This is a genomic window from uncultured Thiodictyon sp. (genome assembly GCA_903837595.1).
In the GTDB taxonomy this organism is placed as follows: domain Bacteria; phylum Pseudomonadota; class Gammaproteobacteria; order Chromatiales; family Chromatiaceae; genus Thiodictyon.
The window spans coordinates 1-57671 of the sequence record CAILVI010000505.1; the positions used below are offsets into that span (position 1 = coordinate 1).

At 65.4% G+C, this 57671-nt stretch carries 45 protein-coding genes (1 of these 45 running past the window's edge); 28 read left to right on the top strand and 17 right to left on the bottom strand.

Features of this window, described 5'->3' with window-relative positions:
* Nucleotides 1-1547 (top strand): protein BatD (locus tag QZY44_RS30340; RefSeq protein WP_295456506.1); only part of this gene is annotated, 1547 nt, incomplete at its 5' end.
* Between the two features lie 204 nt (nucleotides 1548-1751).
* On the opposite strand, the gene ruvA is transcribed toward QZY44_RS30340, so the two are convergent.
* From ruvA to QZY44_RS30370, 6 genes are all read right to left on the bottom strand, one after another.
* On the bottom strand, nucleotides 1752-2372 hold the full coding sequence (ruvA, locus tag QZY44_RS30345; protein ID WP_295456508.1) for a Holliday junction branch migration protein RuvA: 621 nt from the start codon (nucleotides 2370-2372) through the stop codon (nucleotides 1752-1754).
* The gene (gene ruvC / locus QZY44_RS30350; RefSeq protein WP_295456511.1) at nucleotides 2369-2911 is read right to left on the bottom strand and encodes a crossover junction endodeoxyribonuclease RuvC; all 543 of its coding nucleotides are present in this window, start codon (nucleotides 2909-2911) and stop codon (nucleotides 2369-2371) included. Before ruvC ends, ruvA begins: the two co-directional genes overlap by 4 nt.
* Before the next feature lie 29 nt (nucleotides 2912-2940).
* A complete protein-coding gene (locus QZY44_RS30355) occupies nucleotides 2941-3690 on the bottom strand; it encodes a YebC/PmpR family DNA-binding transcriptional regulator (protein WP_295456513.1) in 750 nt (249 codons plus the stop codon).
* A 918-nt stretch (nucleotides 3691-4608) separates the two neighbouring features.
* Complete coding sequence (gene tsaA, locus QZY44_RS30360; protein ID WP_295456515.1) at nucleotides 4609-5334, bottom strand: tRNA (N6-threonylcarbamoyladenosine(37)-N6)-methyltransferase TrmO; 726 nt, start codon at nucleotides 5332-5334, stop codon at nucleotides 4609-4611.
* A gap of 19 nt (nucleotides 5335-5353) precedes the next feature.
* The gene (locus QZY44_RS30365) at nucleotides 5354-8710 is read right to left on the bottom strand and encodes a glycosyl transferase (RefSeq protein ID WP_295456516.1); all 3357 of its coding nucleotides are present in this window, start codon (nucleotides 8708-8710) and stop codon (nucleotides 5354-5356) included.
* A 142-nt stretch (nucleotides 8711-8852) separates the two neighbouring features.
* A complete protein-coding gene (locus tag QZY44_RS30370; protein ID WP_295456517.1) occupies nucleotides 8853-11972 on the bottom strand; it encodes a discoidin domain-containing protein in 3120 nt (1039 codons plus the stop codon).
* Nucleotides 11973-12250: 278 nt separating this feature from the next.
* Here QZY44_RS30370 and QZY44_RS30375 point away from each other — a divergent pair, with 278 nt between their 5' ends.
* Nucleotides 12251-14026: an ABC transporter transmembrane domain-containing protein gene (locus QZY44_RS30375; protein ID WP_295456519.1), complete on the top strand. Its 1776-nt coding sequence runs from the start codon at nucleotides 12251-12253 to the stop codon at nucleotides 14024-14026.
* Nucleotides 14027-14087: 61 nt separating this feature from the next.
* On the top strand, nucleotides 14088-15443 hold the full coding sequence (locus tag QZY44_RS30380) for a GH1 family beta-glucosidase (protein ID WP_295456520.1): 1356 nt from the start codon (nucleotides 14088-14090) through the stop codon (nucleotides 15441-15443).
* A gap of 191 nt (nucleotides 15444-15634) precedes the next feature.
* Here QZY44_RS30380 and QZY44_RS30385 read toward each other — a convergent pair whose 3' ends face one another.
* A complete protein-coding gene (locus tag QZY44_RS30385; RefSeq protein WP_295456521.1) occupies nucleotides 15635-15802 on the bottom strand; it encodes a hypothetical protein in 168 nt (55 codons plus the stop codon).
* A gap of 149 nt (nucleotides 15803-15951) precedes the next feature.
* Here QZY44_RS30385 and QZY44_RS30390 point away from each other — a divergent pair, with 149 nt between their 5' ends.
* The 12 genes from QZY44_RS30390 to QZY44_RS30445 all read left to right on the top strand — a co-directional run bounded on the left by QZY44_RS30390 (nucleotide 15952) and on the right by QZY44_RS30445 (nucleotide 31870).
* Entirely contained in the window at nucleotides 15952-19056 is a 3105-nt protein-coding gene (locus QZY44_RS30390; RefSeq protein ID WP_295456523.1) for a multidrug efflux RND transporter permease subunit, read from the top strand.
* A gap of 158 nt (nucleotides 19057-19214) precedes the next feature.
* Nucleotides 19215-20681, top strand: a complete 1467-nt coding sequence (locus QZY44_RS30395; RefSeq protein ID WP_295456524.1) for an efflux transporter outer membrane subunit — start codon at nucleotides 19215-19217, stop codon at nucleotides 20679-20681.
* Between the two features lie 213 nt (nucleotides 20682-20894).
* Nucleotides 20895-21329 carry a hypothetical protein gene (locus QZY44_RS30400; protein ID WP_295456526.1) on the top strand — a complete coding sequence of 145 codons (435 nt, stop codon included), beginning with the start codon at nucleotides 20895-20897 and terminating at the stop codon, nucleotides 21327-21329.
* 5 nt (nucleotides 21330-21334) lie between these two features.
* The gene (locus tag QZY44_RS30405) at nucleotides 21335-21628 is read left to right on the top strand and encodes a type II toxin-antitoxin system RelE/ParE family toxin (RefSeq protein ID WP_295456527.1); all 294 of its coding nucleotides are present in this window, start codon (nucleotides 21335-21337) and stop codon (nucleotides 21626-21628) included.
* Between the two features lie 157 nt (nucleotides 21629-21785).
* Nucleotides 21786-25469 carry a hypothetical protein gene (locus QZY44_RS30410; RefSeq protein WP_295456529.1) on the top strand — a complete coding sequence of 1228 codons (3684 nt, stop codon included), beginning with the start codon at nucleotides 21786-21788 and terminating at the stop codon, nucleotides 25467-25469.
* 289 nt (nucleotides 25470-25758) lie between these two features.
* Nucleotides 25759-26955: a succinyldiaminopimelate transaminase gene (dapC, locus tag QZY44_RS30415; RefSeq protein WP_295456602.1), complete on the top strand. Its 1197-nt coding sequence runs from the start codon at nucleotides 25759-25761 to the stop codon at nucleotides 26953-26955.
* A 75-nt stretch (nucleotides 26956-27030) separates the two neighbouring features.
* A complete protein-coding gene (gene dapD, locus QZY44_RS30420) occupies nucleotides 27031-27852 on the top strand; it encodes a 2,3,4,5-tetrahydropyridine-2,6-dicarboxylate N-succinyltransferase (RefSeq protein WP_295456530.1) in 822 nt (273 codons plus the stop codon).
* A gap of 268 nt (nucleotides 27853-28120) precedes the next feature.
* Complete coding sequence (locus tag QZY44_RS30425; protein ID WP_295456532.1) at nucleotides 28121-28465, top strand: ArsC family reductase; 345 nt, start codon at nucleotides 28121-28123, stop codon at nucleotides 28463-28465.
* Nucleotides 28465-29595: a succinyl-diaminopimelate desuccinylase gene (gene dapE / locus QZY44_RS30430; RefSeq protein ID WP_295456534.1), complete on the top strand. Its 1131-nt coding sequence runs from the start codon at nucleotides 28465-28467 to the stop codon at nucleotides 29593-29595. The genes QZY44_RS30425 and dapE overlap by 1 nt, the downstream gene beginning before the upstream one ends.
* 45 nt (nucleotides 29596-29640) lie before the next feature.
* The gene (locus tag QZY44_RS30435; protein WP_295456536.1) at nucleotides 29641-29895 is read left to right on the top strand and encodes a UPF0175 family protein; all 255 of its coding nucleotides are present in this window, start codon (nucleotides 29641-29643) and stop codon (nucleotides 29893-29895) included.
* Nucleotides 29892-30962, top strand: a complete 1071-nt coding sequence (locus QZY44_RS30440; protein WP_295456538.1) for a hypothetical protein — start codon at nucleotides 29892-29894, stop codon at nucleotides 30960-30962. The genes QZY44_RS30435 and QZY44_RS30440 overlap by 4 nt, the downstream gene beginning before the upstream one ends.
* The gene (locus tag QZY44_RS30445) at nucleotides 30959-31870 is read left to right on the top strand and encodes a hypothetical protein (RefSeq protein WP_295456539.1); all 912 of its coding nucleotides are present in this window, start codon (nucleotides 30959-30961) and stop codon (nucleotides 31868-31870) included. Before QZY44_RS30440 ends, QZY44_RS30445 begins: the two co-directional genes overlap by 4 nt.
* 203 nt (nucleotides 31871-32073) lie before the next feature.
* On the opposite strand, the gene QZY44_RS30450 is transcribed toward QZY44_RS30445, so the two are convergent.
* From QZY44_RS30450 to QZY44_RS30465, 4 genes are all read right to left on the bottom strand, one after another.
* Complete coding sequence (locus tag QZY44_RS30450; protein ID WP_295456540.1) at nucleotides 32074-33651, bottom strand: AAA-like domain-containing protein; 1578 nt, start codon at nucleotides 33649-33651, stop codon at nucleotides 32074-32076.
* Nucleotides 33635-34924 (bottom strand): hypothetical protein, encoded by a 1290-nt coding sequence (locus QZY44_RS30455; RefSeq protein ID WP_295456541.1) that lies wholly within the window; start codon nucleotides 34922-34924, stop codon nucleotides 33635-33637. The genes QZY44_RS30450 and QZY44_RS30455 overlap by 17 nt, the downstream gene beginning before the upstream one ends.
* Nucleotides 34921-37080: an AAA family ATPase gene (locus tag QZY44_RS30460; RefSeq protein ID WP_295456543.1), complete on the bottom strand. Its 2160-nt coding sequence runs from the start codon at nucleotides 37078-37080 to the stop codon at nucleotides 34921-34923. The genes QZY44_RS30455 and QZY44_RS30460 overlap by 4 nt, the downstream gene beginning before the upstream one ends.
* Before the next feature lie 106 nt (nucleotides 37081-37186).
* Nucleotides 37187-38764: an ATP-binding protein gene (locus QZY44_RS30465; protein ID WP_295456544.1), complete on the bottom strand. Its 1578-nt coding sequence runs from the start codon at nucleotides 38762-38764 to the stop codon at nucleotides 37187-37189.
* 96 nt (nucleotides 38765-38860) lie between these two features.
* Between QZY44_RS30465 and QZY44_RS30470 the strand changes: the two genes are divergently transcribed.
* Both QZY44_RS30470 and QZY44_RS30475 read left to right on the top strand, forming a co-directional pair.
* Entirely contained in the window at nucleotides 38861-39280 is a 420-nt protein-coding gene (locus tag QZY44_RS30470; RefSeq protein WP_295456546.1) for a CidA/LrgA family protein, read from the top strand.
* The gene (locus tag QZY44_RS30475) at nucleotides 39273-40004 is read left to right on the top strand and encodes an LrgB family protein (RefSeq protein ID WP_295456547.1); all 732 of its coding nucleotides are present in this window, start codon (nucleotides 39273-39275) and stop codon (nucleotides 40002-40004) included. Before QZY44_RS30470 ends, QZY44_RS30475 begins: the two co-directional genes overlap by 8 nt.
* 9 nt (nucleotides 40005-40013) lie before the next feature.
* Here the strand turns inward: QZY44_RS30475 and QZY44_RS30480 are convergent, their stop codons facing one another.
* On the bottom strand, nucleotides 40014-40268 hold the full coding sequence (locus QZY44_RS30480) for a DUF433 domain-containing protein (protein WP_295456549.1): 255 nt from the start codon (nucleotides 40266-40268) through the stop codon (nucleotides 40014-40016).
* 80 nt (nucleotides 40269-40348) lie between these two features.
* Nucleotides 40349-40567, bottom strand: a complete 219-nt coding sequence (locus QZY44_RS30485; protein ID WP_295456550.1) for a hypothetical protein — start codon at nucleotides 40565-40567, stop codon at nucleotides 40349-40351.
* Between the two features lie 610 nt (nucleotides 40568-41177).
* Here QZY44_RS30485 and QZY44_RS30490 point away from each other — a divergent pair.
* Complete coding sequence (locus QZY44_RS30490) at nucleotides 41178-41510, top strand: lysozyme inhibitor LprI family protein (protein ID WP_295456552.1); 333 nt, start codon at nucleotides 41178-41180, stop codon at nucleotides 41508-41510.
* 86 nt (nucleotides 41511-41596) lie between these two features.
* Here the strand turns inward: QZY44_RS30490 and QZY44_RS30495 are convergent, their stop codons facing one another.
* Both QZY44_RS30495 and QZY44_RS30500 read right to left on the bottom strand, forming a co-directional pair.
* Nucleotides 41597-42241, bottom strand: a complete 645-nt coding sequence (locus QZY44_RS30495; RefSeq protein WP_295456554.1) for a hypothetical protein — start codon at nucleotides 42239-42241, stop codon at nucleotides 41597-41599.
* 74 nt (nucleotides 42242-42315) lie between these two features.
* Nucleotides 42316-43170 carry a class I SAM-dependent methyltransferase gene (locus tag QZY44_RS30500; RefSeq protein ID WP_295456556.1) on the bottom strand — a complete coding sequence of 285 codons (855 nt, stop codon included), beginning with the start codon at nucleotides 43168-43170 and terminating at the stop codon, nucleotides 42316-42318.
* Nucleotides 43171-43554: 384 nt separating this feature from the next.
* Between QZY44_RS30500 and hemW the strand changes: the two genes are divergently transcribed.
* Nucleotides 43555-44781, top strand: coding sequence for a radical SAM family heme chaperone HemW (hemW, locus tag QZY44_RS30505; RefSeq protein ID WP_295456557.1), 1227 nt, complete (start codon nucleotides 43555-43557; stop codon nucleotides 44779-44781).
* Between the two features lie 58 nt (nucleotides 44782-44839).
* Complete coding sequence (gene rpmE / locus QZY44_RS30510; RefSeq protein WP_295456558.1) at nucleotides 44840-45040, top strand: 50S ribosomal protein L31; 201 nt, start codon at nucleotides 44840-44842, stop codon at nucleotides 45038-45040.
* Between the two features lie 227 nt (nucleotides 45041-45267).
* Here the strand turns inward: rpmE and QZY44_RS30515 are convergent, their stop codons facing one another.
* Nucleotides 45268-46254 (bottom strand): malate dehydrogenase, encoded by a 987-nt coding sequence (locus tag QZY44_RS30515; protein WP_295456560.1) that lies wholly within the window; start codon nucleotides 46252-46254, stop codon nucleotides 45268-45270.
* Nucleotides 46255-46418: 164 nt separating this feature from the next.
* Complete coding sequence (locus QZY44_RS30520; protein WP_295456562.1) at nucleotides 46419-47033, bottom strand: hypothetical protein; 615 nt, start codon at nucleotides 47031-47033, stop codon at nucleotides 46419-46421.
* Nucleotides 47034-47416: 383 nt separating this feature from the next.
* Here QZY44_RS30520 and QZY44_RS30525 point away from each other — a divergent pair, with 383 nt between their 5' ends.
* From QZY44_RS30525 to QZY44_RS30560, 8 genes are all read left to right on the top strand, one after another.
* Complete coding sequence (locus tag QZY44_RS30525; RefSeq protein ID WP_295456564.1) at nucleotides 47417-48490, top strand: pilus assembly protein PilM; 1074 nt, start codon at nucleotides 47417-47419, stop codon at nucleotides 48488-48490.
* Nucleotides 48490-49062, top strand: a complete 573-nt coding sequence (locus tag QZY44_RS30530; protein ID WP_295456567.1) for a PilN domain-containing protein — start codon at nucleotides 48490-48492, stop codon at nucleotides 49060-49062. The genes QZY44_RS30525 and QZY44_RS30530 overlap by 1 nt, the downstream gene beginning before the upstream one ends.
* 57 nt (nucleotides 49063-49119) lie before the next feature.
* Nucleotides 49120-49725, top strand: a complete 606-nt coding sequence (locus tag QZY44_RS30535) for a type 4a pilus biogenesis protein PilO (RefSeq protein WP_295456569.1) — start codon at nucleotides 49120-49122, stop codon at nucleotides 49723-49725.
* A 53-nt stretch (nucleotides 49726-49778) separates the two neighbouring features.
* A complete protein-coding gene (locus tag QZY44_RS30540; protein WP_295456570.1) occupies nucleotides 49779-50279 on the top strand; it encodes a pilus assembly protein PilP in 501 nt (166 codons plus the stop codon).
* A gap of 101 nt (nucleotides 50280-50380) precedes the next feature.
* Nucleotides 50381-52651 carry a type IV pilus secretin PilQ gene (locus QZY44_RS30545; protein WP_295456572.1) on the top strand — a complete coding sequence of 757 codons (2271 nt, stop codon included), beginning with the start codon at nucleotides 50381-50383 and terminating at the stop codon, nucleotides 52649-52651.
* Nucleotides 52652-52702: 51 nt separating this feature from the next.
* Entirely contained in the window at nucleotides 52703-53536 is an 834-nt protein-coding gene (locus tag QZY44_RS30550; RefSeq protein WP_295456574.1) for a YdcF family protein, read from the top strand.
* Nucleotides 53533-54642, top strand: a complete 1110-nt coding sequence (locus QZY44_RS30555) for an HD domain-containing phosphohydrolase (protein ID WP_295456576.1) — start codon at nucleotides 53533-53535, stop codon at nucleotides 54640-54642. Before QZY44_RS30550 ends, QZY44_RS30555 begins: the two co-directional genes overlap by 4 nt.
* A 52-nt stretch (nucleotides 54643-54694) precedes the next feature.
* Nucleotides 54695-57671 carry the 5' portion of a PAS domain S-box protein gene (locus QZY44_RS30560; protein ID WP_295456577.1) on the top strand. The gene runs 779 nt beyond the window's last position, so only the first 2977 of its 3756 coding nucleotides appear in the window; it begins with the start codon at nucleotides 54695-54697; its stop codon lies off the right edge, out of view.

Here is a 57671-nt window from a genome sequence, read left to right on the forward strand (position 1 = left end):
AGGAATGGACCCTGGAACTGGCCCCGCGGCGGGCCGGCAAGCTTGAGAACCCGCCACTCTCCCAAGGCGGCCGGCAGAGCAAGGCGCTGACGGTGGAGGAGGTGTCGGCGGATCAAGCCAACGCGGGCAGTGCGCCCAAGCCGATCTTCGTCGACACCCAAATCGAGACCACCAAGCCCTATGTCCAGCAGTCCTTCACCTATCGGGTGCGGGTGCTGTTTCGGGAGCAGCCGCGACGGGCGGTCCTTGGCGACCCACAGGTGGAGGGGGCCACGCTGGAGCGACAGGGGGAGGACAAGAACTACCAGGAGGAGGTCGACGGGCAGCGCTACAGCGTGGTGGAGCGGCGCTACCTGGTGACGCCGCAGCGCAGCGGCGCGCTCACCATCAGCGGGCCGCGGTTGGAGGCACTGATGCCGGACGCCCGTGCGGGGCGCCGCAGCCCCTTCGGTGACTTCAGTGACTTCGGACCGGGTTTCCCCGACCTGCTGGACCAGAATACCGGGCACCGGGTGATCGAGCGCGGTCCCGATCGCACCATCCAGATCCGGCCCCAGCCGGACATCGGCGCCACCACCTGGCTGCCCGCCGAATCGGTGCAACTCTCCGACGAATGGACACCGTCCCCACCCCGTTTTCGGGTCGGCGAGCCGGTCACCCGAACCCTGGTGATCACCGCCCGGGGCGCCGGCGCGGCCCAGTTGCCGACGCTTGACGCCGGTACGCCGGCCGGCGCCAAGGTCTATCCCGAGCCGCCCAAGACGGAAGACCTCTCGGGCCCGGCCCCGACCGCACTCAAGACGCTGAAGCTCGCCCTGGTCCCGACCCGCGCCGGGGCACTCACACTGCCGGAGATTCGCCTCAACTGGTGGGACACCACCACCGATCAGGCGCGGGTGGCGGTCATCCCCGAACGCACGGTCCAGGTCGCGCCGGACGACAGCGCACCCGCCGCACCAGCCCCGCAGCAGGCCGCGAGCCAGCCGGCCGCGGCCCCCACCGCGGCGCCCGTGCCGGAGCCCGCGCCGCCAGCGGCGAATCCAGCGGCCTTAGGCGGCGGCGAGACCGCGGGCGGCGGGCTTATCGCCCGGCTTGAGGCCCACGCGCCCTGGTCCTGGCTCGCACTGTGCTTCGGCCTCGCCTGGCTGCTGACCCTGGGCTGGGCGGTGCGCCGCAAGCAAGGCGTCGGGGCGGCGCACCCCAGCGTCCCCGCCCCCCAGGTGGAGTCCATCCGCGCCGCCCGGACCCAGGCCCGTCAGGCGTGCGCCGCGGGCGATCTGCGGGCCGCCCGCACCGCGCTGCTCAACTGGGGCCAGGCACGCTGGCCGCGGCACCCTCCGGCCGGTCTGGGCGAACTCGGCGCCCGCCTGGGTGCGGACGCAGCCGGCTGGCTTGAGGCGATCGATCGGGCCATCTACGCCCCGGCCGGGCAGACCTGGGACGGCGCCGCCGCCTGGCAGGTCCTGGAACCCGCCCTGCTGGCGCAGGAACGCGCCGCTGACGGGGCGGCCGCTGGTCCGCTGCCGGACCTCTACCCGGGAAGCTAATGCGACGAAACAGAGTTCCCGACACCACTCCGGCCATGGAACAAGCGGCAGGAAAATGGACAGGATTAACAGGATTAACAGGATTTCTGACTGCGACGTGCGATAACGACATATCCTGTAAATCCTGCAACATCCTGTTAATCCTGTCTATTTTTTCGACTCGTGCCAACGCTCAAATGGTAACGGGATCTGCGCTTCTCTGTATCAGGTAGGATTCACCGCGCGCAGGGCGGCGCGGATGATCTCCTCCGAGGTCTTGGTGCCGTCGTCGGCGGCACGGCCCATGCGGTTGGCATCGGCCGGCTTGTAGCCGAGTGCGATCAGTGCGCTGACGGCGTCGGCCAGGGCGCCGGGGGGACTACCGGGAACCGCGCCGGCGCTGGCGGCGCTGGCGGCAGCCACTGTGGCCAAGCCGGCACCGACCCCGTCGAGGCGGTCGCGCAGTTCCACCACCAGTCGTTGGGCGGTCTTGGTACCGATACCGGGGACGCGGGTGAGTGCGGTGATATCCTCCTGCTCCACGCACGCAACGAAGCGTGCGGCGTCCATGCCGGAGAGGATGGCCAGCCCGATGCGGGCACCGATCCCGCTCACCTTGAGCAGTGCGCGAAAGAGGTCCCGATCACGCACGCGGGCGAAGCCGTAGAGACAGTGGGCGTCCTCGCGCACCACCAGATGGGTCACCAGCGTGACGGTGTCGCCCACCGGGGGTAGTTCGTAGAAGGTGGACATGGGCGCCTCCAACTCGTAGCCGACGCCGTTCACGTCCAGCAGCAGGTGGGGCGGCTGCTTACCGAGGATCTGGCCCTTGAGCCGGCCGATCATGGCCGCCAGTCCCGCCAAGAGGCGGCGGCGCGTTTGCGCGCCGGGATGCCCATCGAATGGGCGTGACAGAGTGCGATGGCCAGGGCGTCCGCCTCGTCCTCACCCGGTTCATCGGGCAGTGTCAGCAGGACCCTCACCATGTGCTGCACCTGGGACTTCTCCGCGGCACCGGTGCCGACCACCGCGAGCTTGACGGTCTTGGGGCTGTATTCATGCACGGTCACGCCACCCTTCAGGCCCGCGCACAGGACGGCGCCGCGCGCCTGGCCGATCTTGAGCGCGGCCGTGGGGTCGCGGGCGAAGATCAGTTGTTCCACCGCCATGTCGTGCGGCCGATGCTCGGTGACGATCTCCGCGACCCGGTCGAAGATGAGCCCCAGCCGCGCCGGCCAGGGCTCGCCACCGACCCGGATACAGCCGCTCACCACGCGGCGGCTGTGGTGACCGTCGGTGTCGATCACGGCGAAGCCGGTGTTGCGCGAGCCGGGGTCGATGCCAAGGATACGGTGCCTTAACGTCACGGCGGGGAGGATGGGCACGCTAGGCTTTGCCCATCCTACGCGGTTCATTACCCATCGATCGCCGCCATGATCTCATCGGAGATATCGGCATTGTGGTAGACCGCCTGTACGTCGTCGCAATCCTCCAGTACGTCCACCATCTTGAGCATCCGCTCGGCCGTGTCCCGGTCCAGTTCGGCGCTGGTGGAGGCGTTGAAGGTGACCTCGCCCACCTCGGTGTCGAGCCCGGCCTTGGTCAGTGCGTCCTTCACGGCGGTGAACTCGTCAGGATCGGTGATGACGTCGATGGAACCGTCGTCGTTGACGACGACGTCCTGCGCGCCGGCCTCCAGTGCCGCCTCCATCACCCGATCTTCACTGGTACCGGGCTGGAAGCTGATCACTCCCTGCTTGGTGAAGAGATAGCCGACCGAACCGTCGGTGCCCAGGTTGCCGCCGTGTTTGGTGAAGGCGTGGCGGACCTCGCCGGCGGTGCGGTTGCGGTTGTCGGTCATGCAGTCGACCATCACCGCCACGCCGCCCGGGCCGTAGCCCTCGTAGCGAATCTCCTCATAGTCCTCACCCTCGGCGGGGCCGCTGCCGCGCTTGATGGCGCGCTCCACCGTGTCCCGCGGCATGTTGGCCTGGAAGGCCTTGTCCACCGCCAGGCGCAGGCGCGGATTGCAGCCGGGGTCCCCCCCGCCGGAGCGCGACGCCACCGTGACCTCCCGGATCAGCTTGGTCCAAACCTTGCCGCGGGTCTTGTCCTGGGCGGACTTGCGATGCTTGATATTGGCCCATTTGCTATGCCCGGCCATCGTTGGGATCTCCTTCACGCTGGTGCACCCGGAGCTGACCGGGCGGTCTTGCCTCGCCACCGGCGCATCGCACCGCGCTACTGGCGGGGATACTTCAAGCCGGCCGCGGCTGGAAAAGCCCGGCATTCTAGCACCTGGCACCCGACCTGGACCAAGTGCGGTGCAGCACGAACCGCACCCGACGCGCTGGGCGCTAGCCTAAAATATGGTGTTTTCGTACCGGTCGCCGATCAACCTGGTGGCCTTGTTGGGATACAAACGGAGTTTTCCGATACGAATACTTTTGATCTTTATCTTATCGGGTATAACATAGGACGTCGTCGCCGCAGAACAATACGAAACAATCGCAAGCTTACGCTCGCGAGGCGCAACCAATACCGGCGTCATTGGCAATCCAAGCCCCATCGGCTGTTGTTCATTAAACCCACAAACCCTCTTCAAATCCCCTGACTTAGTTACTATCTTGAAATTTTCGGGAGTGATCAGGATGCTATGCCTGGATCTATTGTTTATAGCGATTAAAGTATATTTGCGCTCAAAACTTAGATGAATCGTAACACCATTCCTCACATACTTGAGTTCGCCTAGTTTTTCCGCATGTGCATAGGTAGTGCAAATAAGGAAAAATGCACACGTGAATCTTGCTACTGTGTTATGTATCTTGTGCATGCTATTACCCGGCACGGTTCAATCAGGGACGCGCATATGGATTACCTTATCACACAGCCCCCCCCATAGGAATATCCAGCGACCCGTTTCCACTCATCTATCAGGGGCATAGCCCACACTGACGCTGCTGGCGAACCCTTGCGACCGCTGACTTAGGGGGCAAAGTGAGAGATCATGCCTGAGCGAACGGTATCGTCCATGGCCTGGATTGCGGCGTTCGGGCCGAAATGGCACAGTTGTGTTGCTGGTTCAGGACGGCCTGGAGTCTGGCCCCACCGCGGTCACCAGGGCGGTACGGCCCTGCACCTGCCAGTGGACGGTGTGGTCATAGAGCCGCAGGGCGAAGGTCTCCCGATCGGGATAGCGGTCCATGTAGCCCGGGCGGGGATCCTGGGTCAGGACTTGGGTGATGAGCAGACGCAGTTGGCGGCTGCCGTCCGGATCGGCGGCGGCGATTGCCGCCGCCGCGACCGGGCTGAAGGTCACCGTCCAGTCGTCCGCCGCGTCGGCTTTCACCGCAAACCCCGAGCGCGCCGCGGGCAGTGAGTCGGCGTAGGGGACATAGGGCTTCACGTCCAATACCGGGGTCCCGTCCAAAAGGTCCACCCCACACAAACGCAGGCGCAGCCCGGCCGGGGTGCGCTCGAGCCCCTGATGCTCCACAGCGGAGATCCCGATCGGGTTCGGCCGATACGGGGCGCGGCTGGCGAACACCCCCACCCGCTCCCGGCCGCCCAAGCGCGGCGGGCGCACCGTCGGGCGCCAGCCGGCGGTGAGACAGTCGGCGTGGAAGACGAAGATCAGCCAGACGTGGGAGAAGCCCGCGATCCCGGTGAATGCCTCCTCCCGGGCAAAGGCCGGCAACAACTCCAGGTAGGCCTGGGCGGCCGTCACCAGCCCCGGCTGACGGGGGATACCGAACTTGTCGGTGTAGGGCGAGCGGATGACGCCGATGGGGGAGAAGGTGAAGGACATGGAGGCGGCGTGAGCCGAGTTACCCGAGTCGGACCTCCCAGCGGAAGGTGCCACCCGCCTCCGGAAGCGTGACCCGCGCCGCCCCCTCGCTGACCTCGGATGGCTGGCCATTCATGCTGGCGGCGACGACCCGATCACCGGCGGCGCTGTTGTCGACGACGATCTCACAGGCGGTCCGGCCATCGGGCAGCCGGTAATGGATGCGGAACCCCGGCCAGTCAGCGGGGATGCAGGGCTTCAGGACCAGGGTACGCCCGTCCTCTACCCGCAGCCCCAGGACCGCTTCGATGCCGGCCCGATACATCCAGCCGGCCGAACCGGTGTACCAGGACCAGCCGCCGCGCCCGACGTGGGGTTCGGCGCCGTAGATGTCGGCAGCCACCGCGTAAGGCTCCAGCCGATAGGTCGCAACGGCCTCGGCGGTGGCGGTGTGTGAGACCGGGCTCAGCATCGCGAGCAGCCGCGCGGCACGCTCGGTGCGCCCGAGTTCGGCCATGGCCATCACGGCCCAGCAGGCGGCATGGGTGTATTGGCCGCCGTTCTCCCGCACCCCGGCCAGGTAACCCTTGATATAGCCGGGGTCCTGGGGGGTGTCGACGAAGGGCGGGGTCAGGAGTCGGATCAGGCGCTCGTCCTCGCTGACCAACTCTGCCTCCAGTGCATCAAGGGCCTGCTCAGAGCGCGCACGGGGGACGGCACCGGAGATGGCCGCCCAGGACTGGGCTAGGGCGTCGATGCGGCACTCGTCATCCGTGGCACAACCCAGCGGCGTGCCGTCGTCATAGTAGGCACGGCGGTACCAGGCGCCGTCCCAGCCGGACTCCTCCAGGGCCAGGACCAGCACGGCGCGATAGTCGCTATAGCGGGTGACCCGCGCCGCATCGCCGCGCGCCTCGCACAGCGGCAGGAAATCGCCCAGGCAGCGATAGAGGAAAAAGCCCATCCAGACGCTCTCCCCGCGCCCCTCCCGGCCGATGCGGTTCATCCCGTCGTTCCAATCGCCGGTACCCATCAGCGGCAGGCCGTGGACCCCGAGTGTCAACGAGCGGTCGAGGACGCGGCAGCAGTGGTCGTAAAGGTCGCCGGACTCTCCGCTCGGCGTGGGCTTCAGGAAGGTCTCGTCCTCCCCCGGCGCGAGGGCTGGTGCACGCAGATAGGGTGCCGACTCGTCCAGGATCGCCCGATCACCGGTGACCCGGATGTAGTGGCTGGTGACGAAGGGCAACCACAGCAAGTCGTCGGCGAAGCGGGTGCGCAGGCCGCACTCCATGGGGGCGGCGTGCCACCAGTGCAGGACATCGCCCTCGACGAACTGGTGGGCGGCGTGGAGCAGGATCTGGGCGCGCGTGAGATCCGGGCGCAGCATCGCCAGGGCGGCGGAATCCTGGAGTTGGTCGCGATAGCCGAAGGCGCCGCCGGACTGGTAGAAGGCGGAGCGCGCCCAGATGCGGCAGCTCAGGTTCTGGTAGACCAGCCAGCCGTTGAGCATGAGGTCGATGGCCGGAACGGGGGTCTCGACCTGGAGCCGGCCGACCAGATCGACCCAGAACCCTTTGGCCACGGCCAGTGCCTGGTCGATGGCACCGGGCTGGCGGTAGCGCTCGACTAGCCCATCCAGGTCAGCTTGGCTCAGGCTCTCGCCGAGCAGGAAGCTCACCTGCAAGGTCTCGCCAGGGGCGAGCGTCAAGGTCATTTGCTGGGCGAGGCAGGGGTCGAGACCGGCGCCGCAGGTGCCGTCGAGCAAGGCGCTGGTGGGCACTTGATGACGCCGACGCAGGGCAGCGGGATCGGCCAGGTCCCCGTGGCGACCGATGAAGGCAGCGCGGTCACCGGTGTGGCTGGTAGTGTCCACGGCGCCGGTGACGGCAAAGGCGAAGACCATTCCGTCCGCGAAGTCCCCGGCCGCGGGGTTGGTCGCGGTAAGCAGGTCACGGGCGGCATCGTAGGCGGTGTGGATCGGGCTCGGACTGGCCGGCTGGTTGCCCATGACCAGCTGCTGGTAGGAGACGATGGTGAGGCGCCGGGGGCGGTTGCCGTGATTGGTCAACGTGAGACGCAGGACCCGCAGCGGGTCCGAGCGGGGGACAAAAAGGGTCGTCTCCTGGACCAGATCGGCATAGTCACAGCGAAAGACGGAGTAGCCGAAGCCGTGGCGGACGTGGTAGTCACAGGGGGCCGGGCGGGGACCGGGCAGCGGGGACCAGCACTCGCCGGTCTCCTGGTCCAGCAGATAGAGGGCCTCACCGAAGGGGTCGCTCACCGGGTCATTGGACCAGGGGGTCAGACGGTTGGCCTGGCTGTTGCGCGCCCAGGTGTAACCGGCGCCCACCTCGCTCACCAGGCAGCCGACGGTCTCGTTGGCGATGACGTTGATCCAGGGCAGGGGCGGTCGGCGCAAGGTGCCGTCGGACTGGCGGCGCAGCTCGATCACGTATTCACGGCCGTCGGGGGAGAAGGCGCCATAGCCGTTGGGGGGGCCGTCAGGCGCAGACTCGGCAGGCGCTGCCGGTTGGGGAGCAACAGGTGCATCGCTGAGCTGAAGCTCGGCGCTCCCAGCGGGAGGCGGAATCAGCGCCAGGGCGGACGTCCGGTCCGGTGCAGCGCCGGTGAGGAACAGCAGTTCGGCCGAGGCACCGGCGGCCAGTTCCACCCGGGTACGCAGGCTGAAGACCGGGTCCAGTACATTGCCGACGCTACCGGAGAGCGGCGCACGCCCGAGCAGGGCGACAGGGGCTGCAGGGGTCCGCCCGCGCCCGAGGAAGCGCATCCGGTCGGTCTCCCACTGCTGCGTCCGAGCGCCCACCAGGGCATGGACCAACCAGGGCCAGTGCTCGCCCGCGGCGCGCGGACGGCGCCGCGCCAGCAGGGCGCCGGTCGCGGCGTCCCGCTCCGTCGCCACGAAGAGCTTGGCGAAGGCGGGGTGGGCAGCGTCCGCCGCGGGGTGGTGCAAGACCACCTCCAGATAGCTGGTCACCTCCAGGCGCCGCGGCCGGCCGGAACGATTGGTCAGGGTCAGGTGGCGCCGCTCCAGGTCGGCCGCGGCATCCACGCTGACGGTGAGCCGGGCCGCGATCCGGTCATCCTCCCGTTCCAGGATAAAGCAGCCGTCCGCCAACTCGGTGCGATAGACCGGGGTCGGCGTGCGGGTCGGCTGGTAACCCAGTGACCAGAAATGCCCGTCATCCAGGTCACGCAGGTAGAGGACACTGCCGAGACCGTCCTGCACGGCGTCGGCCGGGCCGCGCGTGAGTGCGATCCAATCCCAGTTGGACTGACCGGCCCCGGTGTCGGCGATCTGCACCTCGTAGTGCCCATTGGACAGGCGATGGATCGGTGCCGCGGCGGCCTGGGGGTCAGCGAATTGGTCGGTGCTCATTGACTACGGGTGCTCCGGGAATTGGAAGGGACTGCGCAACGCATTCCACCACTGCGGCGAGTCAGCGCGGGTCGCGAGAGGTCATCCCTGTTCGTAAGTCCCGGCATCCCGGCCGGGACGACGACCTGACGGTCGATCCACGTCAGGCCGGGCGGGTCAGGGTCACGGTCGCCGGCAGGGCGGCCACGACGATCTCGGCCGCAGCGTCGAAGGCCCCAGGTGCGCCGTTGACCAGGACCTGGCAGGCGGGCCCCACCCCGGGCAGGGCGCAGCGGATGCCCCCGGGCGGTAGCCGCAGGTCGCCCCCCAGGACGAGGGTCAGACCGCCGTTCGTGGTGGCGGTAAGCCGGAGATCCAGGCAACCATAGGCGGTCGGCAGGCCAGTGACCGCCACCGGCCCGGCCGCCAGCCAGTGCTCCGGGATACCGGCCCCCACCACCAGTGACTGGTCCGCCCCCCGCTCGTAGGCGAACAGGTCGCGAAACACCAGGGCGTATTCGGCCCCGATCCAGGCATGGGGCAGGTCGCCCTGGTGGCCCGAGGTGCGCGGGTCGCGCCAGGCGATCTCGGGCCACTGGTTCCAGGCCGGCGGGCGGCGCTCCAACAGGTGGAAGTCCAGCAGTTCATGGGCCTGCGCCCGCCAGCCGAGCCGCACCAGGGCACCGATGATGCGGATTTCATAGGGCGTGTAATTGGTCCAGGACGCGCCCCCCCCGTGCATGTCACGGAAGCGCTCCAAGAACCGCTCAAACGTACGCCGCATGGCCGCCGCCGGCAGGGCCGCGAATTCGTCGATCACGGTCAGTGCATTGGCCACCGCGGTCGGGTCCTGGTCCGCCCACTCCACCGAGCCCGGCAAGTAGTCGATGCCCCGCGCGGCCATGGTCAGCGCGATCGAGGCGAGCAGGGTGGCACGGAAGTCGGCCGCCAGGGCGGCGAGCCGCGCCGCTTGCGCCAGTTCGCCCAATGCGGCGGCCAGGGCGGCGGCATCCTTGAGGCCGCGCAGCGCCCAGAAGTCGTCCCAGTAGGAATGGACCGGCTGGGCCAAATAACCCTCGTGGCTCACCGACTCGGGCAGCAGGCCGAACCAGGCCCGATGCTCGCCGTCGCGGTACTCTTCGGTCAGGCGCTCGGCGCGCAAGGCCTCGATGTACCCGACCGCCCGCTGGACCTGGGGCCAGAGGTCCCGCACCAGGCCCAGATCGGCGGTGAACCGGAAACAGTCGGCGACAGCGAAGATGAACTCGCCGTGGCTGTCGTGCTCCGCGAGCCAGTCCACCCCGGTGCGGTCCACGCAGCAGGGGACGTTGCCGTCCGCGCGCTGGAACTGGGCATACCAGCGGATGAAGGCCACCGCCTCGGCCGGGCAGCCCAGGCGCGCCAGGGCGGCGCCCATGACGGCCCCATCACGGATCCAGGAGCGGGTATAACGGCGCGGGCCGGGCTGCAGGGCAGGGCCGTCGCGGTTGATCAGGATATGGGCAATGGCGGTCTTGCAGGCCCGGCCGGCGTCGACGGCCGGCGCCGGCAGGTCGAAGTGGACCCGCCCCAGGACCTGGGACCACTGGGCCACCGCCCGCTCGAATTCCGCTGGCCCGGAGAGGTCCGTCGGCACCCGTCGGTGCAGGGTACCGGGCGCGACCGCACCAAAGGGGGCGACCAGAAACAGCTCGGCCGCACCGCCCGCCGCCAGGTCCAGGTCGAAGCGCAGTGCCCCGGAGGCGAAGCCGAAGCCGTCCGTGATAGCGAGTTCGGTCGGGAGCTCACCGCGGGCCAGGTAGTCGGTGATCGGTCCCTGGTCGAAGGAGGCGAGACCGGCCGCGGCGACCGGCCCCAGCGGGACTAGTGCCTGCTCGCCGTTCACCCACAGGGCACCATCCGCAAAGGCCAGTGAGCGCACCGGGCTGGGGCCGCCCAGCGTCTGGTGGGCCTGCCAGGGAGGCGTAACCTGAAACGGCCGCACCGCGGCAAAGAGGCTTAAGGTCCGCGCGGCTGACCCCTGATGCTCGATGCGGTAGCGAATGAAGAGTCGACGCTCCCCACGCTGCTCGGTGGCAAAGACCGTGGTGGTCAGGGTCAGCTCACCGCACTGCCAGTGTACGGACGGGATCGGCAACTCACCCTGCTCCAGGGTCTGGGTGATGGCGCAATCGGCCCAGGTGAGCAACCGGCCGTCCAGATACAGGAAGGGCTCCAGGCTGCAGCTGCCCGCCTCCAGCTCCACCAGGCCGTCCTCGTTGACCAGCGCGGACAGCGCACCGTCCGGGCAATCGACCGGGGTCCAATAGGTCTGCTCGCGCCCCAGCCAGCGGGGATAGTACCCCCGTGGCGAGCGTTGGGCGATGGTGTGGAACCAATCCGCCAGGGTCCGCGAGGCATCGTAGGGCAGCACCTCAAGCCGATGCAGACCGGGGAGCTGCGCGCCCGCATGGGCGCTGAGATCCAGGCGCAGGAGGCGCGACTCACCCCGCGGCAGGTAGACGAGGCTAGCGGCCCCCGCGGCGTCGCAGGCATCATAGAGGGTCCGCCAATCGGCCGGGTCGCCGGTTGGATCGTCGCCGACGTGGTCGCTGGCCCGGACCGCGAAGGAACACCCCTGGGCGTCGGGCGCCCAGCGCAACGCGAGCCCGCCGTACTCGCGCGGCTCGTGAAAATCGATGGTCAGCTGCGCCGTAGCCGCGCACTGTTGCGGGCACCAATAGGTGTCAGCGCACAGGTCCAGAACGGCCGCCGGCGGGTGGCCCGCCAAGTGGCTTGAGGCACTGACGCGCGGCGGCAGCTCCAGGGTACGATCTACCAGACACAGGTCACTGAGCCACACCGTGCCGCGTCCGCCCACACCGGCGACGATACCAAACTCGATGGCGCCGAGCTCCCGCGGTGCGCCGCCGCCGGCCGGTCCCCAGGCGTAGTCGAACTCACGCCCCTTGATGTCCAGGGTGCGCCGGGTGGGCACGAAGGCACCATTGAGCTCACGGTAACGCCAGACATTGACGTTGGCCGGGTCTGCCAGCTTGAATTCGAAGATATTGGCGGGCGCCTCGGCCCGCAGATCCAGACGGAAGGCGTAGGACTCCGGCAGCGTCAGGGCGAGCTGGCGGCGCGCGACCACAAAACCGCCACCGCCCCGGAAGTCGAAGTCCAGTCGCAGGACCGGACCCTGGGGCCCGGGTTCAGCGGTGATGGTGAGTCGGGCCTCGCCCGCGGCTACCGCCAGCCAACTCGCCGGATCGGCGAGAACATCCAGAACCCGGACCTGCATCGTGACGACTCCTGATCGATTGTTATGATTGATGTGGCTTCGGTGGCGCCTGACCAGGACCGGGGCGAGGCGGTGAGCCGCGGCCCCCACGACGTCGAAGGGGATCTGCGGGCGGTCAGCGGGCCAAACTTTAGGCCAGTCCCAGGCACAAGGGTATACTGGCCCCCGCCGGGTGTCATCGCTGGCCGTTGCCGCGGCCTGCCGAGCGTGAGACCGTGAGCAGATCGGCATGCCCCCCGCCCTAGACGCCCGCCCCACCAGGTAGATTGCACCCAGCGATGAAGCACTTCCAAGTCTCAATCAACAAAAACGCCTGGCCGCGCTTCTGGGGCATGGTCAAGGCCCTCCTCGGATCGGAGGCCGGCCCCAAGGCCCAGCGCTTCGCCGCACTCCTGGTGTTCTTCCTGCTCAGCATCAGCGCACTGAACGTCGTCAACAGCTATGTCGCCCGCGATTTCATGACGGCGATCGAGAGCAAGGAGATGGGCAACTTTATCAAGTATGCCTTACTTTACATCATCGTCTTTGGCATCTCGACCGCGATCGCGGTGTTTCACCGTTACTGTGAGGAGCGGCTCGGCTTGCTGTGGCGCCGGTGGCTGACTGCGCGCGCGATCGACAAATACATGGGCGACCATATTTTCTTCCGGATGAACGCTTACGGCGACCTGAAGAACCCGGATCAGCGGATTGCGGAAGACATCCGCTCGCTGACCGCCACGACCCTGTCGTTCGTCCTGATGATCCTCAACGCCACCATTACGGTGATCGCCTTTGCCGGTGTCATGTGGTCCATCAGCCCCCTGTTGCTGTTGGTCACGGTGCTGTATGCTGCGGCGGGGTCAATTTTTTCATTTTATCTCGGTCGCCCCCTGATCCAGCTCAATTATGACCAATCGGACAAGGAGGCCAACTTCCGGGCGCGCCTGGTTCATGTGCGGGAAAACGCCGAAGCCATCGCCCTGGTACGCCAGGAGGAGCGGCTGCGTCAACGGCTCCAGGACCGCCTGGAGCGATTGACTGCCAATTTCCGCCACATCATCGACGTCAATCGCCGTCTGGGCTTCTTCACCACCGGCTATAACTATATGATCCAGATCATCCCGGCCTTGCTGGTCGCGCCGCTGTTCATCAACGGCCACGCCGATTTCGGGGTCATCAGCCAGTCCGCCATGGCCTTCGGCCACCTGATCGGGGCCTTCTCTCTGATTGTCACCCAGTTTCAATCGATCTCTGCGTACACCGCCGTCATCGCCCGCCTGGGCGCACTGGCCGACGCCACGGAGGCCGCTGCGGAACCGACCTCGCCGGCGATCGCCTATTGTACCGATTGTGGCCTGATTGCCTTCGACCGTCTGACACTGCGGTCGCCTCGCAGCGGGCGCCATTTGGTCAAGGAGTTGACGGTGTCGCTACCCTTACATAGCCATGTGCTGATTCGCGTCGCCGATGACTCCGCCCGCACCGCCCTGTTCCGGGCCACCGCGGGCCTGTGGAACCAAGGTGAGGGCGAGATCACGCGCCCCGAGCCGGACGATCTGCTGTTCCTGCCGGAGCGCCCCTATGTCCCGCCGGGGACCCTGCGGGAGGTCCTGTTGCCGGGCGCAGCGGATCATGGCGTCGTCGCCGACGCGGTGCCGAAAGCCAAGACCAACGGGGGGCGACGCTTCTCGGACGAGGGCATCCTCAACTGCCTGCGGCAACTTCGGCTGGTGGCGGCGATCGAGCGCGCCGGCGGGCTGGACAGCGAGAAGAATTGGAGTGAGCTCCTGTCGCTGGGCGAGCAGCAAACCCTCGCCTTTGCCCGCGTGCTGCTGGCGGAGCCCGCGTTCGTCTTTCTCGACCACCCCAGCCGCTCGCTGAGCGAGGCCCAGATCGATGAACTGCTGTGCCTGTTGCGGGAGCGGGACATCACCTATGTCACCCTAGGCGAGGAGGACGACGACACCGCACTCTACGACCAGCTGCTCACCATCCACCGCGACGGTCACTGGACCCTCGCCGCGCTCCCAGGCATCGCGGCCAAGCCGCAGGACGCGGTGACTCAGGGTTAACCTGGCTTGACCAGTCCAGATGATGGACGAATCCTTTTTCTAATCGTTGCGCGAGGCTCCGATGTCGGCAGACCAGCCCTTCCCCCCCGGCTTCCTGTGGGGTACCGCGACCTCCGCCTATCAAATCGAAGGCTCACCCCTGGCAGACGGTGCTGGTCCGGGTATCTGGCACGGCTTCAGCCACCGGCCCGGGGCGGTGGTCAACGGCGACACCGGAGATCGCGCCTGCGATCATTACCGCCGCTTACCTGCGGACCTGGACCTCATGGCCGAATTGGGCCTCACCGCCTATCGCTTCAGCGTCGCCTGGGGGCGGGTTCTGCCCAATGGGACCGGGCGAGTCAATGCCAAGGGGCTGGACTTCTACCAGCGATTGGTCGACGGCCTGTTGGAGCGCGGCATACAACCGATGCTCACACTCTACCATTGGGACCTGCCGGAGGCTTTGGAGGCGCGTGGCGGCTGGCTGAATCCGGACAGCGCCCGGTGGTTCGCCGACTATGCGGCGATGCTCTATGAAGCACTCGATGACCGGGTTGGTCTCTGGGTGACGCTCAACGAACCCTGGGTCAGTACTGTCTTGGGTTATCTGAGCGGCGAGCACGCCCCCGGACGCCGGAGTCTCGCCGAGCCGCCGCGGGTCGCCCATCACCAACTCTGCGCCCATGGCGAGGCCGTGGCCGCCTATCGGGAACTGGGTCGCCACCAGATCGGCATCAGCCTCAACCTGGAGCCCCAGCACCCGGCCACCGACTCACCGCTGGACTGGGAGGCCGCCAAGCGTCGCCACCACTTTATCAACCGCTGGTTCCTGGACCCCCTGTTGCGCGGCCAATACCCAGACGAGTTGGCGGTGATCTTTGGCTCGAACTGGCCGCGCTTCCCAGTTGAAGACCTGCGGCGTATTGCCGCACCGCTGGACTTTCTGGGGATCAATTACTATTCGCGCGGCCTCATCCGTCACGACCCCACCCAGATTCCCTGCGCCGCCACCCGCATCACGCCGCCCGAGCGGCGCCTCACCGCCATGGACTGGGAGGTCTACCCGGAGGGGCTCACCGAGACGCTGCTCTGGGTCAAACAGCGCTATGGTGACTTACCACTCTACATCACCGAGAACGGCGCAGCCTTCGACGACGCAGCACCAGTCGGCAACCAGGTCCAGGACCCGGACCGCGTCGACTATCTGCGTACCCACTTGGCCGCCGCCCGGGCCGCCCTCGAGCAAGGGGTGGACCTGCGTGGCTATTTCGCCTGGTCCCTGCTCGACAACTTCGAGTGGGCCGAGGGCTATGCCAAGCGCTTCGGACTGGTCCACGTCGACCACGCCACTCAGCGCCGCACCCTCAAAGCCAGCGCGCAATATTACCGGGATTTTATTTTGGAAGGCGAATTAACTGGCGAAAAACGTAAATGAACCATGGCCATGGAACACGCATAGGCAAATGGACCAAGTGCGGAACCTGAAGCTGGGATCGGTTTGCTTTTCGGAATCGTCCAGTGCAGCGGGTAGCTCCCGGCCATGTCTTGGTATGCCACCGCTGGCCTTGATCATAACTCCCGCCGCGGGCCTCGGGGCGCAGAGCGCCCAACACATGCATGACACCGTTAGCGTGGTGTCACCAGGGGTAGGGCGGCCGCACTGCTGATCAAGACCGCGCGGTCGGACGCTCGCCGGGGGTGGAGATTCTCAGTTTTTCCATTTTCCTTGAGGGCTTCCGGCGCTACCGTGTCGACTCGCTTGTCCCCCGCGAGCATCAGGAGGATCGTCGGCATGTTGGCCGTTCCCTTCATGATATTTGCTAACCCTATAATGTCCTGTTAATCCGCTTTATTTTAAACGGGCCAGCATGACCTTCGCGGCTTCGTTCACGGTTGCCAGCCCGTTGGCCTGAGCCAAAGCTTCGCCTCGTGTAAAGAATGACATGCACTTCACCGAGTTGTTCATCCGCCGGCCGGTCGCCACCACCCTGCTGACTCTGGGGCTGGCACTGGCGGGGGCCTTTGCCTTCCCGCTGCTGCCGGTCGCGCCGCTGCCCCAGGTGGATTTCCCGACCATTTCGGTGCACGCCAACCTGCCCGGCGCCAGCCCGACGGTGATGGCGAGCACCGTGGCCACGCCACTGGAGCGGCGGCTCGGGCGCATCGCTGGCGTGACCGAGATGACCTCCTCCAGTTCGCTGGGTAGCACCCGGGTGACCCTTCAGTTCGATCTGGATCGCGACATCGACGGCGCGTCGCGCGACGTCCAGGCGGCCATCAACGCCGCCCGCGCGGACCTGCCGACCGGCATGCCAAGCAATCCGACTTACCACAAGGTCAATCCGGCGGACGCGCCGATCATGATCCTGTCGCTGACCTCCGACACCCTGACCCGGGGCCAGATGTACGATGCCGCCACGACCATCCTGGCCCAGAAGCTCGCCCAGGTGGAGGGCATCGGGGAGGTCCGGATCGGCGGCAGTTCGATGCCCGCCGTGCGGGTGGAACTGAACCCCAATGCGCTCAACAGCTACGGCATCGGCCTGGAAGACGTGCGCACCGCGCTCGGCGCCGCCAATGCCAATCGGCCCAAGGGTGCGCTGGAGGACGCGACGCGGTACTGGCAGATCGAGGCCAACGACCAGGCCAAGACGGCGGAGGCCTTTGCCCCGCTCATCCTCGCCTATCGCAACGGCGCGGCCGTGCGGCTGCGCGATGTGGCCGAGGTGGTCGACTCGGTGGAGGATGTGCGCAACGCGGGCCTGGCCGACTCCCGCCCGGCGGTGCTGCTGATCCTGTCGCGACAGCCCGGGTCCAATATCCTGGCGACCGTCGAGCGGGTGAAGGACCAGTTGCCGCTGCTGCGCGCCTCGCTGCCGGGCACGATCGATCTGGCGGTGGTGATGGACCGCACCCGGACCATCCGCGCCTCACTCGACGATGTCGAGCTGGCGTTAGGGGTCTCGATCACCCTGGTAATCCTGGTGGTGTTCCTGTTCCTGCACAACGTACGGACCACGCTGATCCCCGCCATCGCGGTGCCGGTGTCACTCATCGGCACCTTCAGCGTCATGTATCTGGCCGGCTACAGCATCGACAACCTGTCGCTGACGGCGCTCACCATTGCGACCGGCTTTGTGGTGGACGACGCGATCGTGGTCCTGGAGAACATCTCGCGCCACATCGAGCGCGGCCTGCGGCCACTGGAGGCGGCGTTGCAGGGGGCGCGGGAGGTGGCCTTCACCGTCCTGTCCATGAGCCTGTCACTGATCGCGGTGTTCATCCCGGTATTGCTGATGGGCGGGATCGTCGGCCGGCTGTTTCGCGAATTCGCGGTGGTCCTGTCGGTGGCGGTGCTGATCTCGCTGGTCATCTCGGTGACCACCACCCCTATGCTGTGCGCCCGGCTGCTGCGGCCCCAAGCGGAGTCGCCACCGGGGCGGTTCATGGGCAAACTGGAGCGCGGCTTCGCGTGGCTCCACGGCCACTACCGCGTGAGCCTCGGCTGGGCCTTGCGCCACCCGCGGCTCATCATGCTGATCCTGGGCGCCACCGTGGCGCTGAATGTCCACCTCTATATGATCGTGCCCAAGGGCTTTTTTCCGCAGCAGGATACGGGGCGGCTCAACGGCTCGCTCCAGGCGGATCAGACCATCTCCTTTCAGGCCATGAGTGTGAAGTTTGCCGAGGTGATGCGGATCGTGCGCACCGACCCGGCAGTGGCAAATGTGGTCGGCTTCACCGGCGGCGGGCAGCGCAATACGGCCAATATGTTCGTGACACTCAAACCGCTGGCGGAACGCGGGGTTTCGGCGGACCAAATTATCGGCCGATTGCGCCGCCAGCTCGCCCAGGTTCCGGGCGTCAACCTGTATCTCCAGTCGGTCCAGGACATCCGCATGGGCGGGCGCGCGGGTGCCTCCCAGTATCAATACACGCTCCAGGGGGACGACGCGGCCGAGCTCCAGACCTGGACACGGCGGCTCGAGCGCGCCCTGAGTGAGCGCCCGGAGCTCACCGATGTGAACAGCGACCAGCAGAATAAGGGGTTGCAAACCACCCTGACCATCGATCGGGACACCGCGAGCCGCCTCGGGGTGACGCCCCGGCTCATCGACGCCACCCTCAATGATGCCTTCGGCCAACGCCAGGTATCGACCATCTATGAACCGCTGAACCAATATCACGTCGTGATGGAGGTCGCCGCGCAGTATCGGCAGTCGCCGGCCGCGCTCGCGCTAATTGAGGTGCGCACCCCGGCCGGCACCCAGGTGCCCCTGGCCGCCTTCAGCCGTTATGCGCCCACCACCACCGCGCTGGCGGTCAATCACCAGGGTGAGTTTGTCGCCAGCACCATCACGTTCAATCTGGCGCCGGGCCGGTTCCTGAGCGACGCGGTGCGCGTGGTGGAGGAGACCAGCCGGCAGATCGGCATGCCGGTCGCGATCCACGGCGGCTTCCAGAGTACCGCCCGCGCCTTCCAGGCCTCGCTCGAGTCGCAGCCTTGGTTGGTCCTGCTGGCGATCGTTACCGTCTACATCGTGCTCGGCATCCTCTACGAGAGCTATGTACACCCGCTGACCATCATCTCGACGCTGCCCTCCGCGGGGGTCGGCGCCCTGCTCGCCCTGCTCGCATTCGGACTCGACTTCACCATCATGGCCCTGATCGGGGTCATACTGCTCATCGGTATCGTGAAAAAGAACGCCATCATGATGGTCGACTTCGCACTCTATGCCGAGCGTACCCAGGGCCTGGGACCCGAGGAGGCCATCTATCAGGCCTGCCTGCTGCGCTTTCGGCCCATCATGATGACGACCACGGCCGCCCTGTTTGGCGCCCTGCCGCTCGCCATCGGCGGCGGCGAGGGCGGCGAGCTGCGGATGCCCTTGGGTATCGCCATCGTCGGGGGTCTCACCGTCAGCCAACTCCTGACCCTGTATACCACGCCCGTGGTCTATCTGTATCTGGACCGCTTGCGGCACTGGGCCGGGCGCCGCTGGAGCGCCGGTCGCGGTGCGAGGATCGACGAACAATGCAGCACATGAGCCCAGCCGAGGCAATGAGTCCACGAATAGCGCGAGGGTCTGGAGCAGCCACTCAGCGCGCATTGATCGTCATGCCGGTCACAAGGCGACAGGAGGTCGAGGCTTTAGCCGGTCGACATCGCGTTTCGCGTTCTTCGCGGATTAATTCATTTTCAAGAATGATCCAAAACCTCATCGGCCCCTTGGTATTCGCCCTGGCGGCCACCCTACTCACCGCCTGCACCATGGGACCCGATTATGTGCGCCCGACCGCCGCGGTCCCGGCAGCCTACAAGGAGGACCCCAACTGGAAGCCCGCCACGCCGGCCGATCATCTGCCCCGCGAGGCCTGGTGGGAGGTCTTCGGCGATCCCGGGCTCAATGCGCTGGCGGTCCAGGTCGAGCTCTCAAACCAGACCGTGCAGGCCGCCGCGGCGCGCTACCGGGCGGCCCAAACCCTGGTCGCTCAGGCGCGCGCCGGCTTCTTCCCCAAGGTCACGGGCAGTGCCTCGGTGGTGCGCTCACAGTCCATGATCGGCGCCGGCCAGGTCGCGACCGCGGCGGGCGGCCCCCGGACCACGACCGAGGCGGTCGCGCTCAGCGTCCCCTGGGAGATCGACCTCTGGGGGCGGGTGGCGCGCCAGGTCGAGGCCAATCAGGCGAGTGCCGACGTCAGCGCGGCCGATCTGGAGTCGGCGCGGCTCAGCGCCCAGGCGACCCTGGCCCAGGACTATTTCCTGCTGCGCATAAGCGATGCCCAGAAGGCGCTGATGGATCGTACCGTGGCGGCCTACCAGCGGGCGCTGGACATCACCCGCAACCGCTACGCCGCCGGTGTCGTCCCCCAGTCAGACGTGGTCTTGGCCGAAACCCAGCTCAAGACCAGCGAGGCCCAGTCGATCGACCTGGGGGTGCAGCGCGCCCAGCTCGAGCACGCCATCGCCGTCCTGATCGGCCGCCCGCCCGCCGCCCTGGCGCTGGCCCCCGCCGCGCCGCCCCAGGGCTTCCCGGTGATCCCGGCCGAGGTCCCGTCACAGTTACTGGAGCGCCGCCCCGATATCGCGAGCGCCGAGCGGCTGGCGGCCGCCGCCAACGCGCAGATCGGTGTCGCGCGGGCCGCCTACTTCCCGACCCTGACACTCACGGGGAGCGCCGGCTACCAGGGTGCCAACCTCGGCAAGCTGATCGGCATCGCCAACCCCTACTGGTCGGTCGGGCCGGCCCTGGCCGCCACCCTATTCGATGCGGGCCTGCGCCGCGCCCAGAACGCCCAGGCACTCGCCAACTACGAGGCCGCCGTGGCGACCTACCGTCAGACCGTGCTCGGCGGTTTCAAGGAGGTCGAGGACAACCTGGCGGCCCTGCGCATCCTCAGTGAGGAGGCCGCCGTCCAAGAGGCCGCGCTTCAGGCCGCGCGCCGCTCGGTCGAGCTGACCCTGAATCAATACAAGGCGGGCACCGTCAGCTACCTCAACGTGGTCACCCTCCAGGCCGTGCAACTGTCCAGCGAGCGCACTGCGCTGGACATCCAGGGCCGGCGCCTGACCGCGGGCGTGCTGCTGATCAAGGCGCTGGGCGGTGGTTGGCAGGTCCGCACCCCGAGAGCACCGCACCCCAGTGCGGCCCAGCCAATCCGCAACCCATAAGGCCGCGGTCGTTTGTGAGGTGTCGCCGCACTGGGGTGCGGCGCTCCCAGCGCGTCCGCTGTGCGGACCGGCGACCTCGCGGCTGGCGCGGTGACCGGAGAATGATGACCAACGCCCCCGACCGACGGTGCAAGGTTGCAAGTTTTCCATCAACCGCGCACAATGATCGTCGATTCCTAGCCGTTCCCGATAGAGACTAGACCGATGCAGAGCATGACCTTAGAACAGTTGCGCGCGACGGCCAGCGCCGGCGGCGTGGTCGGCGTGACCTTGAAGGGAGAAGGCAGTGGTTTCTTGCTGGAAATCGCTACCCGTAGCGGGCATGACGCCGTCTTGTCCAAGGCCCGCAGCCTAGAGCCACGCCGCTTCGGTAATCCCGTGTCCGCACTGGTCGTATTGCGCGATCTTGGCATCGCCGTTGCCCAAATTGACGCCACCCACTGGGACCCGACCCAGAAGGACGCGAGCCGCAGCCGGGCCAACCGCGCCCAAGCGATGCGCGAGGCACACGCCGCCGCCGCTTATACCAAGCAGTTGGCAGCCGAAATTCAGGCGGCGATCGACGACCCCCGGCCAAGCATTGCTCATGATGACGTCATGGCCGAGATGGACGCCGACCTTGACGCCTTACCGGCCAGCGTCAGCTAGCGCACATGGCGGCCAAGGGCTATCGCGTTGAATGGCGCCCGCTGGCGCGCGATGACCTGCGTGACATCGTCCGCTACATCGGTCAGGACAATCCCACTCGTGCCAGGCGCTTCGGCCAGGAACTGCGCGACAAAACGAAGCCGTTGGCACAGTATCCCGAACTGGGTCGGCCCGGCCGCCTGCCCGGTATCCGCGAACTGGTCGTGCACCCAAACTACATCGTCTTTTATCGTGAGCTGGTCGAGACCCGGACTGTGCAGATACTAAGAGTGAGGCACGACGCCCAACAAGTGGGGTAATCCAGATCTAGTGCGGCGACGCTATTGCCCGAAAACCGCCGGACGATGCTGTCGCTGCCTATTCCGGCTGAGACGCCTGAATTTCGACCTGAGTTCGAAGAAAGCGCCTGGCGAATCGACGTGGCAACAGTCAAGGAATTATGAATAGAAGAAGTCCATGAACCCAGCAAGAACCGCACTAGCGCTGGCGGGCATCACCGACGAGGGCCTGTTCGAGTGCCTGGCCACGGCGATCTTGCGGGCGGCCAATCCGCGCTTCGACTCGCTGGCTCATACTGGCGTGAACGCCGCGGGCAAGGCAATCAGGTCCCCTCTAGATGGGATCTGCTTCGTGCCGGACGCCGATCCGCCCCACATGATCGCGGTTCACCACACCATCACCGCCCGCGGCGATCTTGAGAAAAAATGGCTGCACGATCCAGCGAAGGTCAAACCTCGCAATGGCAGCCGGCCGACGGCACCACCCGGAGACCTCATCAAGACAGCAGAACTGGCGGCTGAAGAGCGAATACGCACACCGAATCTGCGCGTGACGCTGGTTCTCACGACCAACGAGGAACCGGGTGAGGCGTTGGTTCGGTCCGTCGAGGCCGCCGGGCGTGAGCGCCGTCTGGAGATCGATCTGTGGGGGCGCTCCAGATTAACCCATTTCTTGGACAACCAGCCGACCGGACACTGGCTTCGCCGCGACTTTCTGGGGATCGAGCAGGAGCAACTTTCCAGAGAACTGCTCCGCGAGCTTTGCATCAAGAGTCTTGAGGTTCACAGTCCACCGGATAATCCTGCTGCCTGGGTGCCTCGCGCACTCGATGCCACGCTGAATGCCAGTCATCATCGGAACCTGACATTCCTGGTTGCTGGATCGGGCCTTGGCAAATCGGTGGCATGTTACCGCAGGCTCAAGGCATACGTTGAAAGTGGTGGATTCGGGATTTTTCTACCCCACGAAGTCGTTGACTCGGCAATTACCATTGATCAGGCAGTCACCAGCGCCCTGCGCCAGCTTCATCCGTCGCTGGCGGCAATAGGTGTATCGGCGATATCGCTCTGCTCACCCGAACAGCCACTGCTGCTGGTGGTCGAGGACATCAACCGATCCGGCCAAACAACGCGCTTGCTGGCACGGATCGCCGGTTGGACTCCTGCATCAACCGGGAAAAAGACGAGTGGGCTGTCGTCCTGGCGACTGGTATGTCCCCTGTGGCCGGAAATCATCGCCTCACTGGGAGATCAGGCCCGCAAGCGTATCGACCCCCTGATTGTCGTCGCCGGAACATTTACTGCCAGTGAAGGCCGCGACGCCGTTCTGGCGCGGGCGCAACTTGAGGGGCGCGAGCTGAGCCAACTCAGCGCTACTGACACCGCCAGCGCACTCGGCCATGATCCGCTCTTTATCGCGCTCCATGACCAGGAGACGGCGCCAAACCCGCACCAAGTGATCGGTCAGTTTGTCGAGGGCTGTCTGTCACGTACCGCGGCAGAGGGAAGGGACCACCCGGCCGCAGATTATCGATCCGCGCTACGCCTGCTGGCAGGGGGAATGCTGACCCGTCGTCAAATCGAGGTCGGTTGGCGGGAGATTAGTCGCTGGTCGGCGCTTCAGGGGGAACCTCTGCACTTGCTCAGCCGCCTCGCACATCAGGGCGAATTGCTGCGGTTCGCGGGCTGGTCCGACGACCAGCGCCTCCTATTCCGGCACGACCGAGTGCGTGACTGGCTGCTGGCCGATGCCGCAGCCGAACTCGACCACCGCGATCTCCTGACCAACGATCTCATCAGCGACCCTTTTTTTGCAGAGGTGATGGGCGCTGCCCTCGTCTGGGGACGACCTGGCCCCACCTTCCTTTCCCGCATCGCCACGTTGAACCCGCTCGGGCTCGTTCACGCATTGCGCCTTTTCGGCGAAGCCAGCGGCCTAGAGAAGCAGGCTGTTCTCCAGGCAATCGATCATTGGCTCGACGAACCTGCCACACACGAAAAGTCAAACCAGCACCTGAGATGGGAGGCATTGGACATGTTGTCCGAAACGGACTCCCCCGAGGTGCCCCGGATAGTCCGGAAGTTCCGCGATAAGACCAGCAGTGGCCAGCTTGCACGACTGCGTAACTGCGATATTTCAGGGGGTATAGAGCTTGGTACGGGTTTGATTCCGGGTATACGATATCCGTTGCGAGACGCCCAAATCGAGCATGCGAAGCTACACCACGGCAGGACGCTAGTCGCGCTATTAAATGAGCATTTATGCCGGCCGGATCTTAGCGCTTCAGAAAGAGTCGGGGCGCTACGGCTCACCATACACATTGGCAACCCAAGTTTGGCTTCGGCAATCGAAACCTGCTGGACCGGAGATGGCGCACGCTGCCATCATTTGGCCGATTACCTCTGGAGCTTTTCGGAGTGCTGTGGAGATGATCCCGATCGTTACCTTGGACCAGTTTGCGACGCGTGGGCAGCATTGCCCGACAAATCAGAAAAGGAGCACTCACTCTCTCCGCGTAGCGCGCTCTTAGCTTTCGAGTTTCGCTGGGCACTCGAAAAGACGCCTCCGGTTGCGGCGATCCATTATTTCATCCGCCGCGGGGCACAAGATGAGCTCAGCGGTCCAATTACTGAGATGCTTAGCCACATAGATGATCCGGAGGCTCTTTCTTTTGTTGCGGAACAATCAGCGGCAATTGCTCGTCAACTTGAGGGAACCGACTCAATCTTCCTCTTCCCGATGATTTTGGGCACCCAATGGAAACGCGCTCAAGAGGAACGCGGACGCGGTATGTCGAAGGCGTCGCGAGATCGCTTGCTTACTCTCTGGAACGACGAAGCAAACGACAAGCATTTGCGGGCGCAAGCCTTCGCACTTTGGGCGGCGACGCAGGCTTCGGATGACGTTGATATACTGAGGTCGGCCACACTGTCGAACGATATAGCCGATTTCATTCTCCAAGCGCGATTGAGGCGCAGAGACCAACAAGCAATCCCGGCAATGATCGAGAAGTTGGCGGGCGACGATCGCGGGCGCTGGTGGCAGTACGGCAGGTATATCTGGTCGGCCGAGCTTAACGATACCTTGGACGTCTTTCTTGACAGCCGCAGGACGCTGGTAACCGGTATATGGAACGAATACCATGAGTCCGACTGGATTACCCATGAGTTGATTAGACAACTCCCGAAAGCTGAGGCAGAACGCCTTCTTTTGAAACACTGGGACCATCTCCGACTTACGCACCTTTTCGTGCAGACCGCGCTCTATGTTTCAACTCCGGCCCTTTTAAAGCTGGCAGGCGCCGCGATCAATGATTGCCCAGAGCCGAATAAGCTCATGGAACATCTCGGTTATTCCTTCGGCTTTCACATGAAGGGACATCCCGGTCTTACTGATGAAGCTCAAGTGCGTGCGATCGGTCCATACCTGCATCTATTGACCCGGAACGACCTTTTGGCTCTATGGGACACTTGCAATGATCGTGGCTGGTTTGCGATTCGCCGGGAACTGCTGGATGGGTGGTTGCAGCCAGTATTACTCCGGAACAAATCGGATCATGATCAAGCGGCGACGGAGTTGGACAAAATGATCGGCGAGACGGGGCAGCATAAGATTCGCTATTGGATTGACAATTTTCTAAAGAGGGATGTTTCGTGGAAGACGATCTTGAGTACCATGATCGCATGGCTGGACCAACGCCACTCACTCGAAGCCCTGCAAATCGTCACTGCCGCTATCATGTACCGCGGTACGCGCGAAGACCTAGAGGTACTGCGAACCTTTGAGGGCATGCCCGGTCCCGCAGCAAGAGAGTTGATCGCTGACACCGCATTTGCGGTTCGCCGGCGCAGTCTCCGCTAAAGGTTTGGCCTTGGTGAGGAGGGACCGGCCGGCCGGCTCCAGCCGACGGTGGGCCGCTTCGAGGGGGCAGGGCAAAACGGCCGCAATACTGTCGAGGCGCCGCAGCTCGACTGGGCCGACGAGCGCAGCCTTTGGCAAGACGCCCTCCTCATCAATTAGTTAGGTTTTCGGTGACGACCGGCTGCGCCCCAGCGTGGAGCCGCCCGGGGTCATGCCCTATACTAGCGCCCTTTCGTCCACCGCGGTCGCGCCGTCCTGCGCCGCTGCGCCACGCAGTCACCCGGCCGCCATGAACCCTGCACTTGGGCTGCTCCAGCCCTATCCGTTCGAGAAGCTCAATGCACTCAAGGCCGGCTGCGTGCCGCCGCGCGACCGGCAGCCGATCGCCCTCTACATCGGCGAGCCGAAGCACCCGACCCCGGGGCTGATCACCGAGGCGCTGATCGCCCACCTGCACACCCTGTCCGTCTACCCGAACACCCGCGGTCAGCCGGCCCTGCGCGAGGCCATCGCCCGCTGGCTCACCGGGCGCTTCGCCCTGCCCGCCGGGCTGGTGGACCCGGAGCGCCACATACTCCCGGTCAACGGTACCCGCGAGGCACTGTTCGCACTCGCGCAGGCGGTGGTCGGCCAGGGCCGCTCGCCGCTGGTGCTGATGCCGAACCCCTTCTATCAGATCTATGAGGGCGCGGCCCTGCTCGCCGGAGCACAGCCGCACTTCCTGCCGTGCCGGGCAGAGCACGGTTTCATCCCGGACTTCGACGCGGTGGACGCGGCCACCTGGGGGCGCTGCCAGCTGCTCTACATCTGTTCGCCGGCCAACCCGAGCGGGGCTGTCATGGGCCTGGACCAGCTGACCCGCCTGCTTGAACTCGCCCAAACCCACGATTTTGTGATCGCCTCAGACGAGTGCTACTCGGAGCTCTATCTGGACGAGTCCGCCCCGCCCCCGGGGCTACTCCAGGCGGCGGCGGCCATGGGAAACGACACCTTCGAGCACTGCATCTGCTTTCACAGCCTGTCCAAGCGCTCCAACGCCCCGGGGCTGCGCTCCGGGTTCGTCGCCGGCAACGCCGAGCTGATCGAGGGCTTCTTCAACTACCGCACCTACCACGGCTGTGCCATGGCGCTGCCCACCCAGAGCGCGAGCACCGCCGCCTGGTCGGACGAGGGCCATGTGCGCGCCAATCGCGCGCTGTACCGCGAAAAATTCTCCGCGGTGGTCGATGTCCTGGACCCGGTCCTGCCGGTGACAGCACCGCCGGCCGGTTTCTATCTGTGGCCGCAGACGCCGATTCCGGACACCGAGTTCGTCCGCCGGCTGTTTGCCGAAGAGCATGTGACCCTGTTGCCGGGGAGTTTCCTGTCGCGTACCGTGGATGGCTTCAACCCGGGCGCCGACCGGGTCCGCCTGGCCCTGGTCCCGCCGCTCGATGAGTGTCTCGAGGCCGCCTGGCGCATCCGCCGCCTGGTCGAGCGGCTGTGATGCACCGGCCCTGACCGGCTGCGGTAAACTGTCGTCCCGACCCCTTCAACCCCCTTTGTCCAACCGGAGCCGTCCATGAGCGACACCCAAGACATCATCGTCGAGGCCTTCGAGCGCCGCGCCGAGATCACCCCGCGCAACGTCCAGACCCGGGTGCACGACGCCGTACTGGATGTGATCGAGCGCCTGGACCGGGGCGAGCTGCGCGTCGCGGAAAAGCGCGATGGCGACTGGGTGGTGAACGACTGGATCAAAAAGGCCGTGCTGCTGTCCTTCCGCATCGAGGACAACCTGTTCATGAAGGGCGGCTTCACCAACTATTACGACAAGGTGCCGTCCAAGTATGCCGACACCAACTCGCGTGAGTTCCGCGAATCCGGCGTGCGCGTGGTGCCGCCGGCCGCGGCGCGGCGCGGGGCCTACATCGCCCCTTCCTGTGTACTGATGCCGTCCTATGTGAACATCGGGGCCTATATCGACACCGGCACCATGGTCGACACCTGGGCCACCGTCGGCTCCTGCGCCCAGATCGGCAAGAACGTCCATCTGTCGGGCGGGGTCGGCATCGGCGGCGTGCTGGAGCCGGTCCAGGCCTCGCCCACCATCATTGAGGACAACTGCTTCATCGGTGCCCGCTCTGAGGTCGTCGAGGGGGTCATCGTCGGTGAGGGGGCGGTGCTCTCCATGGGCGTCTTCATCGGCCAGAGCACCAAGATCTATAACCGTGAGACCGGTGAGATCCTCTATGGCCGCGTCCCCCCGGGGGCCGTCGTGGTCCCCGGCAACCTGCCCTCCAAGGACGGCAGCCACAGCCTCTACTGCGCCGTGATCATCAAGCAGGTGGATGAGCGCACGCGGGGCAAAGTGGGGATCAACGAGTTGTTGCGGGACATTTAGCGAGGTTTCACTTCAGCCGGACGAACCAGAGGCCACGAGCTAAACTTCAAAGGCCGTGCCAAATGATGGACAAGGGACAGGATTAACAGGATTTACAGGATGACAAAATCGCGCGTCACGTCATCGACAATCCTGTTAATCCTGCGAAATCCTGTTAATCCTGTCCGCTTATGCTCCGCCCGCTCGAACCTCTCGGCATGCGTCGGGGTTACCCATGAGCAGAGCCGCCGGAAACCTGACTTATTTTAATGGCTGATCGTTGGGCACCATGATTACCCTCTACGGCATCGCCAACTGCGACACCATCAAAAAGGCCCGCCGTTGGCTCGAGGAGCATGGCCGCGAGTACCGCTTCCATGACTATCGCCGCGACGGGCTCTCTGAGCCCCAATTGCGCGCCTGGGTGGCGGAAATGGGCTGGGAAGCACTGCTCAACCGCCGCGGTACGACTTGGCGCAAGGTGCCGGCGGCGGTGCAGGAGGCCATCGACCAAGAGTCCGCCATCCGCCTGATGCTGGAGCAACCCTCTATCATCCGGCGGCCACTGCTCGACACCGGCGACTCGCGCCTGCTCGGCTTTTCCGAATCCAGCTACGCGGAGTTGCTCGGCTGATGTCCGCCACCCTTGATCTCGCCTGCGAACTGATCCGCCGGCCCTCCATCACCCCGCTTGACGTCGGCTGCCAGGAGCTGCTGGCCGGGCGCCTGGCCGCGATCGGATTCCGGATCGAGCGGATGCCCTGCGGCGAGGTGACCAATCTGTGGGCGCGCCGCGGCACCGCCGGCCCACTGTTCTGCTTCGCCGGCCACACCGACGTGGTGCCGAGCGGACCGGTGGCGCACTGGGCCAGCGATCCTTTCACTCCAGAAGTCCGCCACGACCACCTCTATGGCCGTGGCGCCGCGGACATGAAGGGCTCTTTAGCGGCGATGGTCACCGCGGTGGAGGGATTCGTCGCCGCCCACCCGGACCATCGGGGCTCCATCGCCTTTCTGATCACCAGCGACGAGGAGGGCATCGCCACCGAGGGCACCGTCAAGGTGGTGGAGCGGCTCCAGGCCCGCGGCGAGCGGATCGACTGGTGTCTGGTCGGCGAGCCCTCCTGTCCGCAGCGCCTCGGCGACACCATCAAAGTGGGCCGCCGCGGCAGCCTGACCGGGCTGCTGACCGTCCATGGCAAGCAGGGCCATGTGGCCTACCCGCTGCTGGCCAACAACCCCTTCCACGCCGCCGCCCCGGCCCTGGCCGCACTGTGCGCGCAGACCTGGGACGAGGGCAACGCACACTTCCCCCCGACCAGCTTCCAGATGGTCAACCTGAGCCTGGGCACCGGCGCGGACAATGTGATCGCCGGCCACCTGACCGCCCAGTTCAACCTGCGCTTCTCCACCGAACTGACCCCGGAGATCATTGCGGAGCGCGTGCGCCGCATCCTCGACGCGGGCGGCTTCGCCTACGACCTGACCTGGCGACTTTCCGGCCAGCCCTTCCTGACCCCGGCCGGTGAACTGGTGGCCGCCACCCGGGCGGCGATCACCGAGGTGACCGGTATTGAGACCGAGGCCTCCACCACCGGCGGCACCTCGGACGGCCGTTTTATTGCGCCGACCGGCGCGCAAGTGGTCGAGTTCGGGCCTATCAACACCAGCATTCACCAGGTGGACGAGCGGGTCGCGGTGGCGGACCTGGATGCGCTGGCGCAGATTTATCAGGGCATCCTGCGCCGGTTGCTGGGGCGGTAATCGGGGCACGCCATCGTTTGGCCAGAAACCCAAGAGCTTGATCACATGCAGCACGCCATTGCCATTGAGTGTCCGCCCGAATTGCTGCTGGGACTGCACATGAATGCGGAAGGGTTCGCTCATTATCTGAAGCAACAAGCAGCGATCAGCCTCTTCAATGAAGGCAAGATCTCCTCGGGCTCAGCCGCCACTTGGTTGGGAATCGGCCGCGTGGCGTTCCTGCACCTGGCCTTCGATGCCGGCGCGACCCTGCTCGAAGACACCGCTGACGACCTGGCACGCGAAACCGCACTGTTATGATCGAGATCAGACCAGGCACCGACGCCGACCGCCCGCAGATCATCGCCCGGATCGGCGAGGTCTTCGGCCCTGAGCCGGCGGCACGGGCCGATCGCCTGTGGGACTGGCAGTGGCATGAAGACCCGCGCCTGCCGACCCCGGGCTACCGCGGGATCGTCGCCGAGTGGCGCGACCAGGTCATCGCCAACCTGGGCACCATCCCGACCGGGCTGCACATCGGCGGTGAGCCGGTCACTGCCCACTGGTTCGTTGATGTGCTGGTGCATTTTGGCCTGATGCGCCAGGCGCTGCGGGATCACCGCCGCAACCCGCCGGCCGGCGGGCCTGACCTCTCCCACGGCATCGCGGCGGCCCTGTTCGACCATCCGAACGCGGGGCCGATCCAATTCGGCAAGCATATCTCCGATGACATGATGAGCATCATCGAGCGGATCGGCTTTGTACCAACCGCGGGTAGCGGGTCCATGCACCGGCGGGTCTCGCTGAAACACACCCTGGGGCGGTCGATCGGTCGACCGCTGGGCGGCCTGGTCGGCGCGGTGGCAGACCTGGCGCTGCCACTCGCGCGGCCCCGGCTCCCATTGGAGACGCTCACCGGTGCCTTCGACGCCCGTTTCGATCGGCTGTGGGAGGAGGTGCGGGGATGCTACCCGGCCATCTGCCGGCGCGATGCCGCCACACTCGACTGGCGCTACCGTCGGCACCCGGAGGGCGACTATCAGGTCATCACGACCAGCGACGGGGCGCGCCTGCGTGGCTATGTGGTGCTGCTGACCTATGACAAGGGGCGGCGGCGCTGGGCCAAGCTGGTGGATCTGCTGACCGCACCGGGCGATACCGAGGCGGTCCGCGCCCTGGTGAGCGGAGCCCTGCGCAGGTTGCGCGAGCAGCGGGCGGAGCGGGTGGAGACCTTCGCCTGCGGGGGGGGCATCGTGGACTGCCTCCGGTCCCTGGGCTTTACGCCGCGGCTGACCAAGTCCGGCCGGCCGCAGCCGCTCATGGCCCGCGCGCTGCCCAGCGCCGCCGCCGGTATCTATGTCACCCAGGGCGACGGGGACGGCGGGTGAACCCGTTGCGGCGCGTCCATCAGCAGCTGGCCCGCACCCTGCGCAAGCGCAGTGACGAACGCGACGAGCGGGCTGCCTGGCCGCAATGGTTCCTGCTGGCCGGCCTGCGCGAGCGGTCCGCCTGGTGCGACCCGGACCCGGCGGGGCTGACCCCGCTCTTTCCCCCGGCGGACACCTTCTGGGCCGACCCCTTCGCTTGGGCGCAGGACGGGCGGCGCTTCATCTTCATCGAGGAGTACCCCTTTCACCTCTCGCGCGGCCGGATCAGCGTATTGGGGCTAGGGACGGACCTTGAACCCGTCGGCCCCGCCGTGCCGGTGATCGACGAGGACCGTCACCTCTCCTACCCCTTCCTGTTCGCGTTCCAAGACGAGCTCTACATGGTCCCCGAATCGGCCGCCAGCCGCCGCGTGGACCTCTACCGCTGCACCGCCTTCCCCTACGGTTGGACCCGGGCGAGCCCCCTCATCGACGGTATCCAGGCGGCCGACGCCACACTGCTCGAGCACCAGGGCCGCTGGTGGCTCCTGTGCAGCGCCCGCCTGGGTAAGGCGCGGGTCAACGACTCGCTCTTCGCCTTCCATGCCGATTCACCGCTCAGCGACCGGTGGACACCCCACGCCGGCAATCCGCTGGTACGCGACTATGCCGGGGCGCGCCCCGGCGGCCGGGTCTTCCTCGATCACCAGGGCCGACTGCTGCGCCCGGCGCAGGTCTCGGTGCCGCGCTATGGCTATGGCCTCGCACTCAACCAGGTCCTGGAGCTGACCCCGGAGCGCTTTCGCGAACGGCGCATCTGGCAGTCAACCGGCCCGGCGAGCGGCGGTTGGCGCGCTATGCACCATCTGGATTGGCACGACGGGCTGATGGTGATGGATGCGCAACGGCTGGTGCCGCGGCCTGATTGAAGCACCGACTGTGCTGATGCGCTCGTGACACCGCTTCGCGATGTCGCGCGGGCGCTGATCATCGCTCCGACCACTGGGGCGATTCGGTTGGCCCCTAGGCCACCCGGGAGCGCCGCACCCCCAGTGCGGCGAAACCTCGCAAGTCATCGTCGCGTTGGAGTTTACTGCGAGGCCGGGCCGCACTGGGGTGCGGCGCCCCCAAATTACATGCCCCAGACCTCAATGGCAACTCCCTGAAACTGCTCACTGCGGCGAAACATCTTCTCGCCCCAATCCCGTGCGCTGCGGTCGAAGATCAGCAGGTGCGCCTCATCCGCCGCACAGCGGTCCCGATACGCATAGGTCTGCGCCAACCCCGAGGCGATGGTCTGTGCGAGCCCCTTGTGCATGATCTTCAACTCCAGCACGGCCTTCTGAACCTGGCCGGTGCCATAGGGCCACAGGATCAGCAGATCGGTACGCATCCGCCCCAACCCATATTCACGCTCGATGCGCCCGCCGCCGTTGACGATGCGCTGAAGGAAGGCCTGGAGCAGCAATTGGGGGCCGGCCTCCTTGTAGTCGAAGCGCTCGATCCAGTGCTCTGAGTGCTCGCGAAAGAAGACCTGGAAGGCGGCGATGAGCTTGGCCAGTTCCAGCCGGCCGTCGGGGGCGATATACCAGGCCGGCTGCTCGGTGATAGTGAGGCTGGTGGTATAAGTCAATTCCCGGGGGATGACCTCGCGGTAAATCGGATTGGCGATCTCGATCTGACCGTCGGTGGTGATGAGACCGAGATCGCGGACGTATTGCACGTCGTCCACCGGCAACTGTCCCGGCGCGTCCTCCCCGGCCAGGATGGGCGCGATGACGCGGCGTACCCGCGGCTCGCGCAGCTTGTCGGTGAGCTGGTCGAGGTGGGTGTCGCGGCGCGCAATCAGGACCTCCTTGGCCTGCTCGACCAGCGCCGCGGTGATCGTGACCGCGCGGTCGCGGGTCGTCGGATCGCGAAAACAGAGCTGGTAACCCAAGGCATTGACCAGCCAGGGCTGACCGCGCGTCAGGTCCCAGATCAAGGCGATGGCATCCGGCGTGAAGGGCTGCCCGGTTTCGTCGGTGTGCTGGCGGTAGAGGGCGGCGACATCGGCGGCCGTGAAGTTACCCAGGCGGATAGACTCGGCCCTCATGTTGAAGGCGCTGCCGCCGGTGATGATCTCTTGCGAATGGGCCGAGTGGATGCGGTAGTCGCGCACGTCACGCACCCCGCACAGGACCACGGTCTGGGGGAAGGCGGCGGGGCGTTTCGCGTAGCCGGCACGCAACTGGCGCAGCACTGCGATCAGCGTATCGCCGATCAGTGCGTCGATCTCGTCGATCAGGAGCACCAGTGGCCGGTCGCTGTGCACGGCCCAGCGGCTATGGACCTCACCGAAGGCGTCGTAAGCGCCCGCCTCGGCCAGGACGCCGGGCCAGATTTCGCCCGGATAGGTGTCGCCCGCGATGTGTCGTGCCCAACTCGCCAAGCCGCTCAAGATCGCCTGCATGGCCCCAGCCACGTCCTCGCGTGCCGCCTGGGCCGGCTCGACATTGGTGTAGACGCAGCGGTAACGCTCCCCGCTGTTCAGATGGTGTGCCAAGGCCAGCAGTGAAGAGGTCTTGCCGGTCTGGCGCGGGGCATGGAGGATGAAATAGCGTTGCTGGTCGATCAGCGACTCGACCCCGTCCAGATCGATCCGGTGGAGCGGGTCCAGACAGTAATGGTCGGCACAGTTCACCGGACCGGCGTTATTGAAAAATCGCATGAAGCAATCCTCCGATCTGCTGGTTCAGTAGTTGTCCCGCCGCACTCCTGGACGCACCCAGGTCAAAGGCGGCGACCTGGAGCGCGATGTTTGCCCCCGCTGGGGAGCAATAACTAAACCGGGGAAGGGTCCAGTCTTTCATTTCAGGGTGGTGAGGATAGATGAGTGTCAAATGGTTACAACCATAGGTGTAGCCGTAGGCAAGCAACTGGTATAGGTCAGACTGCGCAATCCCGGCCTTGTGTTCGTCCTGGAAGGGTGACAGCCGCTTCCACTTCGTATCCAGGATGGCGATCAAGTCCTCATCCAGCCATAAGCAGAGGTCCGGTATCATCATGAAGCGTCCAGTACCGGACAGATCCGTTACCAGCGGTCTCATCGGTCGCTCGCGCGTCAGGCGTAGACGCGACCCCAGCGGATGCCGTCGGATGGCGGCCTCCAGGGCCATCGAAACGATCTCCTGAAAGAGCCGGTTCATGTCGAAGGTGAGACCCAGGCCCTCCTGCGCGCCGCCATGAACGTCGGGACTCAACAGCCGCAGGAGCCAGGACGCCAGCAGCAGCAGCCGATCATAACGCCGTGTCAGCCGGTGGTGCGGGAGTTGAGCCCTGAGCGCTTCGCCAGGCAGAAGTTGCCCAACATCGGCCAAGGCCAGATCGAGTTGATCGGCCTGGATCGCCAGCCTGGAACTGACCGGAAGTCGAGGTCGGACCAAGGTAAGTGCGGCTCGAACCACCCGGTTGAACCCATTGTCGACCGTCAGTTCGTCGAAAACGCAGTGTAGCTGATGGGCCGCGGCACGTCCGCGCCGCACTTGTTCGCTCAGATTGAGCCGTCCCCGCAAACGGGTGAGCCGGTCTTCCTGATCGACATAGGATTTGATCCAACCCTGCCGTAACTGACGCTGGGCTTCCTCCAAGTAGGCGCGGATGACGACCCTGAGCAGGTCATCGGCCAGATCACTGCTGGCCGTGCCGTCGAGCCAAACCGGGATATCGAAACAGACGGCGAGCATCCTCACCAATGCGCCTCGATCCGGCAGCGGCCCATCAAGGTCGTAAATCTTTGGAAGGATTTCCAAGGTCCAGCGATCGGCCTGGATCAGCCCGCAGTGAGAGCCGGTGCGCAGTCCCTCGTGGACTGGCGTCAGCACGCCACTCGGCAGCATCGGGATGCGGGCGAGAAAGGCCGCGTGGGCCGCGCGCGACAGCGGCCCGTTGGGTGCGAGCCGGATGGTTTGGTGCTCGCGAACGACGAGGTGGTGATCGCTCAAACGAGTAGACCGAGATACATCGCTGGAGTGAACTCCGAGACCAACTGGTGGCGCCGCAAGACCTCGGATCGGCGGGTCGCGTACGCCTCCCAGCCTTTGCCGAATAACTGCCCTGGGTCCAACTCCTCGCTGATGACGAATTCGCTTCGCCCAAGCGTGCGATTGATGAGCACCAGGGCAACTTGGCCCCAATCGTCGTGGAAGTACTCGACGAGCAGCGGCAAAAGGTGTTTCGCAAACACCCGGTCGAGGTCGGCAAGCGTTGCGACGCCCATGAAATAGGCGTGACCAACCCGGTGGTCTCTATCGGCCAACAGTTCGATCCTTTCATTGAGGGTCCTCAGGAGTGCGGTCAAGTCGATCCCTTCGACATCCGTGGACATCAGGTCCGGGTCCGGGTCCGGGCCGATTTCCTCGAACTGAAAGCGGCGGCGTAGCGCCGTGTCCAGCAGCGCGATAGAGCGGTCCGCACTATTCATAGTGGCGTAGAGGTCGAGATTGTCCGGCACGCCGAATGATAGCCGGGAGTAGGGAAGGGTCAGGCGTATACCGCGTTGGCCATCGTCGGCGCGAATCCGCTTATCCGGCTCGATCAGGGTGATCAGCTCGCCCAATACCTTGGCGATATTGGCCCGGTTGATCTCGTCGATGAATAGGGCATAACGCTGCCCCGGGTCCTTTTCGGCCAATTCGCAGATCTCTCGAAAGATACCGGGCTTGACCTCATACCTGAGTTCCTTGGTCGTCTCGTCGCTAATGGGGCGCAACCCTTCAACGAACTCCTCGTAGCTCATGGATGGATGGAAGGTGACGAAGCGATAGCGAGCCCCCTGCGCGTCCCTATACTCGGCCATCAGCTTCTGTAGCCAGTAGGTCTTTCCGCACCCGGGCGGACCATAATAAATGCGATTGACCGGGGTGTCGGTGTTGATCGCGGTCATGACACTGTCCACAGTGGCCAAAGGGGCAGGGCCCAGTTCGCCGGGCGCCTGATTTTCCTCTTGGGCCTTCTTCCGATAGTAGGCTTCCGGTTCGTCCAGCGGCTGCGAGACCCCATTGAATATCCAAGGAATAGGCGTCTGGTCTTGGATGCGCACAATGGCTGCGCGGTAGGTGTACCAATAGATGGTTACCGGCTCGAAGTCGGCGTCCCACTCGACTGTCAGGTTATGCCCATCTTGCGGATTGTTAGTAACGGTCCCGACGGCCTTGATATCCATGCAGGAGACGTAGCATCCGTGACCGTCGAAGGGCAGATTGAGCTTTCTTGTATATGAATTCTTGATGGCCACCCGATCGCCTACACGGACCTGCTTCACGTCTTCTTCGTACTGATCCTCAAACCCATTCTCCCAGCGGCCTTCGGTGACGAAGGTCTGGGTCATGTCGACGCCGTCCCAGTAGGCACCCAAGACCCAATACTGCCGATTCGTGTCACCCTGGCTGTAATTCGCGTCACCGACCCAAATCAGGGTCTGCACGTCGATCAGGTCTCGCGGCCCGAGTCTCGCCGCCGCCATGGCGTCGCGCAGGTCGAACAGCCATGACTGGACCGACAGATAGTCCTCGCCGGTCAAAGCGCGGTTGGGCATAGGCTCATGGCCGAATGCCTTAAGAGCGCGATTGAATTCCCTGGTCTTGATGATGACGTGTTGGCGCTGATCGCAGACCATAAGTAGTAGGCTGGTGACGCTACGCGACATCGCCGACCAGCCCGTGGCCGGGGCACTGTCCGCGAGCAGCGCCCGCAGGCCCGGCACGAATCGGTCCACCCGCGCCACGAGCGGGTCGTCGCCGTAAAGCAAATCCGCGGTCAGGGAAGCGAATCTGGCGCGGTCGCTCGCGGTGAGTTTCTGCAAGGGACCGGTGTAGCGAAAGCCGACGAGATTCTGCGGAGATCCGTGGCTCAACTTACGAGTGAACAGGCCGATGACATCAGCACCCGTCTGGGCCAGGGCGCCCTCGTCTTTGGGCAGCGCCTTGAGCGAAGGGGCAATCTCGTTCTGGAACAGCTCAACCAGTTCGACCTTGTAGCTTCGCTCTTCTCGGTCAAGATCCGCGCTTCCGTTCCCGAAAGTCACGAAGGTCGGAAACGCGGCCCGTAGGCGGCTCAGATACTGATTCAGCGCATCTTGCATGGCAGTGCCTGTTTTCATTGTTGTGTAGCCGGGCTAGGAGTCTCTCATGGTAGTTTGCACAAGCCCGTTCGGCCAACCGATAGCATACTGCAAAAAGAACGCGGGTATCGTATCGGAGGCCGTCCTACATGCCCCATACCTCGACCCCAACCCCCTCAAACTGCTCACTGCGCCGAAAGACCTTCTCAGCCCAATCCCGCCCGCTGCGGTCGAAGATCAATAGGTGGGCCTCGTCCGCCGCACAGCGGTCCTGATACGCATAGGTCTGCACCAACCCCGAGGCGATGGTCTGCGCCAACCCCTTGTGCAGGATCTTCAACTCCAGCACGGCCTTTTGAACCTGGCCAGCGCCATAGGGCCAGAGGATCAACAGATCGGTGCGCATCCGCCCCAGTCCATATTCTCGCTCGATGCGCCCGCCGCCATTGACGATGCGTTGCAAAAAGGCCTGGAGCAACAATTGGGGGCCGGCCTCCTTGTAGTCGAAACGCTCGATCCAATGCTCCGAGTGCTCGCGGAAAAAGACCTGGAAGGCGGCGATGAGTTTGGCCAGTTCCAGCCGGCCGTCGGGTGCGACATACCACGCCGGCTGCTCGGTGATCGTGAGGCTGGTGGTATAAGTCAGTTCCCGGGGGATGACCTCGCGGTAAATCGGATTGGCGATCTCGAGCTGGCCGTCGGTGGTGATGAGACCGAGATCGCGGACATATTGCACGTCGTCCACCGGCAACTGTCCCGGCGCGTCCTCCCCGGCCAGGATGGGCGCGATGACGCGGCGCACCCGCGGCTCGCGCAGCTTGTCGGCGAGCTGGTCGAGGTGGGTGTCGCGACGCGCAATCAGGACCTCCTTGGCCTGCTCGACCAGCCCCGCGGTGATCGTGACCGCGCGGTCGCGGGTGGTCGGGTTGCGGAAACAGAGCTGATAACCCAAGGCATTGACCAGCCAGGGCTGACCGCGGGTCAGCTCCCAGATCAGGGCGAGGGCCTCCGGGGTGAAGGGCTGCCCGGTCTCGTCGGTGTGCTGGCGGTAGAGGGCGGCGACATCGGCGGCCGTGAAGTTGCCCAGGCGGATGGACTCGGCCTTGATGTTGAAGGCGCTGCCGCCGGTGATGATCTCCCGGGAGCGGGCGGAATGGATGCGGTAGTCGCGCACGTCGCGCACCCCGCACAGGACCACGGTCTGAGGGAAGGCAGCGGGGCGCTTGTCGTAGCCGGCGCGCAGTTGGCGCAGCACTGCCACCAGACTGTCGCCGACCAAGGCGTCGATCTCGTCGATCAGCAGCACCAGGGACCGGTCACTGTGCGCGGACCAGCGGGTGAGGATCTCGGTGAAGGCCCGCTCCGCGCCGCTTTGCTCGAGGATTCCGACCCAGTGCCCATCCAGCCAGTCGTCGTGCAGATGGGTCCTGGCCCGCGAGGCGAGCTCACCCAGGATGGCGCGCATCGCCCGGCCGACATCTTCCCGAGCGCTTTGCGCCATTTCGACATTGATGTAGAGACAGCGGTAGCGGCCCTGCCGGTTCAGATGGGCCATCAGGGCCAGCAGTGAGGAGGTCTTGCCGGTCTGGCGCGGGGCATGGAGGATGAAATAGCGCTGCTGGTCGATCAGCGACTCGACCTCGTCCAGATCGATCCGGTGGAGCGGGTCCAGGCAGTAATGGTCGGCACAGTTGACCGGACCGGCATTGTTGAAGAAGCGCATGGGGTGCTCTGGCTCAAGGGTTCGCCGCCAAGGATAGACCGCGACCGGGGTCTGTGCGCGCGCGGTCTTTGCATCCGGTGCGCCTTTGCGGTTCCAATGACCGCCTCACTGTTCGATTCGACCGGGGCCGCCGCCCCACGGGGGTGTACGTTGCTCGAGGCCTTGACCCTGATCCTGATCTGTCAGCTCGCCGGCGAAGTCACGGTGCGGGCCGCCGGCCTGCCGGTACCTGGCCCCGTGCTGGGGATGCTGTTGCTGCTCGCCTGGCTGTGGCTGCGGGGCGGCATCTCTGAACGGCTCGGACAGACTGCGGATAGCCTGCTCGGCAACCTGTCGCTGCTGTTCGTTCCCGCCGGGGTCGGGGTCATGGTCCATTGGGCGCGGGTCCAGGAACAGTGGGTAGCGATTGCCGCGGCCCTGCTCTTTGGCACCCTGATCACGCTGGCGGTCACGGCCCTGACCATGATGGGGGTGCAACGGCTGCTGGCCTGGCGCCGGGGGACGGGCCATGACTAACGCACCCCTGGCCGCGATCTGGGTCTATCTGGCCGCCTCGCCGCTGCTGTGGCTGACCGCGACCCTGATCTGCTACCTGGCGGCACTCAAGGTCTATCGCCTGGGCGGTGAGAGCCCGCTGCTGAACCCGGTGGCCATCGCGGTGGCCCTGCTGATCGGGCTGCTCAAGCTCACCGGGACCCCCTACCCGACCTATTTCGACGGCGCGCAGTTCGTCCACTTTCTGCTCGGCCCGGCCACCGTCGCGCTCGCCATCCCGCTCTATCGCCAGCGGGAACGGCTGCACAGCCTGGCCCTGCCGATCCTCATCGCCCTGCTGGTCGGGGTGGTGACGGCCGCTGGGAGCGCCGTCGGGATCGGCATCCTGTGCGGGGCGGACGCGGTGACACTGATCTCATTGGCACCCAAGTCGACCACTACCCCGGTCGCCATGGGCATCAGCGAGAAGCTCGGGGGGCTGCCGTCACTGACCGCGGTCCTGGTGGTCAGTACCGGGATCGTCGGGGCGGTGTTCGGCCCCGGGTTGCTGCGCTTGCTCCATTGTCACGACGACGCGGTGAAGGGCTTCGCGATGGGGCTCAGCGCCCATGGCATCGGCACCGCCCGCGCCTTTCAGATGAGCCCGGTGATGGGGGCCTTCTCTGGACTCGCCATGGCCCTGTCGGCCTTCGCCACCGCGATCATCTTGCCGCCGTTGCTGCGCTTAATCGGACTCGCGGGGTGATCGAACGACTTAGCCGGTCAGTCCGGCACCCGGATCGGCAAAGGGCGCGATGTACTCCTCCTCGCGGAGCATCTCGGCGGCGAAGGCGAGTGCCGCCTGTACGTCGTCACGGCCGATTTGGGGATAGGAGACCAAGATATCCTCGACGCTCCAGCCGTTGGCCAGCCAGCCAAGGATGAGGTCGACCGAGATCCGCGTCCCCTTGATCATCGGCTTACCGACCAGGATGGTGGAATCACTGATGATTCTGCCTTTCCAGTCCATTGCCGGCCTCCGGTGTTGATAGAAGCGTGAGGAGTGGACACCCAGGTAGGTGCCGGGGTGCCGCGGCGCAACGACTGGTGTCAGACGAACAACTCCAGCCGGGTCAGGTTGCCGTTGGCATCCTTGCGGTACAGTTCCTCGCCACTCTCGGCCAGGGTGATCAGCTTGGCATACAGACGGTATGCGTTCTTGGTCACCTCGGCATAAGAGGCCGCCTCGGTCTTGTCCTTGAGCCACGCCAACCGCTCAAAGGCCGCCTCCGGCATCTCCATTTGCACCCGCTTGGTTGCCTTGTTCATAACGAACTCCGAAATTGAGAACACCCAGCGACCGCAGCGATCTTCCCGTGTAGACAGGCTCGCCATGCGAACCTCCCGAGATTCTGTGGTTTAGGTGTCGTGATGCGATCCGTCGCCGGATGGCTCGGGTCCTGCTGCCGAGCCGGCAGTTTCGCGTATCCCTCAGTCGTTAAATTCCATTTCCGCTGTGAACTGCTTCTCGAGTCCGGCGTTACACGGGTACCGCCAGGGTGTCACCACCCCGGACTCTGATCGGCTAAAGGCGGTTGCAGCCGCCACGCTCTTGCATTCCTGAAGTCGTTTTACCTCTCGGGGTGCTTCAGGCGGCCGGATCCATGCTCGGTTGCGGACAAAGATAGCGGCACATCAAGGAAACGTCAAGATTTGCTGTCTCGGCGGCATGTGAGGGTTGTGGGGTAGCCGAAAGGGCGGCAGGCAGAAACCTCGCGGGAACGGCATCGGGCTTGCGAAGCTGGAACTGCGTAACCAGATAACAGCAGGTAAGGTGGGCTGGTGCCCCGGGATGGCCCCCGGTGGGCAGCGGGGTTAAGATCGCACACCCCAAGAGCATCGGTCCCGTCGGACCACCAAGACCCTGGAGAATCCCACCATGCGACTACCCCTGATCGCCGCCGTGTCTGCCCTGGCCGGACTGCTCGCCCTGCCGGCCTGGGCCGCCGATCCGAGCTTCCGGTGCAGCAAGATCGCGCACGAGGTGGAAGACCTGATCTGCAAGGACGCCGAATTGGCCGACTTGGACCACAGCCTGTCGGATCTCTACCGCGTGGCCATGCGGCACACCCCGCCCAGCCAGCAGAACTTGCTCAAATCAGAGCAGCGCAGCTGGCTCAAGGGCCGCAACGATTGTTGGAAAGACAGTGACCAGCGTGGGTGTGTCAAGACGGCCTATGAGGACCGCATCCGCGAGCTCCAGGACCGCTGAGGGCACGCGTCCAGGCGCTGCGGGGGGGGGGTGCGCTGCACCGATCCACCCGCCGTGCCCGCGGTCCGCGGCCGGCACCGCTGGCCTTAACCGGCCAGTCCGTCATCCCGCATCGCCTGATAGGTAAAGCCACCCGCACCGCAGTTGTTCAATAACTGATCGACGATGCGCTGCGCCCGGGCGTCTGACTCCTGCGGGCCGCGGATATAGCAGGGCTGGCCCCCGCGGCCATACTCAAACTCGGTCGAGCACGCCAGAGCGTCGACATCGCCAAAAATGCCTTTTGCATTCTGATAGTCACCCTGCGGAGCGAACCCCATCTGTTCGGCATAGCGAATGGCTCCCTGGAGGAGCTTGCGGGCGTAAGCCGGCTCCCCGGCCTGCCACGCCTGATCCTTATGGGTCGCGATCAACCCGGGCTTGATCAGGTTTTCATACGCCTTCTCACTGGCGACTTTGAAGAGTGCGTCCTTGACTCCCAGGCAGTATACATCGACCACGAACGCCGTGATCGCGAGCATCCCATCAGGCATCCGCCGCGACCAGATCAGGGTACCCAGACCGGTCTCGAACAAGCGCTCCGATACCAGGCACTCATGAATCGGAAATCTTGCGTAGTGCAGCGCATGGCGCCCCGCGGCAAGCCCGCCGGCACTCCCCTTGGCCACCAGTTTGCGTTTCTTCTTCTGTGCTTCGAGCCGTTTCTGTCGCTGTCTTTCGTTGATTGCCATTTCGCGCGCCTCCTGATCTCCGGGGTAAAGGAACTGGGTCCCTGATCGTCGCCCTGGGCGCCCGGCGGCAGCGCTCAACGGATACCGACAACGGAGAGCCCCAATATTCGCAACTGCTTGATTGATAATCCTGAAAATTCTTTACTTATGACCATTGGAATGCGCTCGACATCGCCCAATATCGCCGTTGCCTGCAATTGGAGCAGCGTCAACCCGGCGTCACGGAAGAATTGCTCGAAATGAGCCGCCCGGCAGCGATTTACATGACCGTGGCTGTTGGAGGACATGAGGTGCCAGAGCCAGGCGGGATAGCGCAGCATGGCCAAGCCGCACGGATCGAAGTGATCCCGCAGATCTATCACATGGGAGAAATAGCCACCCGGTTTTATGATACGGCTGAATTCCCGGCAGACTGCGGCGGGGTGCTTCACATGCTCCAGGACGGCATGACTGAACAACACATCAATGGACTGATCCGGGAGCGGTATCGTCTGCGCATCGCACGGGGCCAGATAGGCAATCCGGTCAGGATTGAAGGTGACGGTATCGCGGGCGAAGGTCACTGCCTCGGCGAGCGCCTGAGCGGCACGCCGGCGATCCCAAAGCGCCGGATCGGTGATCGGCAATTGGTCTGGATGCGCAAGGATATCGGCGATTAAATCGCGATAAAACTGAGTCAGCTTGAACTGGAAATCGACATGGCGGTAATTATCGACACAATAGACCCGGCGCGCGCCTGAAGCGATCAATATCAGGGCATTACCCAAATTGCCGCCAGGGCCGATCTCGACCAGCGTTTGACCCAGCGGGGCCAGTGATCCGAGACGCTGCGCGGCGCCGATATGGTGCCGACAGACACCCACGTTATAGCTGATGTCATGGTATTGCTGCAACGGCTCGCCACAGGCGTCGCGCCAGCGCCGCAACAAGGGTATACCAGCTAACTGATTACGCACGATGCGCGCTATCGGGCTATACATGATTGAGGGCAATTCACTCGCAGCGAGGCGGCCAGGGGGGCGGCGAACGCGCTGCGCAACCGCCGGATCGGCGCGATTCGATCAGGTTTATCCGGCAAAGTCAACGCCGTGAAGGCGGTCATCTGCGGCCGGGAGGAATGTCACTTCAGCTTGCCAGCATCGGCCATCGTTGCCATTCTAAGACAAATCGCCCCAGTCAGGATGCCCTGTGGGGCGGCACCAGTGCAACGGATCCACCAGCGCCGCCGGTGGTAGCCGTGGCGCTCTCAACTCCCCTGCCAACACCCAGGGCGGGGTGCCGCGTGCCTTAATCCACTACGCAGGAGTGCTGCCGTGGGATTCGAACTGACCTCGACCGACCGCGCTTGGACGCTGCCCCTGGCGCTCTACGTCCACATCCCCTGGTGCCTGCGCAAGTGTCCGTACTGCGACTTCAACTCACACCCGCTCGCCGGCGAGCCACCCTTCGCGGACTATGTGGCGCGCCTACTCGCTGACCTGGATCAGGAACTGCGCAACGGCGCGGCCACCCGACCGCTTGGCAGCATCTTCATTGGCGGCGGGACCCCGAGCCTGTTTCCCGGGGCAGCCATCCAGGCGCTCCTGGACGGCGTGCGCCGCCGCACCGAGTTGAATCCCCACTGCGAGATTACCCTGGAGGCCAACCCCGGCGCGGCCGACACGGCCCGCTTCGGGGCCTACCGCCGGGCGGGGGTCAATCGGCTTTCCATCGGGGTCCAGAGTCTGGACGCCCCGATGCTCCGGCGGCTCGGTCGGGTCCATGACCCGGCGGGCGCGCGCGCGGCGGTCGCGGCGGCCCGCGCCGCCGGTTTCGACAATCTGAATCTGGACCTGATGTTTGCGCTGCCCGGCCAGACCCTGGCCCAGGCCGATGCGGACCTGGCGGCACTGATCGAACTGGCGCCCGAGCACATCTCTTACTACCAACTCACCCTGGAGCCCGACACCCCCTTCCATGCCGCCCCCCCGGCGGTCCCGGACGCCGATCTGGCCGCGGATATGGGCGAAGCCGGGCGGGTGCGGTTGCAGCAGGCGGGTTACGGCCAGTACGAGGTCTCGGCCTATGCGCGTGCGGGGCGGCGGTGTCGGCACAACCTCAACTATTGGCGCTTCGGCGATTATCTGGGAATCGGGGCTGGGGCCCACGGCAAGCTGACCGACCCGCGGACCGGGCTCATCCGCCGCACGGCCAAGCACCGTCGACCCCAGGACTATCTGCTTGCACCGCCTGGCGCTTTGATCGAGAGCGAACGCACGCTCACCGATGACGATCGGATCGGCGAGTTTGCCCTCAACGCCTTCCGGCTCACCGCCGGGTTTGAGTCGGACCTCTTTACGGCCACCACCGCCCTGCCCTGGTCACGGATCGAGCCGTTGGTCGCCGCCGCGGTCCGTGACGGGCTGTTGCAGGTGAGCGCCGGGCACGTCGTGCCCACCGAACTGGGCGCCGCCTTCGGCGACAACCTGGTGGCGCGTTTCCTCGCCGATGATCCGACCCCCCAAACCTCAAGAACGGTTGCCACACCGGACGCAGAGTGATATCGTACCCCGTTTTCCCAGTCTTATAGCGTGCCCGCGCAGGGCGAGAAGGGTCATCATGAAAGAAGGAATCCACCCCGCCTATGGCGACGTGAAGGTGGCGTGCAGTTGCGGCAACGAGTTCCAGACCCGCTCCACGCTGGGTAAGAACGTGCATGTCGAGGTCTGCTCCGCCTGCCATCCGTTCTACACCGGCAAGCAGAAGATCGTCGACACCGGCGGGCGCGTCGACCGCTTCCGTCGCAAGTACGGACGTTAACAGGCCGCGCGTTCCCGCGCGCGCCCTGTTTGGTAAAAGCAGACAAATGAATGGGGGATGCCAATCTGTTTGGCATCCCCCATGCTGCTTGGGTGCGAAATAGCCACCCTCGGGCCGTCCCCTGCTTTACCCATACTCTTCACAAAGCGACGGGCCGCACGAACCTCCCATGTCGCGCGGCATCCGGGGCCATCCCTGCCCCATCCGACGCCTTCAGCCCGTCGCTGCTAGAGCATATCCTTGACGGCTTCCGCCTCATCCGTCAATTCCTTCAGCGTGACGTTGATCTTCTCGCGACTGTAGGCGTCGATCTCCAGGCCCTGAATGATCTTGAAGGAGCCGCCCCGGCACTCGCACGGCATACCAAACACGATTCCGGCCGGGATGCCGTAGGAACCATCGGACGGCACACCCATGGTGACCCATTCATCGGAACCAAGCACCCAGTCGTGGACGTGGTCGATGGCGGCATTGGCGGCGGACGCGGCGGAGGATAGGCCGCGGGCCTCAATGATGGCCGCGCCACGCTTGCCGACGGTGGGCAGGAAGACATCGTTGTTCCAGGCGTGATCGTTGATCAGGTCCTTGACGCTGTCGCCGTTGGATGTCGTATAACGGTAATCGGCATACATCGTCGGGGAGTGGTTACCCCAAACGATCAGCTTCTTCAGCGTGGTCACCGGGCGACCAGCCTTGTCGGCGAGTTGCGAGAGTGCGCGGTTGTGGTCCAGGCGCAACATACCGTGGTAGTTGTTGGGGTCGGTACGGCCGACCTTGCGGGCGGCGGCCGCGGCGATGTAGGCGTTGGTATTGGCGGGGTTGCCGACCACCAGCACCTTCACCGCCTCCTTGGCGTGCTCAGCAATGGCCTTGCCCTGCACGGTGAAGATCGCGCCGTTGGCGCTCAGCAGATCGGCCCGCTCCATACCCTTGGTGCGCGGGCGGGCACCGACCAACATGCAGACGTCAGCGTCCTTAAACGCAACGTTCGGATCATCGGTGGCCACCATGCCGGCAAGCAGCGGGAACGCGCAATCTTGCAGCTCCATCATCACGCCCTGCACGGCCTGTTGGGCCTGCGGCAGATCGAGTAACTGCAGGATGACCGGCTGGTCTTTACCGAGCATTTCGCCCGAGGCGATGCGGAACAGCAGACTATAACCGATCTGGCCGGCGGCGCCGGTCACGGCAATACGCATGGGGGCTTTGGACATAGATCACTCCGGTATTAACAGCGCGGTTGCGCATGGTGCGATGCGAATGCGATGATTCGTCATTGCAGAGAATAAGCGCGACAAACGAAAGATGGTAGAAGTTCTGACCGGCAGTGTCAATTTTCCGTCATCCGGTAAATCCCGGGCAATGCCGTTAATGCTATCTATTGATCATCACCCCCACTCATCAGGCGCTCCAGCTCGGCGCTATCGACGCCCCGCGCGGGCCGCTCGGTGACCGGGTCCAGCGGCGGATTGCGCAGGGCGTGGCGGGGCAGGACGACCAGCTCGATGGGGGTCCCGCCGGCGAGGAAGCGCAACGCCGGGTGGGTGCGCCGCGCGCCATCGCTGTAGCGAAAACTGCGCTCGCGTTCGTGCCAGGGAATGTGCTGGTCCATGAGTGCGAACACCACATCCTCCGGCCGCTCCGCATACAGACACAACTGCACGCCCTGCTCGGCATGACCTGACCCGTGCAAGACCGGACCGATCAGGTGCGGACTGAAGGCCTTGAAGCTGCGCATGGCCGCCAGCGCGTCGCGTCGCAAGCGCCGCAGGTCGCGCGCTTGCGCGCCGTCGACGAAGAGTCGGCGCTGGGTCGCCACTGCCTCTTGGATCGCCTCGTTGGACGGCCAACTGCGCCGATCCAGCACCCCGATCCGCGCGGCTGCCTTGCGGCGCGCCCGGTCGAAGTCAGGCTCGCCTTGCTCGGTCATGATACGGGCCGCCTCGTAGGCGATGCGCGAAGGCGCCGCGTTCCCGCGCTCTCGTCCCGACATCTGGCACCTCCGACTCGTTCTAAGGCAGTTCGACCACCGCACGTGGGACTCGCGGCGGCGCCACGTTACAGGCATAGTGACGGCTGAACGTTAACACGCGCGCCTGGTCCGCGCACCCCCGACCCGCGCCCAGCCCACCGACAGGGAGGGAGTCTGTAGAATCCCCGTACCGCTTAGACAACACCGGGGCCGGTCGGCGCAGCCCGAATAGATGCAAGGAACGGGGCGCGTGGAGCGTCGCCGCCGCGCGCGGCGCGGGGCACCCAGGGACGAGCGGCGGATTCGCTCCCCCGCAAGATGTTCTCGGTTTGGTATAGTGAGGCCGTGATCGCGCCGCCGGCCGTCGCTTTTCCACGCATGCTAAAAGGGTTTAAGAGCCTCCGATGTTCGGTCTAATCCGCAAGAACAAGGCCATGCTAGGCATCGACATCAGCGCGACGGCCGTCAAGCTGATCGAACTGTCGCAGGGCTCCGGCTCGACGACCGACCTCTACCGGGTCGAGTCCTTTGCCGTTGAGCAACTACCGAGTAATGCGGTGGTGGAGCAGAAAATTGTCGACGCCGATGCGGTGGGTGAGTGCATCCAACGGGCCGTGCAGCGCTGCGGCACCAAGACCAAGCGGGCCGCGGTGGCCGTGTCCGGGTCCGCGGTCATCACCAAGGTGATCTCCATGTCCGCCGGACTGACCGACGCGGAGATGGAAAACCAGATCCAGTTGGAGGCAGACCAATACATCCCGTACCCACTGGAGGAGGTCAACATGGATTTCGATGTGCTGGGCACCTCCCAGGCGAATCCCGACATGGTGGACGTCCTGTTGGCAGCGTCGCGCCGGGAAAATGTGGATGACCATGTGAGCGCGCTGGAGGTCGCTGGCCTGACCGCCGCAGTGGTCGACGTCGAGGCCTATGCCATGGAGAATGCCTGTAGTCTGATCCTAGGCAATCGCGGCGAGGGACTCGCGGAACGCACCGTGGCCGTGGCCGACGTGGGCGCCGCCACGACCACCCTGCACGTGCTCCATGAGGGCCAGGTCGTCTACACCCGCGAGCAGAATTTCGGCGGCCAGCAACTGATCGACGAGGTGCAGCGGCGCTACAGCCTGCCGCGGGAGGAGGCCGCCCAGAAGATCGTCGACGGCGACGTCGCCGAGGACTACGACACGGAAGTCTTGAGTCCCTTTAAGGAGGCCCTGGCCCAGCAAATCACTCGGGCACTCCAGTTCTTCTATTCCGGCAGCACCTTCAGCCGGGTCGATCAAGTCATCCTGGCCGGCGGCACCGCCGGTATCCTCAAGATCGATGAACTGGTCGAGGATCGCCTGGGGCTGCCGACCACGGTGGCGAATCCCTTCGCGCAAATGTCGCTTTCACCCCGAATCAATGCCAAAGAGTTGCTGCGTTGTGCCCCGGGGATGATGGTTGCCGTGGGGCTGGCCCTGCGCGGATTCGACTGATGGCCCGGATCAATCTACTCCCATGGCGGGAGGCCGAGCGTCACCAACGGCGACAGGAATTCGCGGTCGCGGGCGGCATTGCCTTGGGCATCGTCCTGCTGAGCGCCCTCGGGGTGCATTTTTGGATGGAGGGCAGGATCGGCATACAGGAGGAGCGCAACAAATTCCTCGACGAGCAGATCGGCCAGCTCAACCGCCAGATCAAGGAGATCCAGGTGCTGGAGGAGACCAAGGCCAAGCTGCTCGCCCGCATGAACATCATCCAGCAACTGCAGCAAAGCCGGCCGGAGGTGGTCAGACTCTTTGACCAATTGGTGACGGCGATCCCAGAAGGGGTCTTCCTGGTCAAATTGGACCAGACCGGCCGCAACATTGTGCTGGAGGGGCGCGCCCAATCGAACGCCCGCGTCTCGGCCTTCATGCGCAACGTCGAGGGCTCCGCCTGGCTCGGCAATCCGCACCTTTTGCTGATCGAAAACAAGGATAAGACCGGCACCGGCTTCAGTCATTTCCGGATGTCATTCGACCAGATTCGCCCCACCGCTGACGCCAATGCGCAGCCGCCGTCTTAGCGCCCCAGCCAACCCGACCCACCTGAGACCAGACCGCACCCCCGGGACCCAAGCCCCATGGAACTGAGCCAACTCAACGAACTTGATCTGAACAACATCGGCGAATGGCCGGTGCCGGTCAAGGCGATTGCGATACTTTTGCTCTGCAGCGTGGCCGGCGCGGCCATCTATTACCTGGACACGGATGCCCAACTGGGGCGGCTCGCGGACACCCAAGCGAAAGAACTGGAACTGCGCAAGACCTTTGAGACCAAGCAGAAAAAGGCGGCCAATCTGAATGCCTACCGCCAGCAACTCGCCGAGATGAAGGAGTCCTTCGGTGCCATGCTGCGCCAACTCCCGGACAAGACCGAGGTGGCGGCACTGCTGGTGGACGTCTCCCAGACCGGACTGGCGGCAGGGCTTGAATTCGAGCTGTTCCAGCCAGCGGGGGAGCAGTTGAAGGATTTCTACGCGGAGTTGCCGATCGACATCCGGGTCACCGGGCGCTATCACGATTTTGGACGCTTTATCAGCGGACTCGCGTCGCTGCCGCGAATCGTGACCATCCACAACGTGAAGATCGTCAACCCCGCGGGCGAGCGCGGCGCGGAAGACGCCAAACTGCAGCTTCAGGCGCAGGTAAAGACCTATCGCTATCTGGACGAGACGGTAGCCAAATGAGCCGGCCCGAGCATCCGCTGCGGCGGCTTCCCTCACGACGCTGGCGATGGCTCATGCCGACGCTCCTGTCGGTGCTGCTCGTCGCCTGCGGCAGTGCCGACCAGAGCGATCTGGAGGAGTATGCAAAAAAGGTCAAGGCCCGTGACCCGGGACCGATCGGACCGCTGCCTGAAGTCAAGCAAATCGATGGCTTCATCTACGAGCCGGGCGAGCGACGGGATCCCTTTGTGATGGACAATCGGGGCGCCGGCGTACCAGCGGCCACCGCCGGCAACAACCTGGCTCCCGACCCCATGCGACGCAAGGAAGAGCTTGAAGGCTTCGCCTTAGATGCCCTGCGGATGGTCGGCACCCTGGAACAGAACCAGACCACCTGGGGGCTGATCCGCACCCCCAACGGCATCCTGCACCGGGTGCGCGTCGGCAACTACCTGGGCATGAACAATGGCCAGATCGTCAGCATCAGCGACACCGCGATCCAATTGACCGAGATCGTATCGGAAAACCCCGGCGAGTGGCGCGAGCGCCAGGCGACGGTCGCACTCACTCAATAACCCTTGGAGGGCACGCCGCGATGAGCAGCCCAAGTCACCCGAATACCCGCTCAGCGGCGCGCCGGCCGCGTCGCGTGGGTCGCATAGCGCTGGCCAAATGGATGACGTGGTGGCTGCTGTTACTCGGCACCGCCCCGACCTGGGCGGTCGATCTTCAAAGCGTCACGTCGGCCGCCTCCCCCGGCAATCTGGTCGAGATCACCTTGACCTTCTCGGGGCCCGTCGCCAAACCCACGTCATTCGCCACCGAGTCCCCGGCACGCATCGCCTTGGACTTCCCGGACGTCATCAATAAGCTCGATCACAAGGTCGTGCCCATCGGCGTGGGCGCCGTTCACAGTCTGATCGCCGTGGAGGCCAGCAATCGCACCCGCGTGGTGATCAATCTGAACGAATCGGTTCCCTATGAGGTGAGCACCAACGGCAACCAGGTCCGGCTCAAGATCAATACGCAGGCCGTCATGGCCAGCGCGCCACCGCCTGCCCCGCCCCCGGCGGGGGTGCCAGCGACGCCTGTCACCCGCGGCGGCCCGCCGATGGCCACGCCGCAAGCCGCAGCCGCCCGCGCCGCGGCGGCGGGCGGGGCGGTCCGCGACATCGATTTTCGACGCGGCAACGGCGGCGAGGGACGGGTAGTGATCAAACTTCCCAGCGCCCAGACCCGCGTGGCCGTGCGTGAACAAGCCGGGCATGTCTTTGTCGACCTCTATGACAGCACGCTGCCCCCGCGCCTGTTCCGGCGGCTTGACGTGACCGATTTCGCCACGCCCGTGACCGCGGTGGAGTCCAAAGCGAGCGGACGCAATGTCCTGCTCGATATCCAGACGGGTGCCGAGTACGACTACCTTGCCTATCAGACCGATGACCTCTTCACCCTGGAGTTTCGTGCCCTGACCCCGGGGGAGAAAGACCAACTCGAGAAGAAAAAGGCCACTTATACCGGCGATCGGCTCTCGCTCAACTTTCAGGATATCGAGGTACGCGCGGTCATGCAGTTGTTGGCCGACTTCACCGGTCTCAACATGATCGCCAGTGATTCCGTGCACGGGAGCATTACGCTGCGCCTGAAGAACGTCCCCTGGGACCAGGCCCTTGAGATCATTCTGAAAAGCAAGGGACTGGGGATGCGCCAAACCGGCAATGTCATTATGATCGCCCCCAGCCAGGAGTTGGCCGCCCAGGAAAAGCTGGAATTGGAGTCGAATAAACAGATCGCAGAACTGGCGCCGTTGCGCTCCGAGTTCATTCAGATCAACTACGCCAAGGCGGAGGACCTGGCAACCATGCTCAAGTCCGTCGGCGGCGCCGATGGCAAGGGTGGACAATCGCTGCTGTCTGAGCGTGGCAGTGTGTCCGTGGACAAACGTACCAATACCCTGCTGGTGCAGGATACGACGACCAAGCTGGAGGACATTCGGCGATTGGTTGCGCGCCTCGACGTGCCGGTGCGCCAGGTGATGATCGAGTCCCGCATCGTCGTCGCCAATAATGACTTCGCGCGCGATCTGGGCGTGCGCTTCGGCGCCACCCGATGGCAACAGACCGCCAATGGCAGCGGTGCCGGAACCTTCAACCAGGTCGGCGGGTCACAGGCTGGTGGCGCTGCCGGCACCGGTACAATGCAACCGCAGGTAACAGTCGCTGGCTACAATACCCAGACGAACACCATCATCGCACCGAACCCGAACCAGAACCCGACCGTTCCCCCCACTAACCCAACGTACGTCACCTCAGCAGTCGGCAGCGTAGCGACACCCGCCGCCCTCTCCGCGATCCCGCTGCTAGTCAACCTGCCGGCCGCCACCCCGTCCGGCGCCGTCAATTTCCTGATCGGTAAGGTCGGCTCCTATCTGCTCCAGCTGGAACTGTCGGCGATGCAAACGGAGGGGCGTGGCGAGATCATCTCCAGCCCGCGGGTCATTACCTCCGATTCCCAGGAGGCGACGATCAAGATGGGCCAGCAGATCCCCTACCAGTCGGCGGCCGGCGGCACGAGTGGTGGGACCACCACTTCATTCGCCGATGCGATGCTCCAGCTCAAGGTGAAGCCACAGATCACCCCAGACGACCGCGTGATCATGGACCTGCAAGTGGACAATAATTCCGCCGGTGCAACCATCACCGCTGGCCAACCACCGCCGATCAATACCCGCTCGGTGAAGACGACAGTGCTGGTCGATAATGGGGACACCGTGATCCTGGGCGGCGTCTACGAACGGACCAAGAACAACCAGAAGGAACAGGTACCTTGGTTAGGGGACATCCCCATGCTCGGGCACCTGTTCAAGCAGCAGTCGCGCACCGACAATAACAGCGAACTCCTGATCTTCGTCACACCCAAGATCATGAAGGGCGACATGGTGCGCAAGTGACCTTGAACAATCGCCGTCCGGACGATTGTCCAAGTGCGCTTGGCGGTTAGGATGACGGCCCAGCAAATTATCAAGACCCTGCTGTTGCCCCCGGGGATCATCATCCTGATGCTCGTGGGGGCCTTTTTCCTGGTGCGGGGGGGGGCCGGGCGCGCGCTCCTGTTAACCGCGACCGCCGGCTTCACCCTGCTCTGCCTGCCGGTGGTCGCGATCCTGCTGATGGTGCCGCTGGAGCCCTATGCGGCACTGGATCTGCGGGCGCCGCTGGCACCGCAGGTGAAGGGTATCCTAGTTCTCGGCGGGGGGCTCAGGAGCGACGCGCCCGAATTCGGCGGGCTGACCCTGGATACCTTCACCCTGCAGCGGGTGCGCTATGGGGCTAAGCTACAGCGCGCCACCGGCCTGCCGCTCTATGTGAGCGGCGGCGTCGCCACGGCCCAGGCGCCGGCGGTGGGCGAGCTGATGGCGCGGACCCTGCGGGAGGAATTCGCGGTCCCGGTCGCCGGGGTGGAGAACCGCAGCCGCACCACCTGGGAGAACGCCGCCTATTCGAAACCCATGCTGGAGCGTGACGGGGTCGCCCAGGTGTTGTTGGTGAGTGATGCCTGGCACCTGCCACGCGCGGTGGCAGCCTGCGAGCAGGCTGGGTTTGCCGTGACCCCGGCCCCGACCGGGCTGATTGCCGGTCCGCACTGGCGGGAGCAACTGGGGCTGTCCGATTGGGTGCCACGGGCGGGCGCGCTTGCCATCAGCACTTACGCCCTCCAGGAGCATCTGGGCCGGGTCTGGTATCAACTGCGGCGCTGGGCGCAAGACGCGCCGGTGCATCCGGTCGAACCTCCGGGCGCCCCCGGCACGGGAGTGAGCCGACGAGACGCGCCGTGATCACGCCCCCCCAAGCCACCCTGCTCATTGTCGATGATGCCGCCGAGAACCTCGCCCTGCTCGGCGACCTGCTGTATCCCACCTATCGGGTCCTGGCGGCCAACTCGGGGGCCAAGGCGCTGCGCATAGCCAACGGCACGCCGCGCCCAGACCTGATCCTGCTCGACGTGATGATGCCGCAAATGGGGGGCTACGAGGTCTTCGAACGCCTGCGCGCCGACCCAGCGACCCGTGATATCCCGGTGATCTTCCTGACCGCCCTGGATAGTCCCGAGGCGGAGTTGCACGGCCTGACGGCGGGGGCGGCAGACTACCTCACCAAGCCCATCCGGCCCACCCTGGTCCTGGCGCGGGTGCGCACCCAACTGGAGGTAAAGCGGGCACGTGACTGGCTCAAGGACCAGAACGCCTATCTGGAGGCGGAGATCGCCCGGCGCATGACGGAGAACGAGCTGACCCAGACGGTGGCCATCCGCGCCCTGGCACACCTGGCGGAGACCCGCGACGGGGAAACCGGCAACCACATCCGGCACACCCAGGCCTTCGTCGCCCTGCTTGCCGAGCGCCTGCGCACTCACCCGCGCTTCGCCGCCACCCTGGACCAGGGCTATATCGACCTGCTCACCCGCTCCGCCCCCCTGCACGATATCGGCAAGGTCGGTGTCCCCGACGCCATCCTGCGCAAGCCCGGGGCCCTGACCACGGATGAACGGCACATCATCCAGAGCCATACCCGCATCGGCGCAGACGCCATCGCGCTCGCCCAGCAGGACCTGGAGCGCCCACTCGCCTTCCTGACCCTGGCCCAAGAGGTCGCCCGCTGGCACCACGAGCGCTGGGACGGCAGCGGTTATCCGGACGGCCTGGCCGGTGAGGCGATCCCGGTCTGTGCCCGCATCATGAGCCTGGCCGATGTGTTCGACGCGCTGATCTCGCCGCGGGTCTACAAACCGGCCCTGTCCCTGGGGGAGGCGCGCGCGATCATTGTCGCCGAGCGCGGGACCCAGTTCGATCCGGACGTGACCGACGCCTTCCTGGACGGCTTTGCCGCCTTTGCTGCCATCGCGCGGGGACATCGGGATCCGGTGCCGGCAGCGCTCGCGTGACTGACGACAGGCCGCAAGGGGGCGAACGGCTGGCGCATTTCAACCTGCCAGCATGATGCTCGATACCGCGCTGACCGGGCCGGCCTTGCTCGCCCTGATCCACAATGCCGCGCTGCTGCTCGCCCTGGCCTTGGTCTTGGACTTGTTCATCGACGGCGCCGGTGATCGCGGGTCAGTACCGGCCCGGCTGTTGGCCGGCGTCCTGATCGGGAGCCTCGGCGTGGCGTTGATGCTGACGCCCTGGTTACTGATCCCCGGGCTCTTCTTCGATACCCGCTCGGTCCTGCTGGCCGTCAGCGGACTGTATTTCGGCGCCCTGCCGACCCTGGTGGCGATGGCCATGACCGCCGCCCTGCGCCTGTTCCAGGGCGGCCTCGGCGCCCCAGTCGGGGTCGCCGCGATCCTCGCCGCAGGGTCCATCGGCATCCTGTGGCGGCGGCTACGCCCGGCGCCGGAGCAACTGCCCCTACTGGAGCTTTACCTGTTTGGGGTCCTGGTCCATGTGGTGATGCTGGCCCTGATGGTGCTCCTACTGCCGGCGCCGACCGCGGCCCTGGTGTTTTCGGGTGTCGGCCTGGAGGTCCTCGGGGTCTACCCGGTGGCCACCCTGCTCCTGGCCGCCCTGATGGCCGCCCGGGTGCGCCGCCAGCGGCGGGACTCGGCCCTGCGTAAGGAACAGGATCTGCTGGGGCATACCCAGGAAATGGCCCGGCTCGGCGGCTGGGAATATGACGTGGCAACCGGCAAACGGCATTGGACGGCCGAGGTCTATCGTATCTTCGGGGTCACCAGCGACTACGACCCGATCGACACCGAGCGCGTCCTCGCGTTCTATGCCCCGGACGACCGCGCGCGGATGGCCGCGGCCTTCCAGCGCGCAGTGCAATTGGGTGACCCCTATGACCTGGAGCTAAGGCTCGATACCGCCCAGGGGGAGCGCCGCTGGGTACGCACCCGGGCCGCGGCCGAGGTGAATAGAGGCCGGGTCGTGCGGGTCTTCGGCAGCCTCATGGACATCACTGATCGGCGCCAGGCGGAGCAGACCTTGGCCCTCCAAGCGCGCCGCGCCACGGCCCTGCTCGACCTGCCCAAGGCCGCCGAGCGACTGGACGAATGCGCCTTCATGCAGTACGCGCTGGCGTTGGCGGAACAGCTCACCGGGAGCCGTATCGGCTTCACCCACTTCGTCGACGACGATCAGCAGACCATCGAGATGGTCGCCTGGTCCCGGGACACCCAGGCGCATGATTGCCAGGCCACCGACGATCGGCATTACCCCGTCAGTCAGGCGGGCGTGTGGGCCGAGGCCTTACGCCGACGTGCCCCGGTCATCTTCAACGACTATGCCGGGGCGCCCCAGGAGGAAATCCAGCGGCGCGGGCTGCCCCCTGGCCACGCGGAACTTGCGCGCCTGATCAGCGTGCCGGTACTCGAGTCCGGGCTGGTACGCATGATCGCGGGGGTCGGCAACAAGCCCGAGCCCTACACGGACCTGGACGTGGAGACCGTCCAACTCCTGGCCAACGAGGTATGGCGCATCGTGCGCCAGCACCGCGACGAGGCGCAATTGCGCAAGCTTGCCCAGGCGGTGGAACAGAGCCCGGAGAGCATCGTCATCACCAACCTCGAGGGGCAGATCGAATATGTCAACGAGGCCTTTGTGCGGGCCACCGGTTACGACCGCGCCGAGGCCATCGGCCAGAACCCGCGCATCCTGCAGTCCGGCAAGACCCCGCTGACCACCCACCGCGACCTGTGGGAGGCTTTGCGCGCGGGCCGACCCTGGCAAGGCGAGTTCGTCAACCGGCGGCGCGACGGCAGCGAGTACACCGAGCACGCCATCATCACCCCGCTGCGTCAAGGCGATGGGGCCATCAGCCACTATGTCGCGGTCAAGGAGGACATCACCGAGAAGCAGCGCGTGAGCGACGAGCTGGACGGTTACCGCCACCACCTGGAGGAGTTGGTGCAGCGCCGCACCCTGGAACTCAACCGCGCCCGCACCCGGGCGGAGGCCGCCAACCGCGCCAAGAGCGCCTTCCTGGCCAACATGAGCCACGAGATCCGCACGCCGATGAACGCCATCGTCGGACTCACCCACCTGCTCGCCCGCAGCCAGGTCACGCCGGTCCAGGCCGAGCGCCTGCGGCGCATCGACGGCGCCGCCAGGCACCTGCTTACCATCCTCAATGAAATCCTGGATTTCTCCAAGATCGAGGCCGGCCACTTGGAACTGGAGCAGGGCGACTTTGCCCTGGGCGGCGTCCTAGAGCAGGTTTGCTCCCTGATCGCGGACCAGGCCGCCGCCAAGGGGCTGAGCCTCACGGTGGACACGGACGCGGTGCCAGGCTGGCTGCGCGGCGACCCGACCCGCCTGCGCCAGGCCCTGCTCAACCTGGCCGCCAATGCAGTCAAGTTTACCGAGCGCGGCGGGGTCTGCCTGCGCGCACGGATCATCGAGGAGGGCCCCGCGGGGCTACTGGTGCGCTTCGAGGTCCAGGACACCGGCATCGGCATCGCCGCGGAGCAACTGCCGCGGCTCTTCGGGGCCTTCGAGCAGGCCGACGCCTCCACCACGCGCCGCTACGGCGGCACCGGTCTGGGCCTGGCTATTACGTGCCAGCTCGCGCGGTTGATGGGCGGCGAGGCAGGGGCACAGAGTACGCCCGGGGCGGGCAGCACCTTCTGGTTCACGGTGCGGTTGAGGCGCGGGACGGGCGACCCGGTCACTGCCGGCACCGCCACCGACCCTAGGGCCACGCCGCCACCCGATGCCGAAGGGGCCGTGCGCCGGTACCACGCCGGGGCGCGGATATTGCTGGCGGAGGACAATGCCGTCAATCTGGAGGTGGCCCTGGAACTGTTGCGGGCGGCCGGGCTCGCGGTGGACACCGCCGCCAACGGGCGGGAGGCGCTCGCGCTCGCCACGGCCACTGCCTATGACCTGATCCTGATGGACGTGCAGATGCCGGTCATGGACGGCCTGGCCGCCACCCGCGCCATCCGCGCCCTACCGGGGCGCGCCGCCA

Excerpts from the sequence above, each read along its gene's own strand:
- QZY44_RS30490 (WP_295456552.1), top strand. The coding sequence starts at position 41,178 with ATGCGACTACCCCTGATCGCCGCCGTGTCTGCCCTGGCCGGACTGCTC.
- QZY44_RS30440 (WP_295456538.1), top strand. The coding sequence starts at position 29,892 with ATGATCGAGATCAGACCAGGCACCGACGCCGACCGCCCGCAGATCATC.
- QZY44_RS30545 (WP_295456572.1), top strand. The coding sequence starts at position 50,381 with ATGACGTGGTGGCTGCTGTTACTCGGCACCGCCCCGACCTGGGCGGTC.
- QZY44_RS30385 (WP_295456521.1), bottom strand. The coding sequence starts at position 15,802 with ATGCCGACGATCCTCCTGATGCTCGCGGGGGACAAGCGAGTCGACACG.
- QZY44_RS30520 (WP_295456562.1), bottom strand. The coding sequence starts at position 47,033 with ATGTCGGGACGAGAGCGCGGGAACGCGGCGCCTTCGCGCATCGCCTAC.
- QZY44_RS30495 (WP_295456554.1), bottom strand. The coding sequence starts at position 42,241 with ATGGCAATCAACGAAAGACAGCGACAGAAACGGCTCGAAGCACAGAAG.
- QZY44_RS30375 (WP_295456519.1), top strand. The coding sequence starts at position 12,251 with ATGAAGCACTTCCAAGTCTCAATCAACAAAAACGCCTGGCCGCGCTTC.
- QZY44_RS30400 (WP_295456526.1), top strand. The coding sequence starts at position 20,895 with ATGACCTTAGAACAGTTGCGCGCGACGGCCAGCGCCGGCGGCGTGGTC.
- QZY44_RS30410 (WP_295456529.1), top strand. The coding sequence starts at position 21,786 with ATGAACCCAGCAAGAACCGCACTAGCGCTGGCGGGCATCACCGACGAG.
- QZY44_RS30550 (WP_295456574.1), top strand. The coding sequence starts at position 52,703 with ATGACGGCCCAGCAAATTATCAAGACCCTGCTGTTGCCCCCGGGGATC.
- QZY44_RS30425 (WP_295456532.1), top strand. The coding sequence starts at position 28,121 with ATGATTACCCTCTACGGCATCGCCAACTGCGACACCATCAAAAAGGCC.
- ruvA (WP_295456508.1), bottom strand. The coding sequence starts at position 2,372 with ATGATCGGCCGGCTCAAGGGCCAGATCCTCGGTAAGCAGCCGCCCCAC.
- QZY44_RS30365 (WP_295456516.1), bottom strand. The coding sequence starts at position 8,710 with ATGAGCACCGACCAATTCGCTGACCCCCAGGCCGCCGCGGCACCGATC.
- QZY44_RS30355 (WP_295456513.1), bottom strand. The coding sequence starts at position 3,690 with ATGGCCGGGCATAGCAAATGGGCCAATATCAAGCATCGCAAGTCCGCC.
- QZY44_RS30465 (WP_295456544.1), bottom strand. The coding sequence starts at position 38,764 with ATGCGCTTCTTCAACAATGCCGGTCCGGTCAACTGTGCCGACCATTAC.
- QZY44_RS30525 (WP_295456564.1), top strand. The coding sequence starts at position 47,417 with ATGTTCGGTCTAATCCGCAAGAACAAGGCCATGCTAGGCATCGACATC.
- QZY44_RS30485 (WP_295456550.1), bottom strand. The coding sequence starts at position 40,567 with ATGAACAAGGCAACCAAGCGGGTGCAAATGGAGATGCCGGAGGCGGCC.
- QZY44_RS30395 (WP_295456524.1), top strand. The coding sequence starts at position 19,215 with ATGATCCAAAACCTCATCGGCCCCTTGGTATTCGCCCTGGCGGCCACC.
- QZY44_RS30450 (WP_295456540.1), bottom strand. The coding sequence starts at position 33,651 with ATGCGATTTTTCAATAACGCCGGTCCGGTGAACTGTGCCGACCATTAC.
- rpmE (WP_295456558.1), top strand. The coding sequence starts at position 44,840 with ATGAAAGAAGGAATCCACCCCGCCTATGGCGACGTGAAGGTGGCGTGC.
- tsaA (WP_295456515.1), bottom strand. The coding sequence starts at position 5,334 with ATGTCCTTCACCTTCTCCCCCATCGGCGTCATCCGCTCGCCCTACACC.
- dapC (WP_295456602.1), top strand. The coding sequence starts at position 25,759 with ATGAACCCTGCACTTGGGCTGCTCCAGCCCTATCCGTTCGAGAAGCTC.
- QZY44_RS30435 (WP_295456536.1), top strand. The coding sequence starts at position 29,641 with ATGCAGCACGCCATTGCCATTGAGTGTCCGCCCGAATTGCTGCTGGGA.
- dapE (WP_295456534.1), top strand. The coding sequence starts at position 28,465 with ATGTCCGCCACCCTTGATCTCGCCTGCGAACTGATCCGCCGGCCCTCC.
- QZY44_RS30460 (WP_295456543.1), bottom strand. The coding sequence starts at position 37,080 with ATGAAAACAGGCACTGCCATGCAAGATGCGCTGAATCAGTATCTGAGC.
- QZY44_RS30530 (WP_295456567.1), top strand. The coding sequence starts at position 48,490 with ATGGCCCGGATCAATCTACTCCCATGGCGGGAGGCCGAGCGTCACCAA.
- QZY44_RS30475 (WP_295456547.1), top strand. The coding sequence starts at position 39,273 with ATGACTAACGCACCCCTGGCCGCGATCTGGGTCTATCTGGCCGCCTCG.
- QZY44_RS30540 (WP_295456570.1), top strand. The coding sequence starts at position 49,779 with ATGCCGACGCTCCTGTCGGTGCTGCTCGTCGCCTGCGGCAGTGCCGAC.
- QZY44_RS30470 (WP_295456546.1), top strand. The coding sequence starts at position 38,861 with ATGACCGCCTCACTGTTCGATTCGACCGGGGCCGCCGCCCCACGGGGG.
- QZY44_RS30390 (WP_295456523.1), top strand. The coding sequence starts at position 15,952 with ATGCACTTCACCGAGTTGTTCATCCGCCGGCCGGTCGCCACCACCCTG.
- dapD (WP_295456530.1), top strand. The coding sequence starts at position 27,031 with ATGAGCGACACCCAAGACATCATCGTCGAGGCCTTCGAGCGCCGCGCC.
- QZY44_RS30370 (WP_295456517.1), bottom strand. The coding sequence starts at position 11,972 with ATGCAGGTCCGGGTTCTGGATGTTCTCGCCGATCCGGCGAGTTGGCTG.
- QZY44_RS30535 (WP_295456569.1), top strand. The coding sequence starts at position 49,120 with ATGGAACTGAGCCAACTCAACGAACTTGATCTGAACAACATCGGCGAA.
- QZY44_RS30380 (WP_295456520.1), top strand. The coding sequence starts at position 14,088 with ATGTCGGCAGACCAGCCCTTCCCCCCCGGCTTCCTGTGGGGTACCGCG.
- QZY44_RS30405 (WP_295456527.1), top strand. The coding sequence starts at position 21,335 with ATGGCGGCCAAGGGCTATCGCGTTGAATGGCGCCCGCTGGCGCGCGAT.
- QZY44_RS30515 (WP_295456560.1), bottom strand. The coding sequence starts at position 46,254 with ATGTCCAAAGCCCCCATGCGTATTGCCGTGACCGGCGCCGCCGGCCAG.
- QZY44_RS30480 (WP_295456549.1), bottom strand. The coding sequence starts at position 40,268 with ATGGACTGGAAAGGCAGAATCATCAGTGATTCCACCATCCTGGTCGGT.